The sequence below is a fragment of the Streptomyces sp. DvalAA-14 genome (genome assembly GCF_900091855.1).
Taxonomy (GTDB): Bacteria; Actinomycetota; Actinomycetes; order Streptomycetales; family Streptomycetaceae; genus Actinacidiphila.
In genome coordinates this window covers 1-57,671 of the sequence record NZ_FMCH01000523.1, presented here as the reverse complement: position 1 = coordinate 57,671, position 57,671 = coordinate 1, and the positions used below count along the sequence as shown (strand labels likewise).

The window sequence follows — 57,671 nt, the reverse complement described above, 5'->3', positions numbered from 1 at the left end:
GGCCTGATCAACGGCAACCTCGTCCGCGACGGCATCAACGTCTCCGGCTGCACCTTCAACACCGCGAACTACACCTACAACCAGGGCGTCATCCTCCAGGGCCTCATCGAGCAGTCCCGCGCCACCGGCGACACCTCCCTGCTGACCACGGCCGAGTCGATCGCCACCGCGGCCACCCAGCGGTTCAACAAGAACGGCGTGCTGTACGAGGGCTGCGAACCCAACTGCACGGGGGACGGGCAGGCATTCAAGGGCATCTTCGCCCGCTACCTGCGAGCCCTGGCCACCGCGGCCAGGACCACCCAATACGACTCCTTCCTCACCACGACCGCCAACTCGATCATCACCAACGACACCAGCAGCTCCGGCCAGCAGGGCAACTCCTTCGTCGGCCCGTTCGCCCAGTGGACCCCCACCAGCCAGGCCAGCGCAGCAGCCGCGCTCGTCGCCGCGCAGGGAAGCGGCACAGAGTCCACAACCGGCGTCCTGCGCGGACAGGAGTCCTCCCGGTGCGTGGACGTCCCCAACGCCGCTCAGACCAGTGGGACGCAGGTCGCGCTGTGGGACTGCAACGGCGGAGCCAACCAGTCCTGGGCCACCGCCTCGGGACAACTGACCGTCTACGGCACCAAGTGCCTCGACGTCCGCTCGGCCGGCACCGCCGACGGCACCCCGGTACAGATCTACGACTGCAACGGCACCGGCGCCCAGCAGTGGTCCCTGAACCCGGACGGCACCGTCGTCAACCCCGCCTCGGGCAAGTGCCTGGACGCCACCGGCCAGGGCACGACCGACGGCACCCTGCTGGAGATCTGGACCTGCAACGGCGGCGCCAACCAGAAGTGGAGCCGGGCCTGACCCGCCGCCCCGCTCGACGGTCTCGCTTCCGCTCCCGTCGCCGACATCTGCTGGAAGCCGAGACCGACCGACCTCGGCACTTCGTGCCGTGACCCGAGACCCGAGACCGACAACGTTCTCATCGGAGAGTCGTACATGATCAGACGTCACCACCCACAACCACCTTCGGGGCCGAAGCCCACCAAGCCCGAAGGGTACGGCGGCCGCATCCCGGTGTCCGGTGTTCCGCGGCGTCGCTCACGTCTGCTGGTCGGCCTCGGCGCGCTGGCCCTGGCAGCAGCGGGCGTGTCCGGCGTGGGGCATCCGGGGGCCACCGCGGCGGCCGCGACGGGTGCTCCTCGCCCGACCCTGACATTCGCCAACGGGACCACACAGTCGACGCTGGGCGCGGCCTACACCAAGGCGCTGACGAACCTGCTGGACACCAACACGGTGTCGTACGACCCGTCGGTCTACAACTCCTCCGGGCTGATGACCAGCAACCCGCAGACGTTCATCCGGGCCGGCGGCGGTTACGCACAGCCGTGGACGCGGGACGCGGCGGTCAACTCCTGGAACGCGGCCAGCCTGCTGGAACCGAAGCAGGCTGCGAACACCCTGTGGTCGGCGGTGGTCAAGCAGTCCAACGGGCAGCTCATCGTGCAGCAGGACAACGAGCAGTGGGACCAGGTCGTCTGGGCGATCGGCGCCTGGAACCACTACCTGGTCACCGGCGACCAGTCCTTCCTGACCAACGCCTACCAGGCGACCACCAACACCCTCAACACCCGCAAGAGCGCGAACTACAACTCCTCCTACGGCCTGTTCCAGGGGCCGGCCTTCTTCAACGACGGGATCGCGGGCTATCCGGCCCCGCCCGCGGACGCCACCGAGAGCCACGGCGGCTACGTCGGGGACTACGCGGCCACGTCCACGATGATGACGCTCAGCACCAACGCGGTGTACTACCAGGCCTACCGCAGCGCCGCGCTGATGGCTGCGGCGCTGGGCAAGTCCGCCAGCGAGGTCAATGCCCTCAACTCGCAGGCCGACAGCCTGAAGAGTGCGATCAACAACCACCTGTGGAACGCCGGCAAGGGCCTGTACGGCTACTTCGTCCACGGCAACGACAGCCTGTCCGGCCAGCTCGACCCGACCGAGGAGGGCACCGGCCTGTCCTTCGCCATCCTCTTCGGTATCGCCAGCCCCGCCCAGGCCCAGTCCATCTTGGCCAACGCCCACCTGCAGCCCAATGGCATCGTCGACACCTACCCGAACTACGCCCGCTACAGCGACGCCCAGCCGGGACGGCACAACGTCGTGGTGTGGCCGATGGTCGAGGGGTACTGGGCCGACGCCGCCGCGCAGTCCGGCAACCAGCCGCGTTTCGCCAACGAAGTGCAGAACCTCGCCCGGCTCGCCAACACCAGCGGCCAGTTCGCCGAGATCTACAACGCCCAGACCGGCGCAGTGGACGGCGGCTGGCAGACCGGCGGCCACTGGGGCGCCGCCCCGGACCAGACGTGGTCGGCGACGGCGTACCTGCGGATGATCGACAACGACCTGTTCGGGCTGAACTTCACCACCGGTGGGATCACCTTCAAGCCCACCCTGCCGGCCGGCTGGGGAGACGCCACCTTGTCCGGTGTGCAGTACCGGGGCGCCACCTTGACCATCGCGCTGCACGGCGCGGGCAACGTGGTCAGCTCCTTCAAGCTCGACGGCGCCGCGAGCACCGCGAACTCCGTGCCGGCGTCGCTGACCGGCACGCACACGGTGGACATCACCCTCACCGGCAGCCAGCCGACTCCGGCCACCGGCACCATCCTGTCCGATGTCAACAGCAACAAGTGCGCCGACGACAACGCCGGTTCCAGCGCGAACGGCACGCACGTCCAGATGTGGGACTGCAACAGCACCCCCGCTCAGACCTGGACCCGCCAGGCCGACGGCACGATCCGCATCAACGGCGCCTGCCTGGACGTCCAGGCGGCCGGCACCGCCGACGGCACCCCGGTGCAGCTCTACACCTGCAACGGCACCGGGGCCCAACAGTGGACCGTCACCAACGGCACCCTGGTCAACCCCGCCTCCGGCAAATGCCTGGACGACCCCGGCGGCAACACCGCCAACGGCACCCAACTGCTGATCTGGACCTGCGACAACGGAAACAACCAGCACTGGGCCATCCCCTGATCCGAGCGCACCCAGCTTCGGCTGACAGAACGGCCTTTTCCGGGCCGGCCGCGCACCTCACGCACGGCCGGCCCGGGTCGCATCACCCCCACACAGGCACGACGGGCTACCGGGCCACCTCCTGCGAAAGCCACTGTCAGCCGACACCCCCGCACCAGCGGCTCGGCGCCTGTGCATACGATGCAGCCGTGGACGCACCCGCCCCTACAATCCCCGCGCTTGCTTCGCACGCCACCTCCACGCGCGGTACCTACCTCGGCCGGACCCCGGACGAACGCGCGGCCGACCGGCGCGGGCGCCTCATGCAGGCCGCACTCGAACTGTTTGCGGCTCGCTCCTACGAAGACGTCACCGTTGCCGATGTCTGTTCCCACGCCAAAGTGGCGAAACGCTATTTCTACGAGCACTTCACCGACCGAAGCGCCCTGCTCGTCGCGGTGCAGAAGGAGCGGAACGACTGGCTGCTCGCCGGCCTCGAAGCCGCCGCCCCTCGGCACCCCGCCACCCTCAGGGCGCTGCTGAGCCCGATGATGACCGCCTTGGCCACCATGCTCGCCGCCGACCCCCGGTCGGCCCGCATCATCTACCTCAGCGCCCCGCAGATGGAACCGCACCGCCGCGAGGTCATACGGGAGGACGCCAGGCGGTTCAGCGCGTTCATCAGCACGGCCCTGCAGCGCCACCCCCGAGACCCGCTCCGGCACCACCGCGCGGTCGTCGCGCTGGCGGCGGGCCTTTCAGAAGTGATCATCGAATGGCTGGACGACGGCATGCCCGACGACGCCCGCGCCCTCGCCGACCATCTGACCGGCATCGCCACAGCACTGCTCACTCCCTTCCTGTAGACATGCGGCCTTCAGCGTGTGCACCACGTTACGGACGGGACGGCTGCGGCTGAACCGGCGGAGGGTGGGTCCCGCACAGCAAAGGGCAGTTCCGGGAGCCGTGTCAACGCAATGGCGCGACATAGCAAACACGACTGAACAGACATCGGAGCAAAGGTGTGTGAACGTGAGGAGGTGTCCTCGCCCGGTGGCGACAGCAGTGCCCGAGGACGGCTCGACCCCGTCCCGCCTCGGCTTGTCCGCCCCTCGATCGCCAGGTCGGCGTGGGTGAACACCGGCCGGTGGCACCACGGCGGGACCGGGTGACGGCGCCTGGTGGTACTGGCTGCGGGTCGCGGGTCAGCGCGCGCCGGTGACGAAATCGGTGATGTGCCGGGCCAGCGCGTCGGGCTCCTCGAACTGCACGGCGTGGTGGGTGTCCAGGCGGTGCACGACCGGGGCGGTGCCGCGGACCTGCTCGGCCAGCATCGCCGCGACGCGGTCGTTGTCCACCAGCCGGTCCCGGCTGCCAAGGACCGCCAGCACGGGGATGTCGCCCAGCTCCGAGAGGACCCCGCCCCGCGAGAGGGCCGCCAGCTGGTCCCAGACGTCCACGGTCGTCGCGGTGACACGTTCCAGCCGCAGGGTGTCGGAGGCCACGAACTCCTGCCAGTCGGGCCGGTCGGTGAAGTCGCTGATCTGCAGCGGGACGGGCACGAAGGCGCGGTCCGGCTCCGGCTTGATCTCCAGCGCGTCCAGGGCCGAGAAGATGCCCTGCATGGAGAGCCGCAGTACGTCCGCGTACCGCTCGGTGAAGGCGTAGCCCGGCGCGACGAGGATCAGGCTTGCCACGACCCCCTGGCCGGCCAGGCGCGCGGCGGCGATGGAGGCGATCTGGCCGCCGAAGCACCAGCCGGCCAGGTGCACCCGCCGGAAGGAGCCGGTCAGCGAGCGCAGGAAGGAGGCGATGTCCTCCAGCTCCCGGTCGACCGAGGGCAGGTGCCCGCGCTGGGCGTTGAGGCCCGAGCCACGCCGGTCCAGCGCGTAGACGCCGCGTCGGAGGTGGCGGTGACGCGCTCGGCGAGCGGTCCCTGCCAGCCGCTGTGGCTGATTCCGCCGTGGAGCAGCACGATGGCGTCCTCGCCCGAGGCGGGGCCCCAGTGGCGGTAGTGCGAGTCGTACCCGTCCGACTGGTGGTGGGTGCCGATGAGGGGCTCGGTGAGGGGTGCGGTGTCGGTCATGTCAGAACCTTTCGGAGTGTTCGATGGGCACCCGGGGGCGAATTCCAGGCGCGGGTGTGCCCGCTCCCGCGCCCCGGGCACCCCTGGCGGGATCAGCCGGCTGCGGGCGCCGCGGCCCAGGCGTCGATCTCCACGCGCAGAGTCGGGGTGGCCAGTCCGGTGGCGTAGAAGAGGGTGGTGCACGGGCGGTGGCCGCCGAGCCAGCCGTCCACGGTGTCTCGGCGCCGCCCCGGGTCGATGTCGCCGACCAGGATGAAGGTCAGCTTCACCAGATCGCGGACGCCGAGGCCGGCCGCCTCCAGGTTGAGGCCGAGGTTGTCCAGCGCGACGCGCAACTGCTCGATGGGCTCCTCATCGACGGTGCCGTCCAGGCGCATGCCGATCTGCCCGGAGAGCACCAGCCAGCGGGCCGGGTTCTCCACCTCAATCTGGTGGTCGTAGCCCGCCACCGGCTGGTGGACGGTCACGGGGTTGCGGTGGATGGCCAAGGGATTGCTTCCTTTCTTCGGGGAGCGGCCCGCCGGGGACCGGCGGGCCGCCGCTGTCAGGAGCCGTGGTACGCGCCGCTCTCGGCCGCGATGTCGGAGAGCACGTCCTGCCACGCTCGGCCGATCTCGCGCACCGCGTCCGGGGGCAGTACGCGCCCGTCCGCGTTGAGCGTGATGATCAGCCGTTTCTGCCGCAGATCGTGTCCGACATTGGCGAGCAGCGCGAAATGGGTGTGCTCGAACCAGCGGATTCCAGCCAGCACCCGCATCCCGTCCGCTGTCCCGTCGGCGGCCAGGTCGCCGTACGCCTCGAAGCGCGTGAAGTTGAAGGCGGTACGAGGAGCTGCCGGGCCGTCCGGCGCGTACAGCTCGGCGACCGGGAAGCGGCGGTGCGGCAGGGCCCGGCGCTCCGCCTCGAACACCTGGGCCGCCAGCGTCTGCCACTGCGGGCGTTCCTCCAACCGGACCCGCAGCGGGAGGAAGTTGAGGAACATGCCGATCATGTCCTCGGCGCCCTCGACCTCCGGGCGGCCGCCGCTGAATACGGCGGTGAGGAGGTCCGGCCGCCGCTCGAGCCCGCGCAGCACTCCCAAGTGGGCAGCGAGCAGCATGTGCTTGAGCGGTACCCCGGCGCGGTGGGCCAGCGCGGCCAGTCCCCGTCCCGTGGCTGCATCCACCTCGATCGCGGCCTCGCTCCACCGGTTTCGCACCTTCCCGTCCGCGGCGGGCGCCGGGAAGCCGGGCGCCGGGGCGCCGCGCAGTTCTGCGAGCCAGAACTGCCGCGACCGCTCGTCCGCCCGAGCAGCCACTTCTGTGGCCGCGTACTCCCGGGGACCGGCTGGGGGGCGCACCGGCGCTGGCACCGTCCCCCCGGCGGTGTAGAGCCGCACGAACTCGGCCAGCAGGCGCGACAGGCTCCAGCCGTCGATGACGGAATGGTGGAAGCTCAGCGTGAGGGTGAAGGCGTCCGGCCCCTGCCGGTGGGCGTGGAACCGCATCAGCTCCGGCCGGGACCAGGTGAAGCCCGACGCCTTCTCGGCCTCGAACCAGGCGTCGAACCTCGCTTCGGCTTCGGCCTCCGGGAGTTCGCCGAACCCGGGATCGTGCACCACGAGCCAAGCAGGCGCCGGGGCGTGCACCACCTGGAGCGGCACCGGCCGGGCGTCGGTCAGGAACGCGGTGCGCAGCGTCGGATGCGCGGCGACGAGCGTGTCCAGCACCTCGCGCAGTCGCTGCTCGCGCAGCGGGACGGCCAGCCGGTAGGCGAACACGTCGTGATAGACCGCCTGCCGGGGGTCGGCTTCGTGTCGCCGGATCATCTCCAGCTGCAGCGCGGTCGCCGGACAGGCGTCCTCCGCGCCGGGCGGGAGGACTTCTGCGGCCGGGCCGGCCACGGCCTCGCCGGCGGTTTCCCGGCTGACCGCCTCGCGCGTCCCGGCCGTCAGCGCGGCCGCCAGTGACCGCACGGTACGGTGCGCGAACACGTCCTGAAGGGTGATCGGGATGCCCTGCCGCTTGATACGCGCCACCACTCGGATGGCGGAGATGGAGTCGAGGCCGTGGGCGAAGTAGTCCTCATCGGGACCGATCGGGCCACTGGTGAGCGAGCCTCCTACGGTCTCGGCGAGCCGCTCTTCCAGCTCGCCGCTCCCGGCGCCCGTCGGCCGCGGGCCCCCCGGCCGCAAGCCTGCGGCCGCCGAAGCCAGCGCCTCGGTGTACGCCTCCAGGTAAGCAACGACGGCCTCTTCGGACACCGCTGCGGGGTCGTGGTTCACGGTGAGCGAGGTACGGCCGGCGAAGTGGTCGCGGTGCACATGGACCACGAAGGGGAAGCTCGTCATCTCGAAATACCGGGCACCAGTGATCCGCACCGGCGCGTGCGAGGCGTCCCGGTAGACGTGGAAATCGGTGTAGTTGAAGACCGTGTCGAACAACTCGCCGCGCCCGGCCAGACTGAGGATGTCCGCCAACGGGTAGCGCCGCCGTGCCATCAGCCCCTGCTCCGATCGGAAGATCCCGGCGAACAGCTCCGCCCACTCGTCGGCCGTCGCCGCGGCCCGCACGGGCACAGTGTTCAGAAACAGCCCGGCCAGTTCCTCGCCCTCCAGCTCGGGCCGTGGGAGACAGGTATGGGTGAGCACTTGGATGCTCGTCTCCGTGGCACCGTAGAGATTGTGCAGGGGTAAGGAGAGCCGTTCGAAGAAGGCGTCCCGCAGAGCGGGCGTGAGTGCCTCGCCGCCGGTGAACACCTGGCGCAGTGCGCCGCACCCGGCGAGAGCGGGCTCGGCCAGCAGGTGGCGCAGCATCGTCGGCACCAGCTGAATGCCCGTGATCCGCTCGGCGGGCGCGGTCTCGGCGAGGCGGCGCGGTTCGCGTTCGTCGCCCGGCCGGGCCATCACCACGGTGCCGCCGGCCACGAGCGGGGCGAACAGCTCCCACACCGAGGCGTCGAAGGTGTACGGCGTCTTCTGCAGGATGCGGTCCGACGCGTCCAGGCCGTACTCATGGACCATCCAGGCGAGCAGGTTGGACACCCCGGCATGCGGGACCATGACGCCCTTGGGCTCGCCTGTGGTGCCCGAGGTGTAGAGGACGTACATCAGGGCGTCCGCGGTGCCCGCGCCGTCGAGCGGGCCTGTCGGCCCGCCCGATGGCGCGGGCACCAGGTCGGCATCGAGACGCGGCGGGGAGGCGGGAGCGGCGCTGCCGGAGTGGGTGACCAGGAGGCGGGCACCGGTCTCGGCGAGGATGAAGTCGCGGCGCGCGCCGGGGGCCCGGTTGTCGATGGGCACGTAGGCCGCCCCGGCGCGGCCGCACCGTGGCAGTGTGGACCTCGGTGACCGGCTGCGGGAGGAGGCCGATCGGATTCAGGCCGAGCTGGCCGTGCCGAGCAGGAATGGCAGGAGTGAACGGCTGCCGACAGGCGGGTCGACGCGGTCCTGGCTCCCGGCGCCGGCACCGCTGATACAGAGGTCGCTTCAGACCTGTTGGGCGCGGATGTGCCAGCGCCCGGGGATGGGCCAAGGCGAGGTCGCAGGTGCCGGTGTGGCGTGGGGCCTTGCCTGGTCGGCGTTGTCGGCGGACTACCAGCGCGTCGTGCAGGCGCTCGCGGCGGACCTGGGCAACTCCGCGCGGGGACCTCACCGGGGTCGAGGTCGTCCGAGGTTGCCCAGGTGGATAGGGGTCTTCGCGAGCAATTCCGGGGTGAGGCGTTCCTGCCCGGTGAGGATCGCCTCAGTGCAGCCGTCCTCGATGAGCCGCCGCACAGCAGGCCGACGTCGTCGTCGCCGGGTCCTACTCGCTTCTCGGCTCACCCAGGCCCGAGGGGAACGGGTCACCGGAGCGGAACCCGGTCGCCACTTCCAGCAGGTGGGCCATCCGCAAAGTCCCGTGAACGGGGCTATCCAAGACGGCTCCGACGCCGTGATCACACCAGCCACGGCAAGATCATTCCACTGTCGGCCTGGCAGACCAGGTCCTGCCCACAGTATGGAAATCAGGCGACCGGGCCTGGCGCATCATCCAGGATGACCTCATGAGTCAAGACCTGGTGACGTTCCTCCACATACGGCTGGACGAAGAGGCCGACCTGGCCCGACGCTGCGACGGTGATGACTGCGGGGAGTGGACCGCTACCGGGCACACGGTCGACTTCTGCCAAGGCGAACTCTCCGGCTTCCATCCCACGATCGCCCTACACGTCGCGCTGCATGACCCGGCTCGCATCCTGCGGGAGGTCGAGGCCAAGCGACGAGTGCTCGCCCGCCATGTCCTCAGTCCTGCCACGGGCGACCCTGAACTACCGTGGGACAACAGCGATGACTGCCAGTACGACGGCGAGACCTGGCCATGCGATGACCTGCTCGATCTCGCGTCACCTTACGCCGATCACCCTGACTACCCGCGACGCCCCTGAGACGTAGATCGTTTACGGGACAACGCTTAGGCAGGGCTCACCGGCAACGACCAACGGTGACCGCCTCGTAGCTGGTCAACCCTGGTACCTCTGCTGAACGCGCAGGTCGCTTGGCTCTCCCAAGTTCGTACGCAACAAGCCGCAGGCGACATCAACGGCTGACATCGACATCGGTGCATGCCGAGGGACTGCCACGCACCGCCGGCGGTATTAGGTGCGCTAGGGGCGTGACGTGGGGGAGCACAAGCCCGCCCGCGCGCGCCGGGTGTTCCTGCTCCTTCCTCCCCTTGTCGGGTGCCTACAAGGCGGTGAGGGTGGCGGCGAGGGCTGCGGTGGGCCACGGGAACGCAGGGTTACGAGGTGGGTGGTGCGGGGTGCCCGGCGGAGGCGATGCGGCGCCGGCCGAGCAGGTCACGGTGCATCTCCTCACTGCTGCGCAGGGCGAGCGCCGCCATGGTCAGTGAGGGGTTGGACGTGGCCACCGTGGGCATGCTGCCGCACCCGACGGCGTACAGGTTGGGATGGTCCCAGCAGCGTTGCCACGCGTCGACGACAGAGGTAAGCGGTATGTCGCCCATGATGTGGGTTCCGGCCCCGTGCCCGGCCGCCCGGTAGGCGTAGGGGCGGCCTTCGAACTCGTAGTAGCCGGGCCAGTCCGGCCCCGGTTCGAAGCGTGTGTGGTCCTCCGCGCCCAGCAGCTCGAAGAGCTGGTCGGAAACGGCCTTCGCGGCGGCGATGCCGCGTTTGACGTAGTCGGACAGGTCGTAGTGGATGACCGGCCGCGGGGTGCCCAGCGTGTCGCGGTGGCGAGGGTCGACGGTCACGCGGTTCGCCGGGTCCGCCTCCTGTTCCATCTCGAACTGGAAGGCGAATTCACGTCCGATCCGATCGCCGAGCGCCCGCCGCAGGTCCGTCCCGAGGATGCCGCGGCCGTCGGACCCTCCGCTGCTCAGCAATTCGGCGACCCGCCGGTCGGGCGGCCCCTCGGCCCAGGTCCAGCCCCAGTTGCCGATCTCCACGCGGAACGGGGCGCGCCGGGACCGCGCGGTGCCGAAGCGGAAACCCTCAAGACCGGAGGTCGATCCGGGTCCGCGGTAGGCGCCGACCTGCTGGGGCATGAGGCCCCACGTCAGCAGGACCGGATGGTCCATCAGGTTGCGGCCGACCTGGTCGCTGCTGTTGGCGGCCCCGGAGACCAGGAGGAGCTTGGCGTTCTCGATCGCGTGCGCGGCCAGGACCACGAGGTCCGCGTCGACGCTGTGGGTCACGGCTTCGGCGGTGTCCTCGCGATAGGACCGGTACTCGACACCGTCCGCCCGCCCGTCGGCGCCGATCCGGACCCGCGTGACGACCGCCCGGGTGACGAGGGTGACGGACGAGCCCCAGCGGGCCTGGGTCTTGAGGGGGGTGTACTTCGCCTGGGACGGGCAGATCGGTACGCAACTCGCGTGGCCCTGGCACAGCGTTCCCCGGTCCGGCTGCCCCGGCGCCGGCGCGGGCCGATAGCCGGCGCCGTCGTCGTACGAGGGATGGGGCAGTCCGTTGCGGGCGTGCGGTGTCGTGACGACGCGCAGCCGGACCGGATCGTCCGCCCCGGGATCTCGCACGGTCCCCCCGTCCAGGGACTTCGTCATCACCTGGTCCAGGTAGCTCTGCGGGATGGCCCGCATGGGGAATCGGTAGCCCTCCGGGAACGGCAGGCCGACTTCCGCCCGCTGCTCCTCCGCGTCCCCGGCCACCCCGATCTCCCGCTCGGCCGCGCGGTAGTACGGTTCCAGGTCGTCATAGCCGACAGGCCAGTTCCGCCCCTGCCCGAAGTCGCCGGCGCGGAAGTCCTCCGGGTGCATCCGGGGCGCGAGTCCGGTCCAGGCGAGTCCCGTGCCGCCGTTGGCCCGCAGGTATCCGCTGCCGTACGGGAGCGGACCGTTCTGCACGAAGTACTCGCCGACGTCGGACATGGCCGGCGACGGCGCCGCGGTGCTCGTCCGGTAGGGCGAGTTGGGCACCTTGAGCAACGCCGTGCGGTACGCCTCGACCGCCTCCGCGTGCCCCCCTTCCGGACCGGGCGCGCCGTGCCCGGCCTCCAGCACCAGGACCCGCCAGCCGTGGTCGCCCAGGCACTTGGCCACCAGGGAACCGGCGAAGCCCCCACCGACCACGACCGCGTCCCACCTCCGGCTCTCCGGACCGCTCATCGCGCGACCTCCGACCCGGTGTCATGTGCTGCCGCATGCGCTGCCGCGGATGGCGCGTCGGCCCAGCTCCCGTGACCCTGCGCCGCCGTGCCGGGCGCGTTCCCGCCGAACGCACGCCATACGAGGCCCTGTTCGTAGGCCAGGGACGAGACCACGTACGGCCCGGCCTGCGGCGCCGGCGCTCCGTTGTCCGGGGACGGCGGGTGCGGCAGGCCGGGCCACGTGCCGACGTACCAGAGGTGGGTGATCGCCCGCGCCAGCTCCCGGGCGGAGTCGTCCTCAAAGCGCGGCGTGCCGTCGGCGGCCCCCGTCACCGAGGCGGCGAGCCGGTCGAGCCGCTCGGCCCCCGCCCGGTCCGCGACGACCTGCCGGTACGTGTGCATCATGCCGGTCTCGTGCAGGTCCCTGCAGTCGAAGCCGGTCAGATTCGCCGACAGGGCGGCGAACTGGTGGAGTTCCATACTCTCGATCCTTTTTCCTGTGGGGTCGGACGAGTTCGGGGTTCCGCGCGGCGGTCGGCTCATCCCGCCTGCCAGGCCGTCAGCCCTTCACGGCACCGCCGTTGATGGCGATCCGCTGCCCGTACCGCGTGTACGGGTAGTAGTCGTAGATCGCGTGGTGCTGAACGCAGCGGTTGTCCCAGAACACCAGGGTGCCGGGGGTCCAGTGGACACGGCAGTGGAGGACCGGCCGGCCCGCGGTCACCTCGAAGAGCATGTCGAGCAGCGCCCGGCTCTCCTGGGGTGACAGCTGCGGGATACGGGAGGTATAGGCCCTGTTGGCGTACAGCAGCTTGCGGTCGGTCTCGGGATGCCTCGCGATGAGCGGGTGTTCGCTCCTGGGCACCACGTAGCCCTCGGGCAGGGTGTAGCCCTGGAACGCCTGCGCACCGTCATGGATCGCGGTCAGCGGGTCCAGCAGCGAGCGCATGGCCGGGGACAGCATCTCGTACGCGAGGTGCATGTTGGCGAACATGGTGTCGCCGCCGCAGCCGGGCTCCGGAACCTCCGTGATGTAGAGCATCGACCCCAGCGACGGCTCGGCGTCGGCACTGCCGTCGGTGTGCCAGCCGTTCCCGGCCACGTTCGCCGCCGCCGCGCTCGTGCGGATCTCCAGGATGTGGGGGTCGCCCTGGGCCGGCGGCGGGTCCACCGGCCGCAACTCGCCGAAGCCGCCGGCGAAGCGCATGTGGTCGTCGGCAGTGAGCGCCTGGTCGCGGAAGACCAGCACGTGGTGATCGCGGAAGGCGATCCTCACCTCTTCCCACTGCTCGGTCGTCAGTTCCTTCGACAGGTCGACGCCCGAGACCTCCGCCCCGAGGACCGGGGTGATCCGCTGAACCGCGAGGGTTCTGTACGGGTGTGCGGGTCGCGTCGTCACCGCTTCGAGTGCTTCGAGCTCGTACTGCTCCATGCGTTCCTCCTTGGTCTGTCCGGCAGCCGGCGAGGGCCGGATGCGGGCTGTGTGTGCCGCGGCCCTCAGCGGTCGCCGCGCCGGGATCCGGCGACCGGATCCGGCAGCGCTGTTCTGATGGCCTCGGCCACCGTGTGCACGTGGGGTGGCGCGACGACGCCGTAGTGGCCGGTGGGCAGCCACCGCCGCGAGGAGGCGGGCGGCAGGCAGGCGTCCCACTGGCGGGCCGTCTCCCGCGGATCGACGGGAGCGGGCAGGCCGGGTGAGGGCTGCTCGGCCCACCAGACGACGGTGGGGGTCGAGATGAGCGGACGCACCCGGTGCCCGGCCATGCCGCGCAGGTTGGCCCGGCAGCAGTGGGCGAGCCGTTCGGCGTAGGCCCGCCCGTGCGCGCGTGACGCCGCCTGGCCGCCGCTGTCGAGTTCGGCGGCGAAGACGGCCTCGAGGTGGGTCTCGTCGTACGCGGAGACCAGAGCGCCCGCTTCCGGTGGCGGCGGATCGAGGAGGTAGAGCGCGTCGACCGGCTGCCCGGCGGCTTCGGCGAGACCGGCCATCTCCATGGCCACCCTGGCGCCGAAGGACCATCCGCCGAGCCGCAGGCGGCTCTCGGGGCCGCCGAACCGGGACCGCAGTGCCGTGTCGTAGTGCCGTGCGCGTTCGGCCAGGGACCACTGCGGGGCGGTGGGATCGCGCAGCGCCGGATCGGCGATCAGGCAGACGGTCGGCGCGGGCCCGAGCGACGCCACCAGCGACCGGTATGCCTGCACGTCGCCGCCCACCGGATGCACCAGGCACAGGACGGCCGGGCCGGTGCCCTCCTGCCAGACGTCGAGCGCCGCCCCGGGCGCGCCCGGGACGGCGGCGTGACGTGCGGTCCCCGGGGCGGGTTCGGCCAGGGCGAGGGCTCCCTGGAGGTGTTTCAGGATCTCGGTGAGGTTGACCCGGTGGCTGAACGAGGCCAGGTCGAGTTCGACCCCGAAGGCCTCGTCGACCTTCGTGATCAGGTCCAGCAGCGTGAGCGAGTCGGCACCGAGGTCGTACAGCAGGTCGTCGGGGTCCAGGTGCTCGACGCCGAGCGACTCACGGAGCCACCGGCCGACGAGCCGGGCCCGGCCCTCGGTATCCCCGGTGTCGCCGGTGTCGCCGGTGTCGCCGGCGCCGGCCGTGCCGCGGGCGCCGGCCATCGCGCCGGGTCGCTCCGGCAGGGGGGCCGGCTGCGCCCGGTTCCGGACGGCGGGGGCGTAGAAGGCGCGGGACGCCTCGATGCCGGTGGTGGAGACGAACACCTGCGGGAGTTGGAGGGAGAGGGCACGGGCGAAGACCTCTGTGCCCTCGCGCACGGTCAGACCGACCTCCAGGTGCGCCTGGTGCCTGCTGTCCGCAGCCGGCACGCGGGTCGCCATCCCGGTCTCGCGCCACGCGTCCCAGTTGATGCCGATCCGCGCCGTGCTCTCCGCCTCGTCGCCACGGTACTGCGCGAAGCCGTCGAGAAGGCCCGCGCCGGCCGCGTAGTCGTACTGCCCGACGCCGCCGAGCAGCGCTGACATGGACGAGCAGTACACCGCGAACGCCGGACGGTACCTCTGGATCGCCTGCTCGACGACGAGCGCGCCGTTCTCCCGTGCGGCAGCGGCCTCACGCATCGCGGCGGCCCGGCGCTGCACCAGGAGGCCACCGAATCCCACCCCGGCCGCGTGGATCACACCGTCCAGCCGTGCGGTGTGTCCGGCGACCGCGGTCAGTATCTGGTGCGCCGGCGTTGTCGCCAGGTCCGCCGCGACGAGGGCGACGCGGTCGGCCCAGCGGGTCAGTTCCACCGGCAGGTCGGACGTGCGCGACAGCAGCAGGACACGGCCGCCGGTGTGCTCCAGCAGCCAGGCGGCGATGGCGCGGCCGATGCCGCCCGTGCCGCCCAGCACCAGGTGAACCCCCTCGCTCCCAGGCAGCGCCATGGGTTCGGCCTCCCGCGCGGTCACCGGCGTGCTGCCCGGCCGCCACCAGTAGCCCTGCCGGAGCGCGAGCTGCCGGTGCGGGGCCGGGCCGCCGGAACCGGCCGCACACGGCTGCTCCGCACCGCCGACGACCGAGGCCACGTGCCCCGCCCAGTTGCTGAGTTCGGCGTCGGGGAGGTCCAGCCAGTGGCCGTCCAGGACGCCTTCCTGCGGGGCGACCTCGACCGGTCCGGCCAGGAGCCCCAGCTCCGGTCGGTCGACCGGCCCGGTCACGGGCCGGGCACCGTAGGACAGCCACCAGACCCGGGGGGATCCGGTCCGGCCGGACAGTGCCTGGGCGAGGGCCGCGGTGGTGTCCAGGCAGGCGTGGCGGGCGCGTTCCAGCGTGCCGGGGCCGACCGGGCCCGCCACGGACAGCGGCAGCGCGTGCACCCACTCGACGCCGTCCATGCCTGCGCCGGGGCCCTCCGGTGCCAGGGCGTCGAGCACCTGGCGCAGGGACTCCGGATCGGCGGGATCAGCCTCGAAGACGTCGTGCCCCCTGCGGGCGAAGGCATCGGCCGTGTGCACCCGAACCACACGAGGGGCCATGGCTTCAAAGGGGGTGTACGCCGCCGGCGGCAAGGGCTCCGCACTCACGATCACCACGACGGCGGCACGGCGGTCCGGCCGGACGGCGTGGGTGGTGGCCGCGCGACGCAGCCGGACCCAGTGCGGCTGGTGCAGCCATTCGCCCGCCGGGAGCCGCGAGGGCCCCGTCGTGGAGGCCCCGGCCGCCCGCTCGAAGTCGTACTCCGCCAGCGCGAAGGACGGGGGTGGGAAGTCCCACGGCGCCGGCGCGGGGCCCGCGGGCCAGTCGAAGGGCCGCCCCGCGGTCCAGTCCTCGGCGAGTCGCTGCGCCGCGCGCCCCGTTGCGGGAACCGGTGGGGCGTCCCGGTCCGCGGCGCCGTGCGGGACGTCTCCCGAGGCCACCGCGCGCAGCCAGTGCTCCGCGGAGGCGGCGTCCGGACACGACGCCGCGACCCGCAGGCCGCGGGCCGGACGACCGGCCTGCAGGTGACGGAGTACCTCGTCGTAACGTCCGGGCCGGGACCGGAGGTAGTCGGCGATCCGGGCGGCGTCGGCGCGCAGCGCGTCCGTACTGGTGGCGGAGAGCACCAGGCATCGCGGCACCCCGCCGGCCCTGGCGATGTCGGAGGCGCCGGGCGTGTCGGGGGTGGCGGCGCGTTCCACGATCACGTGGGCGTTGGTGCCGCCGATGCCGAAGCTGCTGACCGCGGCCACCCGCTCTCGTCCGTCCGGCCAGGGCGCGGCCCGGGTGGGGACGTAGAAGGGCGTGGGGTCGGGGCCGATCTCGGGATTGAGGGAGCGGAAGCCGATGTTGGGCGGCAGGGTCCCGTGGTGCACGGACAGGACGGCACGGACGAGCCCCACCACGCCGGCGGCCGCGCCCATGTGCCCGAGCTGGCTCTTGACGGAGGTCAGCGCGCAGCGACCGGACTCGGCCACCCCGAACGCCTCGCGGAGCGCGCCGACCTCGATGGGGTCGCCCAGCCGGGTGCCGGTGCCGTGCGCTTCCACGTAGCCGAGGTCCGCGCCGGTACGTCCGGCCCGGGCGAGGGCTGTGCGGATCACCTCGCGCTGTCCGGCCAGGGACGGGGCGCTGTAACTCATCTTGGCCGAACCGTCGTTGTTGACTGCGGAGCCGCTGATCACCGCGTAGACCGTGTCGCCGTCGCGCCGCGCCCGCCGCAGCGGTTTGAGGACCACGACCCCCACGCCGCTCGCGCCGATCGTTCCGGTCGCGTCGTCGCTGAAGGACCGGCAGGCGCCGTCCACGGAAAAGATGTGCTGCGGGCGGTACCGGTAGCCGGCGGACAGTCCGGGGTCGACGAGCACTCCTGCGGCGAGCATCACTTCGGCGTCGCCCTGCCGCAGCATGCCCGCCGCCAGATGGACGGCGACCAGCGAACCGGAGCACGCCGCCTGCACGCTGAAGGCCGGACCGGTCAGGCCCAGGTGGTAGGCGGCCTTGGTGGCGAGGAAGTCCTTCTCGTGGTGCAGGGCGAGCTGGAAGCCGTCGGGCAGCGAACCGGGATCGGCCTCACGGAGCATGGCCTGGAAATAGGTGTTCTCCCCCGCGCTCGCCACCAGTCCCACCCGGGCGGCCGGCGGATCCGCCAGCCCGGCGTGCGCCAGGGCCTGCACGGATGCCATCAGCAGGTGACGCTGCTGCGGGTCCATCAAGCGGGCCTCATGGGGACTGATGCCGAAGTGGCCCGGGTCGAACTCGAGTGGGCCGTCGAGCATGCTGTGCGCCCCGACGATCCCCTCCGGCGCGTCGAAATGGCGGATGCCGGTGCCGCCCGAGAGCACCAGGTCCCAGAAGGCGGCCAGGTCACCGGCGCCGGGCAGGCGGACCGACATGCCGATGACGGCGATGGGGTCGTCGGTGTCCGGTGCGCCACCCGATACGGCGGCCCGCGTGTGCGCTGTCCCGGTACCGGGAGAGCCGTCCGCGGCGAGATGGCGGGCGAGAGCGCGGATCGTGACGTGTTCGAACAGGTCGGTGACGCCGAAGCGCAGGCCGAGTTCCGTGGTGCAGCGCAGGTGGAACCGCATCAGGGCGAGGCTGGAGGCGCCGGCCTCGAAGAAGGTCTGGTCCGGTCCGATCCTCGCTCCGGTGACCGTCTCGAACGCGGCGGTGAGCTGTTCTTCCGCCCGCGTCAGCCCGGTGCGGGCGACGGCGGAACGGGGTATCTCCTCGCCCCGTGCCCGGGATGCCGCCCTGCGGTCCAGTTTGCCGCTGGGGGTGCGCGGCAACTCGTCAAGCCGCAGAAAGCGGTGCACGCGGATGTGGGCGGGCAGCAGCGCGGACAGGTGGGCCGTCAGGTCGTCCGCGGAGGGGGTCTCGTCGCGGCACTCGAGGCAGGCGGTCAACCGGCCGTCGACATGCGTCACAACTGCGTTCACCACCGCCGGATGGCGCAGCAACGCCGTCTCGACCGACCCGAGTTCCAGCCGGTGCCCGCTCAGCTTGATCTGCTGGTCGTCCCGGCCCACATAGTGCAGCAGCCCGCGGCGGTCGAACCGGGCGCGGTCCCCACTGCGGTAGAACAGGCCCTCGCCGGGCACGTCGACGAAGCGTTCGTCGTCGGGAACGGGGTCGCTGGACACGGGGTCGCCGGGCACGGCGTCGTCGAGGTAGCAGCGCGTGGTCATCGTGCCGCCGATCAGCAACTCCCCGGTGCACCCCGGCGGTACGGGGTCGCCGAGAGCGTCCACCACGCGCAGCAGGGCGCCCGCCACCGGGAGGCCGATGGCGGGGCGCTCGGGCCACCGGTGTGGATCGGCGGCCAGGCACAGGGCGCTCACCACGTGTGTCTCGGTCGGCCCGTAGTGGTTGAACAGACGTGCGCCGGGCAGCTGGGCGAACCAGCGGCGGATCGTGTCGGTGCACACCAACTGCTCGCCGGCGGTGATTACTTCACGCAGCCGGGACGGGAAAACGCCCAGCCGGACCCCGTATTCGGCCAGTAGTTGCAGCGCCACATAGGGCATGAAGATCCGCTCGGTCCCCGCCGACTCCAGCCGTTCCAGGAGCGCGGGGGCGTCCTGGCGCCATTCGGGACGCACGAGGTGAAGGGTGCCGCCGCCGCAAAGCGTCCCGAAGATCTCCTGGAACGACACGTCGAACGAGAGCATCGAGAACTGCTGGGTGGCCGCCGGGGCGCCCAAGCCGCCCGGACCGGCCTGCCATCGCAGCAGGTCGCACAGCGTGCGGTCGAAGATCCGGACGCCCTTGGGCACGCCGGTGGAGCCGGAGGTGAACAGCGTGTACAGCGGCCGGGCGCCCTCGTGCACACGTCCCTCGTGCGACGGAACCGCGGGCGGTGCGGGCGGTGGCGCGGCGCCCGTCAGGACGACCGGGTGGCGTACGACGCCGTCGGGGAGCAGCAGGTCCAGTGCCGGCGAGCTGCCGGGCATGACCAGCACGCACAGCGGATCGACCCGCTCCAGAACGCCGCGCAGCACGGCGGGCGGATAGGACGGGTCGAGTGGAACGGCGGTGAGGTTCAGCCGTGCGAGCGCCAGCAGGGCCGCCACATGCTCGACGGACGGGTCCAGGTACAAGGCCACCTGGCAGGGTCCGCCGTCCGCCGGAATCGCGTACCGGGCGGCCAGTTCGGCGGCGAGCGCCGCGGCGTGGGCGTCGAGCACCGCGTAGCTCATGGTGCTTCCGTCGGCCGCCACCAGGGCGGGGGTGTCCGGGATGCGGGCGGCCTGCCGGGCGAAGCCCTCGGCGACCGTGGTGAAGCCGGGTTCCGGGTCGCCGCCGCGGCCGTGCTCCGGCAACGACTTCCGGTACGGCGCGACCAGTTCCCGCGGGGTCCGCCGCCCGCCGGACACGAGCGCGTCCACGCCGCGCCGCAGCAGTTCGGCCATGGCCTCGACGGCCTCGTCGGCGAGAGCGTCCTGCGTGTACTCCCACACCAGGTCGAGGCCGTCGGCGTGGTCGATCACCGAGACCGTCAGGGGGCACTTGGCCTCCGACGCGGCCCACCACAGGGGCCGGTGCGAGCAACCGGGGAGCCGCAGCGCGCCGAAGTCGGTGTTCTCCAGGACGAAGAGGACGTCGAAGGGGGTGTCGCCCGCCGAGTCCCAGCCGGTCAGCACGTCCGTGAGCGCCACGTCCTGACGTTCCAGCACCTCTCCCACACCGGCCCCCATCGAGGGCCAGTTGCGAGCGCAGTTCCTCGTCGGGCGCGACGGCCACGGGCAGCAGCACCGTGTTCGCCATCATGCCGACGCTGTCCTCGAACTCGCGTACCGGGCGGCCCGCCACCGGGGCGGCGACGCGTGGACGCACGAGGCCGGTCACGCCGTACAGGCTCCAGGCGAAGGCGCCCAACAGCACCTGGAAGCGGGTCAGCCCGAGCTCGGCGCAGACGTGGTCCAAGCGGGCACGGCGCACGACGTCCAGTGAGGTGTGGAGCAGCCGCGGCCGCGGTGCCGGACCGTCGTCCTCGACGGGGAGCGGTTCCCGGGGCTCCTCCAGTCCGCGGTAGTACGCCAGGAGTTGGTCGCGCCGGGCGCGGTAGGCCGGGGTGGCGAACCAGTCGGCCTGCCAGTCGGCGACGTCCAGCGGGGTCGGCGCGGTCCCGGGCCGGTCGGCGGTGATGGCGCCGGCGTAGGCGGCGGACAGGTCCCGCAGCAGGAGGGTCATCGACCAGCCGTCGACGGCGATGTGGTGCAGGTGCAGCAGAAGCGTTCCGCCGTCAGCGCCGTCAGCGCCGTCAGCGCCGTCAGCGCCGTCCTCGCCGGGCAGCCAGCAAGCCCGGAGCATGCGCGGCACCGTCAGGTCGAACGGCTCGGCGAAGAAGCCTTCGGCGAAGGCCCGTGCTCCCGCTTCGTCCCGTGGCCGCGCGTCACCGGGGTCGTGCCAGGGTTCGTACGGGTCGCCCACGACCTGACGAAGGCCCTCCGGCCCGGTCTCGAAGCCCGTCCGAAGTGCCACATGGCGCCGCACCAGATTCCGCAACGCGCCCCGGAGGGCGGCGGGGTCGACAGGCCCCTCGATCCGGAACGCCTGGTTCACGGAGTACGCACGTGAGCCGGGCGCGCGGTGGTGCACGAGCCACAGCCGCTGCTGCTCGCTGGTGGCGGGCCCGACTCGGGCACCGGCGACCCCCGGCACCGGATACCCGCTCCCGGCGCCCCGGCCGGCCGCGGTGACGGCCTGGGCGACCGCTGCGAGATCCCCATGGAGGACGCTCGCCTGCGGTACCTCGCGGCCCCACCGCCGCCGGATCTCGAAGCGGAGCCGCAGGGCCTTCAGCGAGTCCCCGCCGCAGGCGATCCACCGGTCGGCGAGCCGGAGGCCGGTGGTCTGCAGGACCTGCTCGGCCAACTCGAGCACCTCGCGCTGCCGTCGGGTCGCGGGCGGACCGGCGGGCCGGGCCGGGCGCCAGGGCCGGCCGGCCCGCTCAAGGAGCGATGCCTGGTCGACCTTGCCGTTAGCGGTGAGCGGCAGTTCCCCGACCAGATGGATGTGGTGCGGGCGCATGTACGTGGGCAGGCGGTTCGCCAGGTGGCCGGTGAACTCCTCGTAGGTCAGGTCCTGGCGGAGGACGACGAACGCCAGCAACTCGTTCGGCCCCTCCTCGCCGAGGCGGCGTGTACAGACGTACGACTGCAGGACCGCCGGGTGCGCGAGGACGTGCCGCTCCACCTCGCCGGGCTCGATCCGGAAGCCGCGGACCTTGACCTGGCGGTCGGTCCGCCCGACGTACTCCAGCCGGCCCTCGCTGTCGCTCCGGACCAGGTCGCCGGTGCGGTAGTACGCCTCCCGGCCGCCGTCGAGCCAGGGCACGCGCACGAAGCGCCGCCGTGTCTCCTCGGGAAGGTCGCGGTATCCGGCCGCCAACCCGTCCCCGCTCAAGAGCAGTTCGGCGACCTCTCCGGGCGCGGCGACGCGCTCGCGGCCCGGCACGACCAGGATCGCGGCCGTGCGCGGCAGGGGCCGGCCGATCGGCACCACCTCGCCGTCGAAGTCCCGCGGAATCGCGTGGCAGAGCGCGAAGGTGGTGGTCTCCGTCGGGCCGTAGACGTTGAACAGCTGGGTGCGGCTGCCGGTGTTGTGCCGGTACCAGCGCCGGATCACCGAGGCGTTGAGCTGCTCTCCGCCCGCCAGGACCTGGCCGACCGTGGCGAAGCAGTCCGGCACGGCGGTGGTCACCGCGTTGAACAGCGCGGCCGTGACGAAGAGGGTGTCTATCCGCTCCCGTCGCAGCGCCGCGTTGAGCAACTCGGGTGTCTGCACGTCCACATCGCGCAGGATCACGCAGCAGCCGCCGGTCAGCAGCGGTACCCAGACCTCGAAACTCAGCGCGTCGAAGGCCGGGTTGGACAGGCAGGCAAAGCGCATGCCGGGCTCGATGCGGATGTAGCCGGGCTGCGCCAGCCGCAGCACTCCGGCCTCGCGCACCTCAACGCCCTTGGGACGTCCGCTCGTTCCGGAAGTGTAGAACACGAAGGACACCTCGCCCGCGGCGGACGGCGGCTGCGTGGCCGCGCCCTCTTCCGGGACCCGCGAGAGCACACTGTCCATGACCAGCGCCCGAACATCCCGCGGGAGTTCCGTGGCCGTCGCGTCGGAGCCGTGCACCAGCGCCACCGCCGCGGAGTCCTCCAGGATGTAGCGGCGGCGCTCCGCGGGGCTCTGGACGTCCAGGGGTACTACCAGGGCGCCCAGCCGGAGGATGCCGAGCATGACGCAGACCAGCCGCCACGAACGCGGCAGCGCCACCGCCACCGCCTGCCCCGGGGCGACGCCGCTGCGGCGCAGCGCCTGCGCCACGGCGGCGGCCGCGGCGTCGAGCGATGCGTAGTCCAGCCGCACGTCGCCGTCGGCGAGGGCGGGGGCCCGCGGTCCGCGCAGGGCCTGGTGGTGTATCCGCATCGCCAGGCCGTCCGGGGAGCCCGGGTTCCCGGCGCCGGGAGCTTCGGGGGTCTCGTCGGAGTCCGCCATCAGTCCTCCCGCGTGACGGCGAGGGACGAAGGCGGCGCCTCGGCCGGGCCGGTGGAGTTGTCCGCGCCGACGCCGAGCCGGACCAGTTCGGCCGTGAGAACCGAGGCGACGAGGGGCAGTTCGTCGCTCTCCAGCATGTCCCAGTGACCGCAGGCCACGGGTTGGACGGCGAAGCCGCCGCCGGCCCGGCGTCGCCAGAAGGCGCGCAGCCGGGCAGCCGCGTCACCGTTGTTGTCGTCCTCCACGGCCATCGCCTGCATGAGCACCACGCGGGCCTGCGAGTCGGGCACCGCGTAGTCGCGGCCGGTCGCCTGATGGTGGTTGTACACCGCGAGGTAGCGGGCGACCTGGTCGTCGTCGATACCCGGGAACATGCCGTTGAAGCGCACCAGCTTCTCCCGAAACTCCGCCATGCCCGTCGGCGTGATGGCGGCGCGCTGCTCCGCGCCCTCCACGCCCCGGGTGTCGAGCAGGACCACGCTCACCCTCGCGTGTCCGGCCGCCACCAGGAGGCGGCCCATCTCGTAGGCGACCAGCCCCCCGTAGGACAGCCCGCACAGCACCAGTGCCTCGTCCGGGCGGGGATCGACGAGCCGCAGGTACTCCACGGCCATGGCCTCGACGTCCGGCAGCACCGACTCGCCTGGATTGATCCCCGGCGCCTGCAGGCCCAGCACGCCGATGCTCTCCGGGAGCGCCGTGGACAGCGGCAGATAGCAGAAGGCGGTGCCGCCGGCCGGATGGACGCACACCACGCGGTGCGGGCCGTCCCCGGCGCGGAACTCGACCAGGCTGCTGTGGCCGGCGGGCCCGGACGCCTCGGACGGGGCGCTGCGGACGCGCTCCGCGAGCGTTTCGATCGTGGGGCGCAGCATGACGTCCCGGACCGGCAACGCCACTGCGAACTCCTGCTGCACGGCGTGGGCCATCTTGATCGCGGAGATCGAGGTGCCGCCGAGTTCGAAGAAGTCGTCTGAGACCCCGATGTCCCGGTGCAGCAGCACCCGGCGCCAGATCCGGTAGAGGGCCATCTCGACGTGGTCACGGGGCGCGGCCGTGTTGACCTGCCGGGAACGGCTCTCCGCGGCCGCGCTCAGCACCGCTGCCCGGTCCACCTTGCCGCTGCGGTTCAGCGGCAGCCGCGGGAATTCGGCGACGACCGTGGGAATCATGTAGTCGGGCAGCCGGTTCGCCAGCGCACGACGCCATTCGTGGGGCGTCCACGAGGGCCCGGTGTCGCGCCCCACGCCAGCCACCAGGAGCGGGTCGCCCGGCGTCCGGCGGTCCGCCAGGACGACCGCCTCCCGCACACCGGGCACCGCCAGCAGCGCGGCTTCCACTTCGCCGGGCTCTATGCGGAAGCCGCGCAGCTTGAGCTGGTCGTCGCTGCGTCCGAGGTAAGTGGCGTTGCCGTCCGGCAGCCAGCGCGCCAAGTCGCCGGTGCGGTAGAGGCGTTCCCCGGGCACGAACGGGTCCGGCACGAAACGCTCGTCGGTGAGGTCGGGCCGGTTCAGGTACCCGCGTGCCAGGCTCGCGCCTCCGACGTACACCTCGCCGGGCATTCCCACGGGCACCGGGCGCATGCGGTCGTCCAGCAGGTACAGGCGTGTGCCGCGCAACGGCCGTCCGATGGGGCACGATCGCGAGCGGTCCTGCGGATCGGTGTACGCGGTGGTGTAGAGCGTGGCCTCGGTCGGTCCGTAGCCGTAGCAGACACGAAGGCCCGGCAGTTGCTCGCGCATGCGGTGCAGCGCGGCCTCCGGCAGCGACTCCACGCCGGTGAGGAGCTGGCGCAGGCTCAGCCCGGCCAGCCGCCGGGACGGGTCCTCGTCGATCCACAGGATGTAGGACGGGGGCAGGAATGCCTGGGTCACCCGCCGCTCCCGCAGCCAGTCCATGAGGGCCCCCGGGTCGCCGCGAAGCTCGTCGGGAACGAGGTGGAGGACCGCTCCGGTCGTCAGCGGCACGAGGAGTTCGTGCACCGAAGCGTCGAAGCCGATGCTCGACCAGGCCGACGCGGCCTCGCCCGCGGCGTCGCCCATGAGCTCGCGCCAGTGGTCGAGGAGATTGACGACGCTGCCGTGGGTCACCGCCACCCCCTTGGGGCCGCCGGTCGACCCGGAGGTGTAGATGACGTAGGCCAACCGGCCGGGGTCCGGGTCGATCCGCGGCGCGTCCTCCCGCGTGCCCTCCGCCTCGACAGCCGCCAGGTCCTGCCAGGGTCCGCTGCCCGCCGCCGCGGCCGCGTGGTCGGTCAGCACCAGCGCCGGCTCGGCGTCGGCCACCATGGCCGCGAGCCGTTCTGCGGGCTGCCCGGGATCGAGCGGGAGGTAGGCGGCCCCCGCCTTGAGAATGCCGAGGACCCCGACGACCAGCTCGAGCGTGCGCCCGGCGTGTAGGCCGACCACCTGGCCGGGGCGGACCCCGCGGGCGATCAGCGCGTTCGCCAGCCGGTTGGCCCGGAGATCCAGCGTCGCGTAGTCCGCTTCCGCGTCACCGGCGACCACCGCCGGCTGTCCTGGCCGGGTCCGCACCTGATCCGCGAACCGCTCCAGCAGGGCGGCCGGCGCCGGTGTCACCGGATCGCCTCCCCAGCTGAAGGCCGCCAGGAGATCCCGCTGCTCGTCCTCATCCAGCAGGGTGAGGTCGCCGATGTCCGCTCCGGGACGTTCGGTCATCAGCCGGAAAACGCGCAGCAGTTGGCGTGCGAACCGCTCCACGGTCGTCCGGTCGAAGAGGGCGGTGGCGTACTCGATCCCGCCGACCAGGCGCTGCCCCTCGTCGGCAAGGACCGCCACCAGGTCGAACTTCGCCGCGACGTGTGCGTCGTCCTCGCGTACCTCGACGCTCACGCCGGGGAGTTCGAGCTCCTGCCCCATGGAGGGAACCCAGGCGACCATCGTCTGGAACAGGGCCGTGCAGGCCGGGCTCCGCGGCGGGTTGACCAGCTCCACGACCCGTTCGAACGGCAGGTCCACCTGGGCGAGGCCGTCACGCAGCCGCCGGTTCACCCGCTGCAGCGCCTCCCCGACGGTCGGTGAGCCGCACAGGTCCGCGCGCACGGCGAGGGTGTTGGCGAAGAAGCCGATGAGTCCGGCGACGTCCCCCCGCCGGCGGTTGGCCGTCGGCGCGCCGATCACGATGTCCTCCTGCCCGGAGAGCAGGGACATCAGCACCGACCAGCCGGTCAGGACCGTCGCGTACAAGGAGGCCCCGTGGTCCTTCGCCAGGGTTCGCAGCGCCTGGGCGAGGTCGTCGTCGACGACCACGGGCACCCGGCCGCCGCGGAAATCCTGCTCGGGAGGACGGGGCCGGTCGGTGGGCAGGGAGAGTACGGCGGGGACCCCGGCCAGCGCACCGGTCCAGTACTCGGCGCACGCGGCGGGCTCCTCTCCTGCCATCCAGTCCCACTGCCAGCGGGTGTAGTCGCTGTACTGCCAGCGCAGTTCCGGCAGCGACACGTCCTGCCCGCCGTGCAGCGCGGCGTACAGCGCACTCAACTCCCGTAGCAACAGGGACTGGGACCAGCCGTCGAATATGAGGTGGTGGGCCGTGAGCAGCAGGACGTGGTGGTCCTCGCCGAGCACGAGCAGGCGGCCGCGCGTCATGGCCTCCTCCCCGAGACGGAAGGGAGTGTCACCCACCGCCCGCTGCGCCTCCGCGAGGCGCTCGCCCGCGTCCGGCAGCCCGGTCAGATCCTCGACGGTGACGGGGAAGCCCGTCTCCGGGGGATCGACGACCTGGAGCGCCGAGCCCTCGGCGGGCACCAGCCGGGTGCGGAGCGCTTCGTGCCGGGCGGCGAGCAGGTGCAGTGCCCGGACGAGCAGGTCCGCGTCCAGCGGCCCCCTGAGGTCGAAGTTCATGCGCCCGTGGTACGCGGCGCTGGCCTCCCCACCCATCTGCGCCAGGACCCACAACCGCTCCTGCGCCAAGGACAGGGGGGCGGGATGGGACGAGGGATCGCCGGCGGGGCCTGACGCCGATGAGGCGGACGGGGCGGACGGGGGAACGTGGCCGGTGGCGATGCGAGGCACAGGGTTCCTTCATGAGAAAGGAAGACGGCGAAACACGTGTATGTAACCTGTTTGGGTGGTGTGTGTACCCGAAAGAGCGACGGAACGCCCACGCGAGGGCAGGGACGAGGCGCCCGTCGAGCGGCGGGTTTTCGTCGTAACTCGCGCATTTTCGTCGGGACGCCGGTGCGACGCGACGTCGGGGGACGGGGTATCTGTCAAGGCAACAGGCCCAGGAATATCGCGGCTCATCGCGAATTGAGGGTTCGTCGCGCAAAAGTAGATCCCAGACCGATTTGAAGGTCAATGGTGATGCACGTCACACAAAATTGCGGTGCGGGGATGTTTGGATCCACCGTGTCCCGAAAATGGGTAGGTCGGCAATTCTGATAAATATCAGCACCCTTCCGGTCATGCGGAACGAGCCCGGTGGGCTGCACGATGTTGCTGGAGTGAAGCCTTGACGGCGCGGGCATCTTCATTACGCTGAAGCGACTTGAGATACGCGGAGGCGCTGATGGGAGAGGCCCGATCTGGTGCTGTCGCGGTACGGCGGCGTCCTGTGCGCCCCCGGCGGTGGAGGGGATGGTGCGTGTCGAATTCGCACGATTGCGCCTCGCAGGAGTGAATGGCGCCGTCCGTTGGTTCACGGCCGGGCGGGGAAGGAGATCCCGTACATGATCTGCCGGCCCTGACCTGTCTGACGTACGGGAAATCTCCGGGTGAGCACTCCGCAGGGGCGTGATGCCGAGGAAATTTACTTCCCGCGCGGCATCCACGCGGAAGACGTCATCTCCGACTGAATGCACATGCGTGACGGATTGGCCATGAATGGTTCCGGCGACTCCACGGCGATTTCTCCTCCGCGCGCTCCTCGCGGCAGGCGCCTCGGGTCCCGGCTCCCGGAACCCCGCGGGGGCGTCGCCTCCCCCTCCCGCACACCGTTTGCCGACCCCCGGCCGATCCGGGCAACCCAGTGGAGGCCCCACGCATGAGTGTCCGCCGATACCAAGAGGTCACACCCTTGTCCCCGAGGAGTGCGGAAAGGACGGTCGTTTCATGAGCACCGACGGCCTGCCCCTGGACGGTGTGACCGTCCTCGACTTCACCCAGGTCTTCATGGGCCCCAGCTGTACCCAGATGCTGGGTGACTACGGCGCCGACGTCATCAAGATCGAGCGCCCCGGAACGGGCGACCTCTCCCGGACGTCCTTCCCCGACCGGGACGGGCTCGACGGGCCAATCTTCCTCGCCATCAACCGGAACAAGCGCAGCGTCTGCGTCGACGTCCGCGCACCCGAGGGCAGGGAGGTGATTCTGCGCCTGGCCCGCACGGCCGACGTGGTGGTGAGCAACTTCCGCGGCGGTGTGATGGAACGGCTCGGTTTCGGCTACGAAGAGCTGCGGGCGATCAACCCGCGTCTCATCTGGGCCTCCGGCACCGGTTTCGGCGCCGCCGGACCGTACAGCCACAAGGGCGGCCAGGACGTGATCAGCCAGGCCTACTCCGGGGTGATGTGGCGCCGCGAGTCACCGGACCTGCCGCTGTCCGTGTATCCCACTCCGTTGGGCGACTACACCACCGGCATGCATCTGCTGCAGGGCATTCTGCTCGCGCTGTTCACCCGGACAAGGACCGGGGAGGGCCAGAAGGTCGAAGTCGCCATGTACGACTCGATGTTGCACATGCAGATGCAGGAGGCCTGCGCGCAGCTGAACCGCGGCTACGAGGTCAACTGGGCCGGCATGCCGCTCAGCGGCGTCTTCCCGACCAAGGACGGCGCGGTCTGCATGGTCGGGGCGTTCAAGGAGAACCCGCTGCGCGCGGTCTGCGCGGCCCTGGAGATCGACGAGGACCTCTCGCTGCGCGAGGAGTACGCCACCATGGAGGCCCAGTTCCAACGACGCCCGCAGCTCCAGGCGATATTCCGGCAGCGGTACGCCACCGACGTCACGGACCACTGGATCCGGCGACTGGAGGAGCAGGACATCCTCTGCGCCCCGGTGCGTACCCTGGAGGAGGCCCTCGCGGACGAGCAGACGGCGGTCAACGGCATGGTCGTGGAGATGGACCACCCGGTGGCCGGCACGGTCAGGGCGGTCGCCGCGCCCATCCTGCTCTCCGGCGCCCGCATGACCGTCCGCCGCTGCCCGCCGCAACTCGGTGAGCACAGTTCCGAAGTCCTCAGAGAACACGGCTTCGACGACGCCAGGATCGCCGCACTCACGGAGGGCGGTGTTCTGCGGTGACCGCCGCGCCCGCCACGGACGAGGTGCGCCTGGCGATCGACGAGCACGTCGCCCGCGTGACCATCGACCGGCCCCAAGTGCTCAACGCCGTCGCCGCCAGGACCCTTCGGCAACTCAACGAGATCTGGGAGCGCATCGAGTCCGACCCCGGGATCCGTGCCGTCGTCCTGACCGGCGGAGGCGACCGCGCCTTCTGCACCGGCGCGGACATGTCAGCTGACGAGGCCGGGAGGACCGGCTTGGAATACTGGGCCGCACTCGACCCCAACGGCTTCGGCGGCTTGTCCCTGCGCACCACCCTCGATGTCCCGATGATCGCCCGGGTGAACGGGTACGCCCTCGGCGGCGGCATGGAGTTGGTCCTGGGATGCGACATCGTGGTAGCCGCCGACCACGCCCGGTTCGGGCTCACCGAGCCCCGGGTCGGACGGGTCCCGCTCGACGGAGGAGTCACCCAGCTGGTCCGCCGTCTGTCCCACAGCCAGGCGATGGGCCTGCTGCTCACCGGGCGGCGGGCGAGCGCGGCTGAGCTCGCCGGGATGGGACTGGTCAACGAGGTGGTGCCGGCAGAGCAGCTGGACGAGGCGGTCGACCGCTGGGTCGCCGAGATTCTCGCTTGCGCTCCCACCTCGCTGCGCGCCATCAAGCAGATGGTGCAGCGCACCGCGCACCTGACCAGCCAGGAGGCGCGGGCAACCCGGCTGCCGGCACTGATGGCGGCCCTCGACAGCGAAGACAGCCGCGAGGGCGTCCGCGCCTTCCAGGAGAAACGCCGGCCGCACTGGCCCGGGCACTGAGCCGCCGGCGATCACCGGCCGCCGACGAGGTGGCGGCGATTTCGATTCGGTGGGTACGGGATCGCCGAGCCACGGCTGGCAGAGCGGTGCCGGGGATGCGTGGCATCCCCGGCACCGCAGGTTTGTCACTACTGATCGGGGCGGTGGACGATGACCCGCAGGTAGCGCGCCTTGGTGGGATGGTCGAGTTGGACGGCGATGAGGCCGCCGGCGCTGCCGCCGTGGCGGGCGACGGTGTACCAGGAGGAACCGTCCGCGGAGGAGTCCACGTGGAACTGCGCGGCGAACTTGTCGTCCGGCTTCAGCAGCGTGATCAGGTTGACCGAGCGCTGGGCGCCGGGGTCCACCTGCGAGATCCAGCGGTACTGCCCGGTGGCCTGCGCCCAGGTCGAAGTGTCGCCGTCGGTGGGGATCCGGGCGGCGCGGCACCGGTCGGGATCCTCGGTCCAGGACTTGGGCAGGTAGAGCTCGCGGTCCACCAGGGCCCGGCCCTTGTCGGAGGCGTAGGCGGCGAACACCCCGATCTGGCAGTTCTCCGTTCGCCCGGCCGTCCCGGAATATTGCCGTTGCACCCCGGCTGAGACGGTGCCCTTCTTCAGGAAGCCGGTGTCGTCCACGATCACCACGCCGTCCGGCTGCCCGAGCCGCTCGGCCACGTACTCCCGCAGGTCATCGCGGATCTCGTCCGGTTCCCACTGGCACCACGACAGCAATCGCTGCAGACCATAGGGGGAGCCATGGCCCGCATGCTCGGCTATCTGCCAGCTGTTCTTACGGCCCACCGGACCCAGTAGCCCGCGCACGTAGTCCCGCATGTGCCGACGCGGCTCGACCCGCCCGACGCGCTCACCCACCCGCAGGAGCAATGACCTTAACTCGTCGTCTCATAGGCCTGCTTCGACATCGCTCTCCGACTCCATAACCGGTTCAACGCGCCCCGATCGGGTGAGTCACGAACCACCGCCACCCTGACGTCACGTCAGACAACTAGACTCAAAAAGAGCCTTCTGACCAGGGCATACGGAGAAGTGCGCCTGGAGTACTAGCCAGCAATAACCCCGCGAGCGCCACAACTTTGGCCGTTTACGAGAATCACCGTGCGCGACGAGTGTCGCGCACGGGGATGATTCCACTGCACGAGGTGCGGCGTTCGATGAGTTTGGCGTCGCGCCGCTGGCGGTGGCCCACGCGTTCCCGCTGAAGCTCCGCTGCCGGTCTGCGCCGCTACCCAGAGCATGGGGGCGTGGCGCGGGTCAGTAGTACTGGGCCAGGCAGAATTCGTGTTCTTCGGGATCGGCCATCACGACGACCACGCCCTTGTCGTAGTCGTGGCGTTCGCCGGTGAACCGGCCGCCGAGGGCGACGACCTGAGCGATGCCCCGGTCGATGTCGTCGACCACGACGTCGAGGTGCACGCGCGCCTTGCCGGCTTTCGGCTCTGTAACCGGCTGGAAGACGAGGCGGGGCTGCGGGTCGCCGCGGTGGCCGAGGTAAACCCAGCCAGGCTCGGACGGCCCTCTCTGGCGGTCGAGGAGGACACTCCAGAAGGCCGCCACCCGTTCTACGTCGATGCAGTCGATGGTCACCCCGCCCCAGCGGTTCGCCATGATGTCAGCACTCCTTTGTTGTCGCGTGGGATGTCGGCGGCACGGACTCCATCGGCCCGGCAGCCCGCGAGGTCAGGGGCAGCGCTGCGGCGCGAGTCGGGTGCGAGCGTCCCTGGCGAACCCGTTGCTCGGCGAGTTGCCCGGCCGCGATCGCGGGCGTGGTCCGGTGGGTCCGGGCCGTGTGGAAGACCTGTCGGAGGGTAGCTGCAATGCCCTGGATGCGCTCGGTCAGCCGTTCCTCGGATTCCTGGCGCAGTTCGACACCGGTGGCGTGGATGACTCCGCCGGAGCTGACGACTACATCCGGCGCCCAAAGGATGTCTCGTGCCGCGAGGAGGCGGGCGGTGGCCGGTTCGTCGAGTTGATTGTTGGCCGGGCCGGCGATGGCGGCGCACCGCAGCAGCGGCACCGTGCGGGCCGTCAGCAGGCCGCCGAGCGCGGCCGGCACGAGGATGTCGACCTCCGCTGTGAGGGCGTCGCCCGGATCCACCCAGGCCGCGCCCAGCTCCTCGGCCAGGCTGCGCGTGGCCGGGTTGACGTCGGTCACGACGAGCCGCGCGCCGGCCCGGTCCAGGAGCCGGGCCACGTGGGCTCCGACCGCACCGAGGCCGATCACCCCGAAGGTCCGGCCGGCGAGCTCCGGTGAGCCGAAGGCCTCGTCGGCCACCGCGCCCAGTGCCGCCAGGGTGCCGCGCGCGGTGTGGAGGGAGGACTCGCCGCTGCCGCCGTCCTCTACGGGTCGGCAGCAGACATGAGTGGTGCGGCTGCCGATCACGGACATGTCGACCGGACTGCTTCCCACGTCCGGGCCTGCGATGTAGCGGCCGCCGAGCGATTCGATGGCGTCGCCGAGGTCGTGGAGCAGTGCCGTGCGCTCCCCTCCGGCCGGCCGTGCTGCGGTCGGGAGGGCGACGACTGCCTTTGCGCCGCCGTGTTCCAGACCGGCCAGCGCGTTCTTCTCGGTCATCGCCGCCGCCAGCCGCAGCGCGTCAGCGATCGCGGCGGCCGGGTCAGCGTAGTGAGCGATCCGGCACCCGCCGGCTGCCGGACCGAGAGCGGTCGAGTGGATCGCGACGGTGATCGCGAGTCCACTGCGGCTGCCCCGTACGACCTGTACCAACTCGTGCGAGGGATTCGGGACGTTGAGGGACAGAGCTTGCTCAAGTGCAACTGTCATGGCGTGAAGCTAGCCGTTCCAACAAGGTTATGAGCGATCAGACGAATAGAATTCGGCGCGGGGATCATACTCGTCGCATGGACGAACTTGATTCGGCGATCGTCCGGCATCTGCAGCACGATGCGCGGCAGACCAACCGCGACCTCGCCCGCACCCTCGGCATCGCCCCGTCGACCTGCCTCGAACGCATCCGTCAACTGCGCGCCCGAGGAGTCATCACCGGCTACCACGCCGCTATCGACTCGGCCGCCCTAAACCGCCACGTCCAAGCGCTCATCCACTTCCAGATCCGCCCCCTCAGCCGGGCGGTCATCGAGGCGTTCAAGACCTATGCCGCTGCCCTGCCTGAGGTCAGCACGGTCTATGTCGTCACCGGCGGCGACGACATGATCGTGCACGTCTCCGCGCCAAGCGTTGACTACCTCCATGGCTTCCTCATGGACAAGTTCACCGAGCGTCGCGAAGTCGTCGGATTCCGTACCTCTGTGATCTACCAACACACCCACAATCAGGTGCTCGCACCCCTCACGCCTTGACCCGCCAGACTCGCCCCCCGCCCTTCGAGGCACAGCCACAGGTGCCGACGATCCATGCCGGCGGACAACTCGGCTCACCCGTCGGCGCCCTCGTCGTCATCGTCGAGTTCGACCGCGTCCGGGTCGCACGGCGGCCGCAGGCTGCCGCCGGCAGGGACGGACGCGGTAAAGCTGTAGCGGCCGAGGACGTTGAGGTTCTTGTGCTTGAGCGGGGACAGGCGCGCGATGTCCTCGTCCCGGACCTCGTGCCCCTCGTTGCGGAGCTGGGCGACGGCGGCGCCGATGTACCGGGTGGTCCAGGCACCACGGCGTTCAGCACCAAGCCGTCGCGTAGTCACCCGATCTGGCGATAGCGCCACACCTGTTGCGGGCGCTACGCTCCCTCGCATAGCCGCTGAGCTGCACAATCGATCCCCGAACCGTGCGGCACCACAGGTCTCCCCCAGAGAACACGGCGTTGCGGTGTGTGATAATTCTCGACGGCGGACGGCGACTCGGTGCCTAACATGAGTGAAGCCCCTGGTAGAAACGGGTCCGGGAAGATCACGTTCCGTTCAACCAGAGGCTCCACGTGGCGTCGGGTATCACCCGCACCGCCATGCTCGACGTCCCCAGGGCGACCGCCGAGCATCTCGCGAAGCTGCTGGCCGGGCACCGCAAACAGCGCGGGACCCGCAACGGCACCCGTGCGCTGGGCTTCTTCGGGCCGGCGGACCTCATGCTGCGCAGGTTCGTCGGCGGTACCCGGCTGGTCCAACTCGCTCGGGACAATGGCGTCCCGGTACCGACCACCCACCGTTGTCTGCACGAAGGGGTGACGGTGCCACCAGAGCACGCTCCCGATCCGTCCTCGGTGCGGCGGCAGCCGGGTATGCCACCTCAACCTGGACCGCACGGACCGCGTGGCCGCAGCCCGCCCCCACGGCTTGGATCTGTGGTGGTCGGGCGAGCACAAGCGCCACGGAGGAAACGTGCAGGTCGTCGCCGCTCCAGGCGGCATCGAATCAGCACTGACAAACAATTTCACATCATTACACGGCGGTCCCGGCCTCCCCGGAGGCATAAAACAGGACGAGGCCTCCTCGGGCTCGGATGGTTCAGCACCACAAGCCGTGCAGGAAGCCCCGTCCCGATGCCCAACAGTAGTGAAGAATCATTAATCGGGAACTCTTGAATAAAACCGCAAATTGAACTGTCGATAGAACAGCACGTCCCGATATCTCCGCTATCTCGGGGCGATTCGACTCACCTACATGGCGCCACAGAAAGCGGGGTAGCCGCAAAGACCTCCGAAGGCGGAAACAGAACTATCGGAGGCGCTAGAACCATGAGCCGCGCCAGCGCCGGCGACACCGACGGCAAGCGCGAGGCCCATGGTAGTCCCGAGCAGGATCTTCTTGAAAGTTCGCATTGATTGTGTCCTTCCTAGGTGGAATAAAACCGAGCTCCTCCGTGGCGGTTCTCGGTGTGTTCTGCCGATGCGCAGGCCGATGGTCCGAATACCATTCGGGCGGGCGTCGGGTTCAGCAGTTCCAGGGGTGTTTTGGTACTCGCCGAGGTGGGTCGTTGGTACGGGTCGGCCGGTTGTCCCGGGGTCGTGCGGATTCTGGCTCGAGGAAATAGCGGCACAACGATTTATCCTGTCGCCGGTAGCTAATACTTATGTAACTTGCTCGTTGTTGCCACCCCGATCTGGACATCTGACCCACATAATCGGACAGGCAACGCCCCTCAAGGTGCTCCGAGTTCGTCCAGGAGCCGGGGCGATTGCAAAGTCGTCTGATCGCGGGTCGGTGCGGGTCATGCGAGGCCGAGGGGGCCGGCAACCGCGGCGAGGGGCTGCGGTGCGCAGTAGATGATTGCGTCCCTGGTTCCGTTCACGCGGCAGGCATCGCAGACGAGGACGGACACGAGCCGGTCGTCGCACGAGGGAACGCGCCATGCGGAATCCGGCGTCATCGACCTTGAAGGTCGGATGACTGCGGACCCGCTCGGAGGCCCGGCAACTCCATGCTCATCGAACCATCTGCCGCCGCGGAGCACCCGGTTTGATCCAACCACGCCGGCTCCACACCCTGGTTGGATCAAGGCACCACGCCGGCTCCACACCCTGTGCTACATCGCCCTGGGCTGGGCGGCGGTCTTCTACCTGCCCGACTTCGCGCGTACCGGCGGCGCCGCGCTGGTCGCCCTTATCCTCACCGGCGGTGTGGGTGCCGATAAATCATCTGGCCTGATCACGCGGCATGTCGGTACTCGTGGAGTGTGCCGCCGAGTCGGTCTCGTCGATGGACCACAAGACGTCTGATCTGTGCTGGTTCGTCGGGGTGGGGGAGCGGCCGGAGTGGAGCGGCTTGGTTCAGGGTCCGGTGGGGGCTGTGGCCGTTGTAGAAGGTCTTGAACTCCCCGAGCGTGTGGAGGAGGTGGTTCTGGTTCCAGATCAGGGTGCGGTCGAGGAGTTCATGCCGGCAGGTCTGTATCCAGCGCTCCATGATCGAGTTCATCCGCGGCGTCTGGATGCCGGTGGTGACCACCTGCACGCTGGCGTCGGTCATCGCGGCGTCGAAGGCAGCCATGAACTTGGAGTCGCGGTCGCGGATGAGGAACCTGGCCTTCACGGGCGTAGAGGGCGACGCACCGTTCGTAGTCCGGGAGCCCCAGCCCTGTACCACGGGAATGATCAGCAACTCTGGGGCGAGTTCCCGCAAGAGCAGGTAGTTGGCGACCGTGCGGGCCTGGTGCTCAGCGACCGACAGGCCGGTGCCAGTGAAGGTCTGCCCGGCGAAGGTGCCGCCGTGGATGATTGCCGGTTCGCACATCCAGTCCTGCGGTGCGGCCCAGCCGAACGGTCCCACCTCGTCTCGGATGCGGCGCAGGTCATCGACGTACTGCTGGGGCGGGATCGTCCAGCGGCCGAACCTCTGGAGGATGGTGAAGCCGCCGGAGTCGATCGCGTAGGGGCCGATGGCCCGCGGGAGGCTGCGGGCGGTGCGGACCCCGAAGTGCTCGTACTTCAGGAACAGCGGCACCGTGGCCTTTTCGACCCACGTGCGCTTGTGGGTGGTCAGGTAGAACCTCAAGGCATCTCCTCGGGTCAGACGATGGCTGCGTGACTTGTGTGCGAGAGGTGCGGTCATCCCGGGCGGGTAGGCGGGAAGGCATGAGGCTCTGGCGAGTGCTGGCGGTGACGGGGATCTGGGCGGTGGCAGGGGCCGTGTATGCGGCGGTGAACCACTGGTGGATGCACAGGGGCTGGGGGGATTCCGCGATGTTTGGGTTTCTGCTGGCCGCGTGCGCGGGAGGCGGCGGACAGTTGGGCCTCTGGATCACACGACGGGCCCGTCCCGGGCGGTGATTGCCGGGCCGATTCAGGCGACGATCAGCGGGTCGTGGCAGGGCCAGCAGCAACCGAGCAGGGCTGTATTCGCCAGGTTCGGCCGCTTTCTTGATGGCCTGGTCGATCCAGTCACACTGCCGGACGCCGAAGCGCAGGGCCGTGTCGTCGAGACGGTCAACGTGGTGCTGGCGAAGGCCGGAGCCCGCTTGGAGCAGACGGGCGACCGCGATGGGTATCCGTATTTCCAACTGGTGCGCACAGGACCAGGTGCTGTCCGCCGCCCCAAGACTCTGATCTTCGCCACGACCGTCAAGCCGGACATCCGGTTGGTGAGCGTCGTCGACAACGACATTGAAGTCTTGCAGGACATGGACCAGATCCTCGTCTACGACCGCCCAGTGGGCCCGGACGGCATCCGTTGGCACGACCTGCAGCAGTGGTGGCAGGAGAAGAAGGGAATCAATGACGAGGAGGAGGCCAAGAAGACCCTCTACGACCGTCTGTTGAAGTCGACTCCGGCCGACGACGTCTCTCCTCGACGCAACTTTTACCGGATCTACCACGAGAGCTACGGCGCTCGGGCCCGGGATCTTCCCGCACTGCTGCCCGAGGTCCGGCTGCATTGGGACCACAAGACCGTTCAGCAGCGTGGGGTGAAGGCATTGCTGAACCACCGGATGGACTTCCTCATGCTTTTGCCGAACGGTCGTCGTGTGGTGCTGGAGGTTGACGGCGGGCACCACTACGCGACCAGCAGGGCATACGAGGCCACTGTGCGGGGCGACCGCGAGGAGTCGCGGGGTGCGGGTGCGACGCCGCCGAAGCCGGCGAGCCGGTCGGGACTGCCGAAGGCGTCCATGTCGCCGCCGGTGGCGGCCGGGAACTCGGCCCCGAGGATGGGGCCCAGGCCCGGCAGGCTCGCGAGGATCTCAGCGTGGTGGTGATCGCGGAACCGGGCTGCGATGAGCTTGTCCATCTCGGCTATCTGCTGGTTGAGCCCTATCACCTGGCTGGCCAGGGTGTGGACCATCCGGGCCGCGGTCTTCTCGCCCGGGGACGCTGGTGTGCTGGCTTCCGGCGGCGTCCAGTGCTGCTTCGGCTAGCTGGCCGGCACTGCGAACCTTGCGGTTCCGCAGCCAGGTTTCCAGGCGCCGGGCGCCGAGGCGTCTCAGGGCGGGCGGGCGTCTGATAGCCGGTCAGCAGCGTCAGCGGCCCATTGTTGGTGAGGTCGAGGGCCCGGTCCAGTGCCGGGAAGATGCCGGTGAGGTGGGCGCGGAGCCGGTTGACGGTGCGAGTGCGGTCGGCGACCAGGTCGGAGTGTGGACAGTGAGGGTCTGCTGAGCAAGCTGCCGCGATTGGCGCGTGACGGCGGTGCCCGGTTCCGGCCTGGTGGGGGCCGGGACCGGCGAGTGCGTCGCGGTCAGTGGGTGCTGGTGCGGGGGCTGTTGTACTGCTCTTCGGTGACGGGCTCCAGCCAGGTGGTCTCGGGGGTGCCGTCGCCGTTGCCTTCCCACAGGGCGATGTGTTCCATGAAGAGTTCGGGGGTGGCGCCGTGCCAGTGCTGCTCGCCGGGCGGGCAGGTGACGGTCTGGCCGGGGTGGGTTTCCATGATCGTGCCGTCGCGGGTGCCGATCAGTGCGATGCCCGAGGTGACGTGCAGGGTCTGGCCAACGGCGTGGAAGTGCCAGTTCGTCCGTGCCGCCGGGGAAAAGCGGACCAGGTTGGCACGCATCCGGGACGGTTCCTGGCCGGCGACGATGACGTCGAACCACACGTCGCCCGCGAACCAGTCCGAGGGGGCCTTGGTGGTGGGCTGCTTCTTGAGGAGTTCCATGAGGGGTGTTTCTCCTTGCTGAGGTGCTTGGTTGCGGGCCGGTTCTCGGCGTCGTGGGTACGGGTTGGTGTGTCAGGCCGCAATGACGTCGTCGTGGGCCAGGTGCTGGCCCAGTTCGCGTGAGGCATCGGCCTGGGCGAGCAGTCGCCCGGCCTTGGCGGTGACGGCGTCGATGGCGTCGGCTCCGGCGGCGAAGCGGGCCGGGGGGTGTTTCTGGTCGGCCAGGGCCAGCAGGGCGGCGGCGAGCTTGGCCGGGTCACCGGTCTGCTGACCGTTCATGGACTGCCATTCCTTCGTGGTGGCGGCGGTGCGCTCGGCGTAGTCGTCGATGGACAGCTCCGCCCACGTAGTGGAGGCGTCGACCAGCAGTTCGGTGCGGAAGAAGCCGGGCTCGACGATTGTGGTGCGGATGCCCAGGGGCTCGACATCGTAGGCCAGGGATTCCATGAAGCCTTCGACGCCGAATTTCGCGGCGGCGTAGGCGACGCAGAACTCCTGGCCGGTCACGCCGGCGACGGAGGAGAGGGTGATGATGTGGCCGTGGCGCTGGGCTCGCATGACGGGCAGCACCGCGCGGGTGACGTTCATCGGCCCGAACAGGTTCGTCTCGATCTGCTGGCGCATCTGCGCGTCGGAGATCTCCTCGAAGAACCCGGCGTAGAAGTTGGCGGCGTTGTTGACCAGCACGTCGATCCGGCCGAAACGGTCGGTGGCGGCGCGGACGGCGTTCCGCGCGGCGGCCGGGTCGGTGATGTCCAGGGCGGTGGCCAGCAGGTTGGTCTGCTCGCCGCCGAGGGCCTCGACGACGCGGGCGGGCCGGCGGCCGGTCGCCACGACCTGGTGGCCGGCTGCCAGGGCCTGGCGGGCGATGTCGGTGCCCAGGCCGCGTCCGGCGCCGGTGATCAAGAAGACCTTGCTCATGCGGGAGGACTCCGATCGGGGATGGGGTGGGACGGTCAGTCGGCGTTAACGGTCATCGGCGATCTTCTTGAGCTGGTTGATCGCGGTCATGGCGTTGGGCCAGCCCGCGTAGAAGGCCAGGTGGGTAATCGCCTCGGACAGCTCCTCGACGCTCAGGCCGTTGTCCAGAGCCGCACCCAGGTGGTAGCCGAGCTGCTCGGTGCGGTAGAGCGCGGCGAGCACACTGACGGTGACCAGGCTGCGGTCCCGCGGGGACAGCTCGGGGCGCTCCCAGATGTCGCCGAACAGGACGTCGTCAGTGACGTCGACGAGCTTGGGTGCGATGGCGGCCAGCTCCTGGGGCGCGGACATCTTCGGCATGGGACTCCTCCAAGACGGGAAAGGTGCACATCGGCGCAGGTCAGTCTCCGGTGGAGAGAGGGTCCCTGCGGGCGGCTCCGGCATCACACACCGGCGTGGTGCCGCAGGCGGCGTTCGCTGCCGTTATCGAGGAAACCGCTGACGACAGAGGTGGAGGAGGGTCTGGCCTTACAGGTACTGACAGGGCCCCCCACCAGGCCGGCGACCGGCCTAACCTGGAAGACGTGAGCACCCAGAGCGACATCCGCGAGTTCCTGGCCTCCCGCCGCGCCAGGATCACGCCGCAGCAGGCGGGCCTGCCCGCCTACGGCGGCAACCGGCGGGTGCCGGGTCTGCGCCGCGAAGAAGTCGCCCTGCTCGCCGGCGTCAGCATCGACTACTACGTCCGCCTGGAACGCGGCAACCTCGCCGGGGCCTCCGAAGAGGTCCTCGACGCCATCGCAGGCGCCCTCCACCTCGACGACGCCGAACGCGCCCACCTGTTCGACCTAGCCCGCGCCGCCGCCAAACGCCCCGCCCGCGCCCCACGGCGGGCCCGCGGGCCCGTCCCGGACAGCGTCCTGCGGGTCCTGGAGTCCATGACCGACTCACCGGCATTCATCCGCAACGGCCGTCTGGACATCGTGGCCGCCAACCGCCTCGGCCGGGCCCTGTACGCACCCCTGTACGCCGACGACACCGCGCGCCCGGTCAACATCGCCCGCTACCAGTTCCTGCACCCCGCGGGCCGCGACTTCTTCCCCGACTGGGAGACCGCCTCGAACACCACCGTGTCCCTGCTGCGCACCGAAGCCGGACGCGCCCCGCACGACAGCGGCCTCACCGGGCTGATCGGCGAACTCGTAACCCGCAGCGAAGAGTTCCGAACCGCCTGGGCCAAACACAACGTGCGCCTGCACCACACCGGCAGCAAACCGTTCCGCCACCCCGCCGTCGGCGAGATCACCCTCGACTTCGACGCCATGGAACTGCCCGCGCAGCCCGGCCTCACCCTCACCGCCTACAGCGCCGCACCCGGCACGCCCGACCACGACGCCCTCAGCCTCCTCGCCAGCTGGGCCGCCACCGAGAACGCCACGCCTGCGGGCAACCCCGGCCCCGTCGACAGGCAGAACCGGTGAACGCGGCCCTGTGATCACTGGGCGCGCCTGCTCCGAAGAGGTGGACGCGTGACCGCTTCCGTCGCGCAATGTCTCAGGCACTTCAGGTGCCACTGCACCATCAAGACCCTGGGTGCGAGGCCAGCGTGGTGCAACTGGCGGTCCCGGTCGGGATTCTGCCGCCTTCCAGGGTTCTGGCCTTGCCCTGCCGGCTGAAGCCCTCCTCACGCATAAGGTCACCGACGATGTTCGCGGAGAAGACACCGTCCTACGCAGAGCGCGCGAGAGCCGCGACGGTCTGCCCGGCTCGGTCAGTTCGTGGGGTCAGCAAAGTGCCGTGGGGTCCGAGACGCCGGCGGTTGGGTCGCGTTCTCGAACCCGGCTCTGCGGCGGCGCTGGGCCGTGCCCCGGCGCCGTGGTGTGCGGTTGAGCGGCTAATCTTCGCGGGATGGACCCCGTCCCGATCCTCGCCGCGCTCCGTCCCGGCGAACGGCATGTCGTCTCCGTGCTCCGCGACCGTGATGGCGCCACCCGCCGGGAGCTGGCTGAGCTCACGCGGCTTCCGCTGACCACCGTCACCGCCACGGTCGCGTTGCTCATCGGACGGGGAGTGCTCACGGAGACGGTCGGCGCACACGGTCCGCGTGGGGCGGGGCGGCCGGCTGCGACGGTGCGCATCGACCTGGCCGGCCGGGTTGCTGCGGCGGTACAGCTCGGCCGCACCCAGCAGTCGGTCACGCTCGTTCGCCTTGATGGCCGTGTTCTTGACAGGGGGGACCTTCATCTTGATCTGACCCAGCCGTTCGAGGCCACGGTGAAGGACCTGGCGGATGCTGTGCACAGGTTCTCCGGCCGGAGTCCCGACGTCGTGGTCGTCTCGGTCGCCATGCCGTTCCGGCAGGGTGTCGGGGCGCCGCCGATTCCGATGTATCCGCCGGGGGAGACACCGTTCACCCGGCCGAGATACCCGCGCCCGGAGTGGCTGCTCAGTGATCCGTCGGACCTCCTCAGCCGAGCGCTCGGTATACCGGTGGTGATCGAGAACGACATCAATCTCGCCGCGCTCGGCGAGGCGGGCCACGGGGTGGCACGTGGCGCCCACACCTCGGTCTACCTCAGCGTCGTTCCGGGGTTCGGTGCCGGCATCGTGATCGGCGGGCGGCTGTTCCGTGGCGCCGGCGGAGTGGCCGGCGAACTCGCCCACATCAGCGTCCGTGAGGACGGCGATCTCTGCCTGTGCGGCAACCGCGGCTGCTTCACCACCGCGCGCCGCAACGGCCCGAGTCTGGTGGACGACATCGCCACCGCCTTCGGCCGGACTGTCGCGCTGGAGGAAGTCCTGTCGCTGGCGGCCGGCGGGGACGTGATGGTCCGGCGCTGGCTGACCGATCTCGGCCGGAGCATAGCCCGGCCGCTCATCGGGTTCGTGACCATGCTGAATCCGGACCTTCTGGTGGTCGACAGCGCCCTCGGCCCGGCCGCGGAGGCGGTGGCCGACGGTCTGCGGGAGACGATCGAGCACCGCACGTCGGCGATGACCCACCACGGTCTCGACGTGCGGCCCGGCGTGCTCACGAACAGCGCCGTACCGGCGGGCGCAGCTGTCCTGGCCGCGGAGTGCTATATCGAACGGCTCCTTGCCTGATCGTGTGGCCGGCGTTGTCCGATCGCCCGGAACGCCCCGGGGGGAGGCAGCCGGAAGCACGGCCGCCTCCCCCCGGACCACGACGCGGACTACTTGACCATGATCTGCGTGCGGAGCGGCAGCTGCGCCGAGGAGTTGCCGACGTAGATGCCGTAGGAGCCCGGCAGCACGGTCCATCCGGTGCTGGCGTTCAGCCAGCTGGCGAACGCGTCCGCCGGCAGATCGAGCTGGACGGTCCGGGATGCGCCGGGCGCGAGGGTGACCTTGGCGAACGCCTTCAGCTGCTTGGCGGGCTCCAGCGCCGCGGCTGGTGACTTGACGTAGAGCTGGACGACCTCAGAACCGGTGCGGCTGCCGGTGTTCCGGACCTTGACGGTGGCGCGCACCGTGCCGTCGGAGGCGCGCGTGGTGCGCAGGTCGGTCAGTTCGAAGGTGGTGTAGGACAGTCCGAAGCCGAACGGGAACAGCGGCTTCTCCCCGGAGCTCTCGTGCCAGCGGTACCCGATGGCCAGACCCTCGTCGTAGTACACCTGTACGCCGTCGCCGGGGAACTCCACCGTGGTCTTCGCGGGGCCCTGGTCGTTGCTCGCGGGGAAGGTCTCGGTGAGGCGGCCCCCGGGCTCGGCGTCGCCGAAGAGCATGGCGGCGACCGCGTTGCCCTGTTCCTGGCCGGAGTACCAGTTGGCGATGACGCCCCGCACCTCGGACAGCCACGGCATGAGGACGGCGCCGGAGGTGTTGAGGATGACGACCGTCTTCGGGTTGGCCTTGGCGACGGCCGAGATCAGCTGGTCCTGGTCGGCGGGCAGCGCGAGGGTGGAGCGGTCCATGCCCTCGCTGGTGACGTCGCCGACGACCACCACGGCGATATCGGCTGCCTTCGCCGCGTCGGCGGCCTGCGCGATCAGGGTGTCGTAGTTGGCCTGCAGACCGAGGTGCAGGCTGGTGCGGGCGGCGCGACCGCCGGCGGCCGGCGCGGGCGAGACGTAGGTGACGGCGAAGTCGTGGCTGCCGGCGGTCAGGGTGACCAGGCCGTTCTGGACGCTCTCGGCGCCTGGGGTGAAGGTGAGGATCGTGGTGCCGTCCACACTCACCGTGGCGACCGCGCCCGCGCTGAGCGAGAAGCGGTAGCCGCCCGCGGTGGTCGCGGTGAAAGTGCCGGTCCAGCGGGCGGACCAGCCGGTGGTCACGGCGGCCACCGGGGCGGGCGTGGCGCTGATGTCCAGGTTCGCCACCGTCTCGGTGCCCAGCGGGTCACCGGTGAAGTCGGTGGTGCCGTAGTAGGTGGCGGTCAGGCCGCCGCCGAAGACCGAGGCCGGAGCGATCGGGGGCGCGGTGATGCCCAGCGTGCCGGTCGTGTACGTGACCGGGATGCCGCCCGCACGCGCCTTGATGCCCGCCAGCGCCGAGACCACGGTGCCGTTCGCGTTGACGCTGCCGGAGCCGCCGCCGTGGCTCTGCGGATGGGCGTCGGCGGCATCACCTATGACCGCGATCGACTTCGGCTTCGCCAGCGGCAGGATGCTGTTGTGGTTGCGCAGCAGCACGCTTCCGCTGACCGAGATCTGACGGGCCAGGTCCAGCTGCGCGGGTGTGCTGACCACCGTGGAGACGACAGTCGCAGGGTCCACCAGCGGATGGTCGAAGAGGCCGACCCGGAACATCGCGGTGAGCACATGGGTGACCATCGCATCGAGCTGCTCGGTGCTGACCGAGCCGTTCTGCACCGCGGTCTTGAGGGCGGCGTTCAGGTAGGTGCCGCCGGGCATCTCGATGTCGGAGCCCGCCTTGGCGGTCTGCACGGTGCTGTGCGTGCCACCCCAGTCCGACATCACGATGCCGTCGAAGCCCCAGGTGTCGCGCAGGGTGTCCTGGACGGTGGCCCGGTTCTCCGACGCCCAGGTGCCGTTGACCTTGTTGTACGAGGTCATGATGGCCCCGGTGCCGCCCTGCTGGACGGCCGCCTTGAAGCCGGGGAAGTACAGCTCTTCGAGGGCGCGCTGGGAGATGATCTCGTCGATCGAGTTCCGCAGCGTCTCCTGGTTGTTCGCCACGAAGTGCTTGACGGTGGCGATGACGTGGTTCGACTGGATGCCCTGCGTGGTGGCCGCTGCCAACTGGCCATTGAGGTAGGGGTCTTCGGTGTACGTCTCGAAGGACCGCCCCCACTGCGGACGCCGCAGGATGTTGATGCAGGGGGCCAGCGCGACGTTGTGGCCCTTGGCGGCGTGCTCGTTGCCGTAGGCCGCTCCGTAGGCCTTGGCCAGCGCGATGTCCCACGACGCGGCGAGCGTCTTCGAGTCCGGCCACTGGGTGACGCCTACCGACCCGTTGCCCACCCCGCTCGGTCCGTCGCCCAGGCGCAGCGCCGGAATGTTCAGCCGGGTGTTGGCCGGGATCAGCCCGGTGTAGCCCTGACCCGCGGGCACGCCGTGGCAGTAGACGATCTTCTCGTCGAGCGTCATCTGGGCGACCAGCGCCTTCGCCTTCTTGACCGCCGCCGCCGAGCCCGGCTGGGTGACCGGGGCGGTGGGGACCGGACCGGACACCACCGCCTTTTCCGCCGCGGCGGGGGTGGCCGCGTTCGCCGCCGTCGGACCGACGGTCGCCACCCCGGCGGCGGCCACACCGCTTCCGGTCAGCTTGAGCACCGATCTACGGGAAACGGACATATGAAACCCCTCGGGAGAGTAGGGATCTTGTACGGGCTGGAGTGAGTCCAACCCGTGCTCTGCTTCACATCTTGAGTTCATTCCTTGAACGCAGGTGTGGACAACGACGCCGATCTAACCTCCCCGAAACATGAGCGTCAATAGCTGTGGCGCCGTGAACGGGCGCAGTTTTTCCTGGTAGTTACTCTGTGAAGTGCCTTGACGGGCTACGTTCCGGCCGTGGACCGGGATGGCGGAGAAGCCAGTATTTCGCAAAAGGTGCAATACAAGTTTTATCCTGTGGAGTTATTATTGACGGATGGTGCCCACGCTTCATGGGCGCGCGACCTCGGAGGGTAATCGTCTACACCTGCGGAAGATCGCGGGGAGCCGCAGGGCGCATGGCGCAGGTCGCGATGGCCTGGGTCCTCAAGAGCCCCGGTCGTCTCGGTGCCAATGGTGGGAGGCCACCAAGTCCCACCACTCGGCCGACGGGTGCCGCCCTCGCCCTCCGGCTCGCCGACGAGGCGGCTCGCCGAGCGCTGCATGCGGGACCCGGCCCGAGAGGCCGGGTCCCGCACGGTGGATCAGGTGTTGTCGGACACCCAGGTCAACCAGCCCGTCGTAGATCATTTACGGGACAACGCTTAGTGCTGACCTGGAGACCCCGAACAGCGGAGCAAGTTGTCGCCTCGTCAGGTTCGTGCGCCAGTACGCCGCAACCAGCAGTGCCCGGTCCTTCAACGGAAGGCTCCACCGTCGGCCCCTTCGGACCGTGTCCGAACCCTCCCGACGCAGAACCGTCAGCAGCTTGCCGAACTGCTGCATGTTCAGCCCCGTGAACGGGGCTATCCAGGACGGCTCCGAGGCCGTGATCACACCAGCCACGGCGAGATCATGGCATCACATCGACCGGGGACAGGTGATCACCTTCCTCTCCGTGGAAAGCGAGGCCAAAAACGACGGTTCGCTGCTGCAGCGCTCCGGTGAGGTGTGGGCGTCCCGCCGCATCCGGTCCGCGTCGATCCGGCCCTGGGCGAGTGCGGCGTAGAGCCCTCCGTGACAGCGGCGGTGTTCGCCCACCAGCGACAGCTCCACCAGCGACCTCACCGGACCGTCCCCGCACAAAACCGCATCCGCCAGCTCGAACAACGCGTCCGAACGAGCGGTGAGACAGGAGTGGAACTCGCCCCGGAAGCGTGACAGTTCCAGCAACGCCTCTCGATGGGCATCACGATGCAGCAGACTCATCCTCACGGCCTTCGCGCTGAATGTGTGTGTTCCTTGGTCGGAGCACATGTTCAGACGAAAACGGCTTCCGTGTACGGCGGTTACCGAGCTGAGTGATCAAGTACGACGCAACCGTTCGAGGAGCGGCTTCTACCGGAAGCGCAGAGATCCGGGCCCGCAGCGAGTCGACCAGTCACCGGCCGGCGACAGCCGCGCTCCACCAGCCCGCACGACGACCAGCCTGGCGCCTTCGAAAGCGATTCGATCACCAGCAGCCAGGAAGAGCGGGTTCGCCAGCTCGAAGGCATATCCGTCGTCGGTTTCGAGGTCCTCGACCAGTACCAACCGTGAGGTCGGCGTGGCTCCATCAGCTACCAGGCGCATGCCGAGATGGTCCCAGACGGCCTGGGATCCCCTCGACCCTTTTAAGCGGCTGACCACAGCCCAGTCGTTAAAGATCAAGTTAGGTGAGCTCGCCTGATGCCCGGTTGGCCAGGGGGGACGGCGCCGAGTGCCGGCATGGCCGCGAGCAGCAAAAATAGGGCGGGGTACCCGCCGAGCGGCAAGGCGAGGGCGGTGCCGGTGAAGGGTGCGAGCGCCGAGGCTGTGGTGGTGGGGGCGGCGAGGAGGCCGGACAGGCGCCCGTAGTGGGTTGTGCCCCAGCGGTCGGTGGTGGCGGTGGCCTGGAAGAGGGTGAGGTTGCCGCGGACCATCCCGGCCACGACGGCGAGCACGACCAGCAGTGGGTAGGGGCCGGGCGCGACGGCGAGCATCGCGGTGGTGGCGCCGCCGCCGAGGGTGATGAGCATGGTGGTGCGGGCGGTTGGTCCGGTGTGGCGCGCGATGGTGGCGTAGAGGGTGTGTGGCCGGATGTTTGCCCGGCGCCGCCCAGGCCGAGGGCCCAGGCTGCCTGGGCGGTGGTGAAGCTGCGGCCGATGAGCGGGGGGACCAGGGCGATGACGACGGCGGACATGGTGAACGCCGACAGGGTCAGGGCGAGGGCGAGGGTCCAGAACGGGCGGCTGCGGCCGACGTGATCCGCGTGGCCGAGGCCACTGTTGTGGGCGGTGTTGGGGGCGGGTGGCCAGGGTGCCTTGAGGGCGAGGGCGTGGGCGGGGATGGTCACGGCGGCCAGGGCGGCGGCGAGGACCAGGTAGGTCGCGCGCCAGGACTTCGCGCAGGCGCTGTTCGACGTGCTGTACATCCTGATGCCCAAGTCCGACGCGCTCGCGGAGCGCGAGGCCGATCGAAGTGAGTCCTACTTCTCGAGGGTCGACCCCGCCAGGCTCACTGCGGAGGCGGCGTGAACTGGTGGGCGAGGGTGTGCAGTTCGCGGCCGAGAAGTCTCACCCGGCTGGGGGTCTGACCCGGCGAAGCGGCTTTCGCGGGCGGCCTGGGAGGTACTGAGCGTCATCCGGGCCACGTCATCGGGAATTACTGCCGCCGGCCGAGCTGGGATCACGGTGCTGTGTCTGCTCAGTCGCGTAGGTTCGGATGTGGGCCAGGACGGCGTCAAGTCCGGTGCGCAGGGGGGTGGTGTTGCGGCGGGTCTGAGTGAGGAGGAGTCCGCCCTGGAGTGCGACGAGCAGGGCGAGGGCGAGGGCGTCGGTGTCGGTGTCGGGGCGCAGGTCGCCTCGGGTGCGCATGCGGGCCAGGCCCTCGCGGATCGGAGCCTCCCAGCGTTCGAAGCCGTCGACGAGGTCCGCTCGTGCGTGGGGGTCGTTGTCGGCCAGTTCGGCCGCGATCGATCCGATGGGGCAGCCGCCGACGCAGTTGCGCTGCTCTTGGAGGTCGACGAGCAGGTCACGCCAGCGGTAAAGGCTGTCGAAGCTGTCGAGTTCGTCGAGGACAGGTCGTTGGGCGGCCAGGATGCCGTCGGTCTGGTGGGCGATCACGGCCCGGATCAGGTCGTCCTTGTCGGCGAAGTAGTGGTACAGCTGCGACGCGCTGACACCCGCTCGACGCTGGACGTCCTCGATGCCGGTGCGGGCCACGCCGTGGGCGAACACCAGCTCGGCGGCGGCGGTGACGATGCGAGCCCGGGTTGCCAGACCCTTCGTCGTGAATTTCCGCGCTGGCCTGGGCGTGGGCTCGACGACCGCGCCGGTCCGATCCGTGCGGTCTGTCTGCCTTTCGGGTATCGGCTGGTCCATGGGTTCAGCATACTCCACTTTGGAGTTGACACTCCAAAAATGTCGGAGCATGGTTTGGAGTGCTCGCTCCACTAATTGAGAGGCTCCCATGACCACCGATCTGACCGGTTCCACCGCCCTGATCACCGGCGCCACCAGCGGCATCGGCAAAGCCACCGCCGACCGTCTGGCCGCCCTCGGGGCGCACGTCATCGTTTCCGGCCGGGACAAGGCGCGCGGCGACGGCGTCGTCGCCGGTATCCGCGCCGCCGGCGGGACCGCGGACTTCGTCGCGGCCGATCTGGGCGACGAACGCAGCGTGAGGGAACTTGCCGCCCACGCCGCCCAGGCGGGCGGCGGCCACCACGTCGACATCCTCGTCAACAGCGGCGGCGTCTTCCCCTTCGGCGCCACCGCCGACACCTCGACCGATCAGATAGACGAGGTCTTCGCCGTCAATGTCAAGGCGCCCTATCTGCTGGTGGCCGCACTGGCCCCCGCGATGGCCGAACGCGGCCACGGGGCGATCATCAACGTCACGACCATGGTGTCGGAGTTCGGCATGAACGGGATGGGCCTCTACGGCTCCAGCAAGGCCGCTCTCATGCTGTTGACCAAGTCCTGGGCTGCTGAATTCGGCCCCGCCGGGGTCCGCGTGAACGCCGTGAGCCCCGGTCCCACCCGCACCGAAGGCACCATCCCCATGGGCGACGCGCTGGACCAGCTCGCGAAGGCCGCGCCGGCCGGGCGCGTCGGGAAGCCCGAGGAGATCGCCGCCGCCATCGCCTACCTCGCCACCGAGGAGGCCAGCTTCATCCACGGCGTACTGCTGCCGGTCGACGGCGGCCGCCTCGCCGTCTGACATCTCGCCCGCGAAGCAGCAAACGCCGAAGCTCGGTCACGAGAACTGGCCGACTCCGCTCTGGCCGGACACCGACCCGGGCGGAGCGGAGTCGAGCGAGACCGCGAAGTCCACATCCGGGGTCGACGGCACCACCATCTGCGCCGCCCGCCAAGTCACCACCGACGCGGCGCACGCTCCGCACCAGGCCGTTGCCCTCGTCATCATCGATCTCACGCACTCCGACACGCCTGGCTGTCCGACCCATCCCAGGGATCAGGGCCGAAGCCGTCCGGCCGGGTGAACACGACCTAATGCGGCGTAGGTGCGAAATACCTTCCATAGGGGCTCAGGTTTTGTAGTTGACGCTCCAATTTTGAGGCGTAAAGTGGAGTGAGGCCTACAAAATGTGTGGGCCACCGGCGGCCTACTTCGACGAGAAGGCACGGACGCCGCTGCGGTCCATGACGATCGTGGACTTGAAGTTCCACGCCGGAGAGGTGTTCGTCGCCGGCGGCCGGCCGATTGCCTGCGCAGCTTGATCGGCTGGGCGAGCTTGCACGGCTGAGCCTCAGCGACAGCCGTCCGCCCGGGTGCCGACCGCTGGAGCGAGATTGGGCCAGGGACGGCCTGCTCTGTCGGAGGCAGCGGACCGCAGGAGATCGAGAAGAGCGCAGCCCGGGTAGTCACGGAAGCTCGCCCAGGCCGACCGGTAGTAGCAGTTCCAGTAGCTCACGACCCGGCGCTGGGTGCGTGCGAAGAAGAGCGGGTTCTCCACGATGAGCTGCCCGTATGCAAGGTGGCCGGGGTTGCCTGGCGCTGCGAGATCTCGGAGCTCATCGATGATGGCAATCAGGATCTCCACGACGTACTCGCCGGCCAACTGCACGACGTGCGGAAGGACCCACGGGTCCACGGAGCCGACGAATTTGGCCAAGTGGCGCTGCCTGACCCTCCCATCGCAGTGCCTTGAGTACAGGCAGTGCAGAAGCTGCCGCTGACGTGGCGAGAGCGACGCGACCACGTCAGCCGGCGGCTCGTCGTGGTAGAGACGCCCGGGGATGGACACTTCCTGGCCCTCGACGACAACCGAAAACGGGTTGACCGGTCCCCGGCGAGAAGCTGGCATCACCGCCAGCACATTTTCGACATCGCCAGCAAAATCGGCTGGAAACGCCGCGATCAGCGGATCGCTGTGGTCGGAGAGCGGCGGCACGGGCTGAGCATAGGCGGTCCTGGACAGGAGGCCGGGATCGCGTGCCCAGAGCCGATCCGGTGAAGGTACGCGGTCAGAGCGCTAGGCCGTGTCTGACAAATAGCGCCGTCCGCCCGCAGGGCGGGGCCCCGCGGCGTCTGGTGCGTGCGATCGCAAGGCGGAGGGGTGTCCTCGTAGTGGGCTACTCGGACGACCCCGACAACGCAGCGAGCGCGCGTGCCAGGCGTCGCGGGGCAGGCGGGATTTGTCAGACACGGCCTAGCGGTGTTCGGGGTTCTCGTAGTCGTGGCGGCAGCCGGCTTCCCAAGCGGTGCGCTGATTGCCGTAAGCGGGGATGCCGCCCGCGTCCTTGAGGGTGCGGGCGAGATGGAGGAGGTTCCAGGTCATGAAGGTGGTGTTGCGTTGGGTGAACTCGTTTTCCGGGCCGCCCGAACCGGGGTCGAGATATGACGGTCCCGGTCCGGCAGCGCCGATCCATCCGGCATCGGCCTGCGGGGGAATGGTGTAACCGAGGTGCTGGAGGCTGTAGAGGATGTCCATCGCGCAGTGCTTGATGCCGTCCTCGTTGCCGGTGATCAGACAACCGCCCACCCGCCCGTAATAGGCGTACTGGCCTCGGTCGTTGAGGAGGCTCGAGGCGCCGTAGAGCCGCTCGATCACCCTCTTGGTCACAGAACTGTTGTCGCCGAGCCAGATCGGCCCCGCCAGTACGAGGATGTCCGCCGCCATGACGGTGCGGTGCAAAGCGGGCCAGGCGTCCCTCTCCCACCCGTGCTCGGTCATGTCCATCCATACGCCGGTGGCGATCTCATGGTCCACTGCCCGTACGACATCGACGGATACGCCCAGCTCGCGCATGATGCGGGTGCTGCGGTCCACCAGCCCCTGGGTGTTGCTGCGCTGGGGCGACTTCTTGAGCGTGCAGTTGATGAACAGCGCGCGCAGGTCGTCGTAGCGGGCCGGGGGCCTTTCGGTGCTTCCCGCCTGGTCAGCCATGGAGTGCTCCCCGGATCCTGCCGCCGTTTCCATTCACGGCGGACCACCCAGACCATCGTGGTCGCTGGCACCGGGAGCCACGTCCCGTGGGCTGGCGCATCGCCGAGGATCACCCGGACGGTCCAAGGGGGGTCGATTGTGCTCCCTCCTGTGCTCCCGGCCGGGTGTCCGCGGACCGCCCCCGGCACCCGTGGCTGCCACCGACCGCGGCGTACGGCGCCCGCACCGGCGGGTTTCGGCTCCGGTCCGGGGCCGTGCGCACCGCTGGCGAGCCGAACCGCGCCCTGATGGACTTCTTCCAGAGCACGTACGAGGCCGCTGCCGTGCGGGCACGGTGGGACCGCCGGTCCCTGGAGCCGCCCTGCGCGACCGACGGCACGCCGCTGATCCGCGAGGGAGACACCGGGATGATCGAACAGAACTCCGATCCCATGGCCCTGGTCGAGGGCCTGGCCTGCGCCTCGCTGGTCGATGCGATGGGGCGCGTCCACGGGCACCGGGCACACATCCTGAGCCTGGTCAGTCCCACCCCCGGGCGGTCCCTGTTCGGCCCAGCCGTGACGATCGCCTACGTGCCGTACCGCAGTGACTTCACCGAGACCAACGAGCTCGGGTTCGGAGGATGGTTCTACCGCGCCGTCGGAGACGACCCGCAAGGCAAGGTGCTGGTGCTGTCGAGCGGCGGTTACCCGGACGCCTCGCACGGCGGAGGCACCAAACTGTCGCGCGTGCAGAACCACGGCCTGGCCGGAGTCCTCACCGACGGCAGGCTGCGCGATTTCGGGGAACTCGCCGCCTACGACTTCACAGTCCGCTGCGCGGGCGAGGCCACCCACTGGGGCGGCGACACGATCGCCCCCTGGGCGGCGAACGTCCCCATCGAAGTGGGCGGGGTGTGCATCGTCCCCGGCGACTATGTCTATGCCGACAGCTCCGGCGCCGTCGTCATCCCCGCTGGGAGCCTGGCCGAAGTCACCGCCGAGGCGCGCCGAATCGACGCGGACGATGAAACGTCACGATCGTCGATCCGCTCGGAGAATCCCGAACGGATGCGCACCGGCGACCAGCGCGGCACCGAGCAGTAACCCCTAGGGGCACGGGGGCCGCGGAGCCATGCCGGTCATGGCTACGTCGTGACCAGCGCGATATCCTCATGGCGCAGGGCGAATTCGTCGTTACCCGTGGCTCTCATCGGTCCGGGATTGCGTCGGGGGGACGGCCGCGGCCTGCGTGCTGCCGGCAGGCGGACGACGGGTTCGGCCGGCGACCCGGGAAGCCGGGCCAGGGCGGAGCCGGTCATGTCGCGGCTGAGCGCCCGTCAACGCGGCAAGCCGTCCCCCTACCAGCTGACCCCCAACCTGCTCGGAATCAGCTTCGGCGTCGCCGGCCTGGCCCAGGCGTGACCGTCGCCGCCTTTCTGGCCGGCTACGCCGTCCTGATGGTCCTGGTCCGTCGCCCGGCAACCCAAGAGCTCGTGGAGCCGGTGGTTGAGCCCGTCCTGGCGGCGACCGATACGCGGGTGCGTGGGCAGCCGCTCCGTCCAGCCCGAAACCCACTGTTCGGTCAGTAGTCGAGGCCGATCAGTTCCCGCACCATGCTGCTGCGGCCTGGGAACGCCGGAGCGAACACGGTGGCCGACCACATCGCCGTGCTCACCGACGCCCTCGCGCAGATCCCGGGCTCCTCAGCAGCGAAGATCCTCATCCGGGTGGACGGCGCCGGAGCCACCCACGGCCTGCTGGAACATCTCGAAGCCCTGAACACCACCCGGCGCACGGTCCGCTACACCGTTGGCTGGAAGATCACCGCTGCCGACGAGCAGGCCATCGCCCGACTGCCCGAAAGCGCCTGCGAGACCTCTTTGAAGCAGGACGGCAGCCTTCAGGAGGGCTACTTCGTTGCAGAGCTGACCGGGCTGAACACCCGCGAGGACTGGCCGGAGGGCATGCGACTGATCGTCCGCCGTGTTCGCCCGTCCCGGCGGCACCTGAAGAAGCTGACCACGTTCGAGACCAGGACCGGCTGGCGCTACTGCATCACCGCGACCAACATCCGCCATATGTGGGGCATCGCCGGCTCGGGCCACAGCCAGTTCCTGGACGTACTGCACCGCTCGCACGCCGGGGTGGAAGATCGGGTGCGCACCAACAAGGCCATGGGGCTGGACAATCTGCCGTCCGCCTCGTGGGAGGTCAACCGCGGCTGGATGCTCACCGCGAACCCCGCCGCCGATCTCGACGCCTGGGTGCGGCTGCCGGCACTGCACGACGTCGACGGCCTGGCCGACGCCGAGCCCGACACCATGCGCTTCCGCCTCCATCACCTGCCCGCCCGCCTCGCCGACCACGCCCGCCGCCACTGGCTGCGGATCGAAGCAACCTGGCCCTGGGCAGAAGCGTTCACCACCTGCTGGCAGCGCCTCACCGCCCTCCCGGCCATCACCTGACGGCGGGCACCCCCCCCGACAAGGACCAGACAGGAGAAGACCGGCAACACTCCGGGCCCGTGGAACCCGGCGCACCCGCGGCGTCACGCGACGGCCCGCCCTGCACCGGCCAAGGACATTGCGGGCGAACCGCCGGATCGATCAACGACCGACCCCCGCTGACGAATCGAGGCTAAATCCTATCTTAATTCAAGGACTTTCCTGCCACTTAACGCTTGGGATTCTTCACCAAGGCACTACACTTTCCGCTCGCTGGCGCCGCCGTTATCGGAGATGCCTTCTACGCCGCCTCCGCGGCCGCAGCCCGCTCCGCCTGCGGATCCGCTTCTCGCCCACGATCCACCAGGGACGCTATGACGGAATCCAGCTCGCCGCCGTCCATCCCGAACACGGCGAAATCGACACCGTCCACCTCGCCTTCCTCGGCCACGCCACCTTCCAGGCCCGCGACGACCACTACTGCGCCAAAGGCCGGACACACCAGGAAGTCGGAACAGTCTCGGACCGCAGCGGTCCCAATTGGAAGGAAGGGGACTTCATCCTGCTGCAAAAGGCCGTCGGCAACTACGTGCAGACCTGGTTCAACACCGCCATTCCGCCCCGTCGTCCATCCCGGGGTATCCCGTGTCCGAGGGGTCACCCTCCGTCCCGAGTCGGCAACCGGGGAACCCAAACACGCGCGGTAGTACAGAACGTAGGAGACCGGTAGGCCAGGGTCCGCTCGCCCACCGCGAAGGAGTCGAAGACCGCGCCGATCATCGCCTTGGTACCGCACTCCACCAGCGCCAGCAGCCTCACCTGCGGGAACGGTCCGGGCCGGGTTCCGTTGGAGGACCGGCCACAGGCCGCGGCATTGGCCGCACTGTCGGGCACGTCGGACAGCGTGGCGTCCAGGGAGGCCAGGCGCAGGCCGCGCCAGAACGCCCCCGGGGTGACCGCGGTCCCGCTCGCCCCGGCGACCCGGTCGAACAGCAGCCGCAGCGGGGCCTGCCTCAGCCGGGCCCGCGCGCTGGTCAGCGATCCGGACAGAGCCGGCCGCCACACCTCACGACCCGCTCGGGGGAAGCTGTCACCAACGAAGCGACGTTGAGCCGCGCCCAGCGGTGGTGACAAGACAGGAAGCGGTACGAAAAGTCGTCATGCGCGACACATCAAGCCGTCCATAATCGACATTCCGTCAACCGGGCGGGCATATCACCCACCCTGGATCCGGGGAACCGATGGGCCGGCATCTACGCGCGGCCATTTATCTGTTGACAAGCTTGGCCATGAGCATGCTTAACTGTTTGCCGTTGTTGCGATTGATTACTGGGGGGCTTGTGCGACGACCTGCTTTGGGCTTATGCACGCTGTTTTCCGTCTTCATCTTGGCACTTCTATCCGGACCCAATGCTTCCGCATTCGTTCCGGTCCCCGCGCCTCAAAAAGCGCGCACCTCACCGGCGTCGACCACGGACAGACCTACGCCCACGACATCGGCGACGCCCCCGATCGGTCCGAGCACGCTTCCCCGGCCACGCGTCGACACCGTCCGCCCGGCCGCCGCGACCGCGGACGCGACCGCGACCGTCGTCATCGACGGCCCCACAGTGACCCTGGGCACCACCGTCGCCAAGCAGCACGCCGTCTTCCAGTTCGCCGGCACGGCGGGCCAACGGGTGTTCACGACGCTGACGACGGTGGGCGCGGCGGACGACGCCGCGGCGCAACTGCTCTCCCCCACCGGCGCGGTGCTGGCAACCAGCAGCAAAGTGTGGTCCTTTCCCGGAAACGTCGCCTCCCTGGACACGGCCGCCCTGCCCGCCACCGGCCAGTACACCATCGTGATCGCACCGGAAACGGGCCTTGCCACCTACCGGGCGCAAGTGACGAGTGTCCCCGCGGACCTGGCGCTGACCGGTTCGATCGGCGGCGCCGCGGTCCAGCTCAACTTCGACAAAATGGGGCAGAACGCGGCCATCTCCTTCGCCGGCACCTCAGGCGTCAAGGTGTTCACCGTCGTCACCGTCACCCACACGTCGGCTCCCGACACCTACACGTCGTTCGACGCGAGCCTGTTGGGACCTGACGGGGCGGAACTCAGCGGTGCCTTCAACTACAGCGGCATCGGCGGTATCGGCGCCACCGAACTGCCGGACACCGGAACGTACAAGGTGGTCATCGACCCGGCCGACACGCTGACCGGAGCGGTGACGGTCCAGCTCTTCGCAGTCCCGGCCGACACGACGGTGGCCGCACCGGTCGCCAACAAGACCTATCAGGGCACGGTCAGCTACGGCCAGCACATCGGGTTCACCTTCAGCGGGACGGCCGGGCAGAAGATCCTGGCGGAGGCGTCGATCGCCAGCAGCGCCGGTACCACCGTCGACGCGTGGCTGATCTCCCCGAGCGGCAGCTACCTCGCGTACGACGACGGCGGCAATATCACCGCGACACTCACCACCAGCGGCACCTACACGTACTTCGTCGAACCGGAGGGCGCCGAGGCGGGCGTCGTCAGTGCGACGATCCACACCGTCCCTCCGGACGCGACCGCCACGGCCACGGTCGGCGGGCCCGCCGTGACGGTCACCACGACGACGCCCGGCCAGGGCGCCAACGTCACCTTCAACGCCACCGCCGGCCAGCAGGTGCTCATCACCTGTGCCACCAACCTGGTCAACACCGGCGGCAGCACCTTCACGACCTTCAACCTGTTGGGTCCGACGGGCACTCAGGTCAGCTCGACCTACTACTGCGCCCCGCCCGTTCTGTTCAGCCGTCAGACGCTGAGCGCCGCGGGCACCTACAAGCTCCAGATCATTCCGCCGGGTACCGCGACCGGCAGCGTCACGATCCAGGTCTTCAGCCCGCCCGCCGACCCCACCGCCGTGGCGACGGTCGACGGCCCCGTGGTCAGTGTGGCAACGACAGTGCCGGGACAGACGGCGACCGTGACCTTCCAGGCGACCGCGGGCCAGACGGTCTACCTCACCTGCGCCGGCTCCTCGCTCAGCCCGAGCACCGGCGGGTTCGGCTACCGGTGGACCGATCCCTCGGGCGCCACGGTCGGGTACGACAACAACCAGTGTGTTCCGGACACGTTCATCGACACCTCGACGGTGACCAGCACGGGCGTCAACACCATCAAGCTCACGCCGACAGGAGTGACCACCGGGACCGTCACGATCCAGGTCCACTCGGTAGCGGCCACCCCGACTGCCACGGCCACAGCCACAGTAGGCGGTCCGGCGGCGACCGTGACCACGACCGTGCCCGGCCAGAAGGCGACCATCACCTTCACCGCGACGGCCAACCAGCGGGTGTACATCGCCTGTCTGAAGACACTGCCCCTGACAAGCGACTCCGACCAGGTCCAGTTCAGCCTCCTGGATCCGTCCGGGCACGCGGTGGGTCCCGGCCTCGGCGATCTCGAGTGCTACCCGCCGCCCACGTCCACGAGCCACCCGGTGACCCTCTTCGACTCGGAGACACTCACGGCCGCGGGAACGTACACCGTCACCATCGACCCGCCGCTCATGGAATTCGGCAGCACCACGCTCCAGGTGTACTCGGTGCCGCCCGACGCCACGGCAACCGCAACGGTCGGCGGTCCGGCGGTCTCCGTCTCGACCACCGCGGTCGGCCAGAACGCGAACATCACGTTCAACGCGACCGCCAACCAGCGGGTCTTCATCAGCGGCACGCAGACCGAGGCCAATGCCAACGGGGGCTACACCTTCTACAACATGACGGACTGGTCCCAGGCCTTCTTCTCGTTCAGCTATCTCGACGCGCCACCGACGCTCTATCCCACCCAGGTACTCCCGACCACGGGCACCTACACCATCGCGATCGATCCGCCGGGCATCGCGACCGGGAAGTTCACCATCCAGATCTACCTGGTGCCGGCGGATGCCACCGCCACCGCCACGGTGGGCGGCGGCCCGGTCACCATGACCACCACGGTTCCCGGGCAGCAGATGAGCGCGACCTTCACCGCGACCGCC

The 57,671-nt window shown here is 70.0% G+C and carries 38 protein-coding genes and 11 pseudogenes (1 of these 49 running past the window's edge); 16 read left to right on the top strand and 33 right to left on the bottom strand.

Translation table 11 applies throughout. From position 1 onward, the window contains the following. From GA0115240_RS38740 to GA0115240_RS28295, 3 genes are all read left to right on the top strand, one after another. Positions 1-858, top strand: the 3' portion of a protein-coding gene (locus GA0115240_RS38740) for a glycoside hydrolase family 76 protein (protein ID WP_093740995.1). 588 nt of this gene lie to the left of the window's left edge; only the last 858 of its 1,446 coding nucleotides appear in the window; its start codon lies beyond the left edge, outside the window; the stop codon is at positions 856-858. Between the two features lie 135 nt (positions 859-993). After that, positions 994-3,033: a ricin-type beta-trefoil lectin domain protein gene (locus GA0115240_RS35840; protein ID WP_107407224.1), complete on the top strand. Its 2,040-nt coding sequence runs from the start codon at positions 994-996 to the stop codon at positions 3,031-3,033. A gap of 188 nt (positions 3,034-3,221) precedes the next feature. Next, the gene (locus tag GA0115240_RS28295) at positions 3,222-3,878 is read left to right on the top strand and encodes a TetR/AcrR family transcriptional regulator (RefSeq protein ID WP_202451829.1); all 657 of its coding nucleotides are present in this window, start codon (positions 3,222-3,224) and stop codon (positions 3,876-3,878) included. Positions 3,879-4,217: 339 nt separating this feature from the next. Here the strand turns inward: GA0115240_RS28295 and GA0115240_RS28290 are convergent, their stop codons facing one another. The 5 genes and pseudogenes from GA0115240_RS28290 to GA0115240_RS39430 form a co-directional block, all read right to left on the bottom strand. Continuing rightward, positions 4,218-4,898, bottom strand: coding sequence for an alpha/beta fold hydrolase (locus GA0115240_RS28290; protein WP_237555275.1), 681 nt, complete (start codon positions 4,896-4,898; stop codon positions 4,218-4,220). Continuing rightward, positions 4,802-5,098: a hypothetical protein gene (locus GA0115240_RS38735; protein WP_237555270.1), complete on the bottom strand. Its 297-nt coding sequence runs from the start codon at positions 5,096-5,098 to the stop codon at positions 4,802-4,804. Before GA0115240_RS38735 ends, GA0115240_RS28290 begins: the two co-directional genes overlap by 97 nt. Before the next feature lie 92 nt (positions 5,099-5,190). Then, positions 5,191-5,586, bottom strand: coding sequence for a RidA family protein (locus tag GA0115240_RS28285; protein ID WP_093740991.1), 396 nt, complete (start codon positions 5,584-5,586; stop codon positions 5,191-5,193). 56 nt (positions 5,587-5,642) lie between these two features. Continuing rightward, complete coding sequence (locus GA0115240_RS28280) at positions 5,643-8,411, bottom strand: AMP-binding protein (protein ID WP_237555274.1); 2,769 nt, start codon at positions 8,409-8,411, stop codon at positions 5,643-5,645. Positions 8,412-8,900: 489 nt separating this feature from the next. After that, a pseudogene (locus GA0115240_RS39430) lies at positions 8,901-9,026 on the bottom strand (IS5/IS1182 family transposase); the annotation flags it as partial. Positions 9,027-9,121: 95 nt separating this feature from the next. Here GA0115240_RS39430 and GA0115240_RS28275 point away from each other — a divergent pair. Further along, on the top strand, positions 9,122-9,502 hold the full coding sequence (locus tag GA0115240_RS28275) for a DUF6221 family protein (RefSeq protein WP_093740988.1): 381 nt from the start codon (positions 9,122-9,124) through the stop codon (positions 9,500-9,502). A 353-nt stretch (positions 9,503-9,855) separates the two neighbouring features. Here GA0115240_RS28275 and GA0115240_RS28270 read toward each other — a convergent pair whose 3' ends face one another. From GA0115240_RS28270 to GA0115240_RS28250, 6 genes and pseudogenes are all read right to left on the bottom strand, one after another. Beyond that, entirely contained in the window at positions 9,856-11,697 is a 1,842-nt protein-coding gene (locus tag GA0115240_RS28270) for a GMC family oxidoreductase (protein ID WP_093740987.1), read from the bottom strand. Then, positions 11,694-12,158 (bottom strand): hypothetical protein, encoded by a 465-nt coding sequence (locus GA0115240_RS28265; RefSeq protein ID WP_093740986.1) that lies wholly within the window; start codon positions 12,156-12,158, stop codon positions 11,694-11,696. The genes GA0115240_RS28270 and GA0115240_RS28265 overlap by 4 nt, the downstream gene beginning before the upstream one ends. 79 nt (positions 12,159-12,237) lie before the next feature. Then, entirely contained in the window at positions 12,238-13,110 is an 873-nt protein-coding gene (locus tag GA0115240_RS28260) for a TauD/TfdA dioxygenase family protein (RefSeq protein WP_093740984.1), read from the bottom strand. A gap of 65 nt (positions 13,111-13,175) precedes the next feature. Next, on the bottom strand, positions 13,176-19,781 hold the full coding sequence (locus GA0115240_RS28255) for an SDR family NAD(P)-dependent oxidoreductase (RefSeq protein ID WP_256070040.1): 6,606 nt from the start codon (positions 19,779-19,781) through the stop codon (positions 13,176-13,178). A gap of 82 nt (positions 19,782-19,863) precedes the next feature. Then, positions 19,864-22,524 (bottom strand): annotated as a pseudogene (locus GA0115240_RS38730) (amino acid adenylation domain-containing protein); the annotation flags it as partial. Positions 22,525-22,592: 68 nt separating this feature from the next. Continuing rightward, positions 22,593-26,627: a non-ribosomal peptide synthetase gene (locus GA0115240_RS28250; protein WP_093740982.1), complete on the bottom strand. Its 4,035-nt coding sequence runs from the start codon at positions 26,625-26,627 to the stop codon at positions 22,593-22,595. Positions 26,628-27,665: 1,038 nt separating this feature from the next. On the opposite strand from GA0115240_RS28250, the gene GA0115240_RS28245 reads away from it, so the two are divergent. Beyond that, positions 27,666-28,856, top strand: a complete 1,191-nt coding sequence (locus GA0115240_RS28245; RefSeq protein WP_093740980.1) for a CaiB/BaiF CoA transferase family protein — start codon at positions 27,666-27,668, stop codon at positions 28,854-28,856. Then, on the top strand, positions 28,853-29,653 hold the full coding sequence (locus GA0115240_RS28240) for an enoyl-CoA hydratase-related protein (RefSeq protein ID WP_093740979.1): 801 nt from the start codon (positions 28,853-28,855) through the stop codon (positions 29,651-29,653). The genes GA0115240_RS28245 and GA0115240_RS28240 overlap by 4 nt, the downstream gene beginning before the upstream one ends. Before the next feature lie 128 nt (positions 29,654-29,781). On the opposite strand, the gene GA0115240_RS38725 is transcribed toward GA0115240_RS28240, so the two are convergent. The 3 genes from GA0115240_RS38725 to GA0115240_RS28225 all read right to left on the bottom strand — a co-directional run bounded on the left by GA0115240_RS38725 (position 29,782) and on the right by GA0115240_RS28225 (position 32,437). After that, a complete protein-coding gene (locus tag GA0115240_RS38725; protein WP_161302520.1) occupies positions 29,782-30,519 on the bottom strand; it encodes an IS701 family transposase in 738 nt (245 codons plus the stop codon). Positions 30,520-30,906: 387 nt separating this feature from the next. Then, the gene (locus GA0115240_RS28230) at positions 30,907-31,260 is read right to left on the bottom strand and encodes a VOC family protein (protein WP_093740977.1); all 354 of its coding nucleotides are present in this window, start codon (positions 31,258-31,260) and stop codon (positions 30,907-30,909) included. A 4-nt stretch (positions 31,261-31,264) separates the two neighbouring features. Continuing rightward, complete coding sequence (locus tag GA0115240_RS28225) at positions 31,265-32,437, bottom strand: Glu/Leu/Phe/Val dehydrogenase family protein (RefSeq protein ID WP_093740975.1); 1,173 nt, start codon at positions 32,435-32,437, stop codon at positions 31,265-31,267. Between the two features lie 77 nt (positions 32,438-32,514). Here GA0115240_RS28225 and GA0115240_RS28220 point away from each other — a divergent pair, with 77 nt between their 5' ends. Then, positions 32,515-32,973: an Lrp/AsnC family transcriptional regulator gene (locus tag GA0115240_RS28220; RefSeq protein WP_093740973.1), complete on the top strand. Its 459-nt coding sequence runs from the start codon at positions 32,515-32,517 to the stop codon at positions 32,971-32,973. A gap of 74 nt (positions 32,974-33,047) precedes the next feature. On the opposite strand, the pseudogene GA0115240_RS28215 reads toward GA0115240_RS28220, so the two are convergent. Next, positions 33,048-33,298: pseudogene (locus GA0115240_RS28215) on the bottom strand (Tn3 family transposase); the annotation flags it as partial. 273 nt (positions 33,299-33,571) lie between these two features. On the opposite strand from GA0115240_RS28215, the pseudogene GA0115240_RS38720 reads away from it, so the two are divergent. Then, positions 33,572-33,971, top strand: a pseudogene (locus GA0115240_RS38720) (IS5/IS1182 family transposase); the annotation flags it as partial. 929 nt (positions 33,972-34,900) lie between these two features. On the opposite strand, the pseudogene GA0115240_RS38715 reads toward GA0115240_RS38720, so the two are convergent. Next, positions 34,901-35,040 (bottom strand): annotated as a pseudogene (locus tag GA0115240_RS38715) (SUMF1/EgtB/PvdO family nonheme iron enzyme); the annotation flags it as partial. Between the two features lie 13 nt (positions 35,041-35,053). Here GA0115240_RS38715 and GA0115240_RS38710 point away from each other — a divergent pair. Beyond that, positions 35,054-35,185, top strand: a pseudogene (locus tag GA0115240_RS38710) (hemolysin III family protein); the annotation flags it as partial. Between the two features lie 25 nt (positions 35,186-35,210). Here the strand turns inward: GA0115240_RS38710 and GA0115240_RS38705 are convergent. Continuing rightward, positions 35,211-36,053, bottom strand: coding sequence for a transposase (locus GA0115240_RS38705; protein ID WP_237555269.1), 843 nt, complete (start codon positions 36,051-36,053; stop codon positions 35,211-35,213). Positions 36,054-36,210: 157 nt separating this feature from the next. Between GA0115240_RS38705 and GA0115240_RS38700 the strand changes: the two are divergent. Then, a pseudogene (locus GA0115240_RS38700) lies at positions 36,211-36,639 on the top strand (hypothetical protein); the annotation flags it as partial. 455 nt (positions 36,640-37,094) lie between these two features. Here the strand turns inward: GA0115240_RS38700 and GA0115240_RS28185 are convergent. The 4 genes and pseudogenes from GA0115240_RS28185 to GA0115240_RS28170 all read right to left on the bottom strand — a co-directional run. Then, positions 37,095-37,624: pseudogene (locus tag GA0115240_RS28185) on the bottom strand (transposase); the annotation flags it as partial. 106 nt (positions 37,625-37,730) lie between these two features. Further along, the gene (locus GA0115240_RS28180) at positions 37,731-38,144 is read right to left on the bottom strand and encodes a (R)-mandelonitrile lyase (protein ID WP_093740969.1); all 414 of its coding nucleotides are present in this window, start codon (positions 38,142-38,144) and stop codon (positions 37,731-37,733) included. A gap of 72 nt (positions 38,145-38,216) precedes the next feature. Beyond that, positions 38,217-39,065, bottom strand: a complete 849-nt coding sequence (locus tag GA0115240_RS28175; RefSeq protein ID WP_093740967.1) for an SDR family oxidoreductase — start codon at positions 39,063-39,065, stop codon at positions 38,217-38,219. A gap of 45 nt (positions 39,066-39,110) precedes the next feature. Next, entirely contained in the window at positions 39,111-39,425 is a 315-nt protein-coding gene (locus tag GA0115240_RS28170) for a carboxymuconolactone decarboxylase family protein (protein WP_093740965.1), read from the bottom strand. 215 nt (positions 39,426-39,640) lie between these two features. Between GA0115240_RS28170 and GA0115240_RS28165 the strand changes: the two genes are divergently transcribed. Then, a complete protein-coding gene (locus tag GA0115240_RS28165) occupies positions 39,641-40,546 on the top strand; it encodes a helix-turn-helix transcriptional regulator (RefSeq protein WP_202451832.1) in 906 nt (301 codons plus the stop codon). Positions 40,547-40,973: 427 nt separating this feature from the next. Then, positions 40,974-42,170 (top strand): ROK family protein, encoded by a 1,197-nt coding sequence (locus GA0115240_RS28160; RefSeq protein WP_093740961.1) that lies wholly within the window; start codon positions 40,974-40,976, stop codon positions 42,168-42,170. A gap of 89 nt (positions 42,171-42,259) precedes the next feature. Here the strand turns inward: GA0115240_RS28160 and GA0115240_RS28155 are convergent, their stop codons facing one another. The 6 genes and pseudogenes from GA0115240_RS28155 to GA0115240_RS28135 form a co-directional block, all read right to left on the bottom strand. Next, positions 42,260-44,842: a glycoside hydrolase family 3 C-terminal domain-containing protein gene (locus GA0115240_RS28155; RefSeq protein ID WP_161302518.1), complete on the bottom strand. Its 2,583-nt coding sequence runs from the start codon at positions 44,840-44,842 to the stop codon at positions 42,260-42,262. Positions 44,843-45,472: 630 nt separating this feature from the next. Further along, positions 45,473-45,709: pseudogene (locus GA0115240_RS28150) on the bottom strand (transposase family protein); the annotation flags it as partial. Between the two features lie 114 nt (positions 45,710-45,823). Next, positions 45,824-46,072: pseudogene (locus tag GA0115240_RS28145) on the bottom strand (transposase); the annotation flags it as partial. 129 nt (positions 46,073-46,201) lie between these two features. Beyond that, positions 46,202-46,435 carry a hypothetical protein gene (locus tag GA0115240_RS36390; protein WP_141708991.1) on the bottom strand — a complete coding sequence of 78 codons (234 nt, stop codon included), beginning with the start codon at positions 46,433-46,435 and terminating at the stop codon, positions 46,202-46,204. Between the two features lie 74 nt (positions 46,436-46,509). After that, positions 46,510-47,222: pseudogene (locus tag GA0115240_RS38695) on the bottom strand (MFS transporter); the annotation flags it as partial. Positions 47,223-47,475: 253 nt separating this feature from the next. Continuing rightward, positions 47,476-48,204, bottom strand: coding sequence for a TetR/AcrR family transcriptional regulator (locus GA0115240_RS28135; RefSeq protein WP_093740957.1), 729 nt, complete (start codon positions 48,202-48,204; stop codon positions 47,476-47,478). Positions 48,205-48,292: 88 nt separating this feature from the next. Here GA0115240_RS28135 and GA0115240_RS28130 point away from each other — a divergent pair, with 88 nt between their 5' ends. Further along, positions 48,293-49,045: an SDR family NAD(P)-dependent oxidoreductase gene (locus GA0115240_RS28130; protein ID WP_093740955.1), complete on the top strand. Its 753-nt coding sequence runs from the start codon at positions 48,293-48,295 to the stop codon at positions 49,043-49,045. A 36-nt stretch (positions 49,046-49,081) separates the two neighbouring features. On the opposite strand, the gene GA0115240_RS38690 is transcribed toward GA0115240_RS28130, so the two are convergent. From GA0115240_RS38690 to GA0115240_RS28115, 3 genes are all read right to left on the bottom strand, one after another. Further along, on the bottom strand, positions 49,082-49,207 hold the full coding sequence (locus GA0115240_RS38690) for a hypothetical protein (protein WP_256070038.1): 126 nt from the start codon (positions 49,205-49,207) through the stop codon (positions 49,082-49,084). A 388-nt stretch (positions 49,208-49,595) separates the two neighbouring features. Next, positions 49,596-50,240: a hypothetical protein gene (locus tag GA0115240_RS28120; RefSeq protein ID WP_093740950.1), complete on the bottom strand. Its 645-nt coding sequence runs from the start codon at positions 50,238-50,240 to the stop codon at positions 49,596-49,598. A gap of 258 nt (positions 50,241-50,498) precedes the next feature. Beyond that, positions 50,499-51,236 (bottom strand): flavodoxin family protein, encoded by a 738-nt coding sequence (locus GA0115240_RS28115; protein WP_093740948.1) that lies wholly within the window; start codon positions 51,234-51,236, stop codon positions 50,499-50,501. A gap of 86 nt (positions 51,237-51,322) precedes the next feature. On the opposite strand from GA0115240_RS28115, the gene GA0115240_RS28110 reads away from it, so the two are divergent. Further along, positions 51,323-52,321: an RraA family protein gene (locus GA0115240_RS28110; RefSeq protein WP_346267988.1), complete on the top strand. Its 999-nt coding sequence runs from the start codon at positions 51,323-51,325 to the stop codon at positions 52,319-52,321. Positions 52,322-52,830: 509 nt separating this feature from the next. Then, entirely contained in the window at positions 52,831-53,682 is an 852-nt protein-coding gene (locus tag GA0115240_RS28105) for a transposase (protein ID WP_237555268.1), read from the top strand. Positions 53,683-53,962: 280 nt separating this feature from the next. Here the strand turns inward: GA0115240_RS28105 and GA0115240_RS37310 are convergent, their stop codons facing one another. From GA0115240_RS37310 to GA0115240_RS37305, 3 genes are all read right to left on the bottom strand, one after another. Continuing rightward, complete coding sequence (locus tag GA0115240_RS37310) at positions 53,963-54,112, bottom strand: hypothetical protein (protein WP_161302514.1); 150 nt, start codon at positions 54,110-54,112, stop codon at positions 53,963-53,965. Between the two features lie 206 nt (positions 54,113-54,318). Next, positions 54,319-54,726, bottom strand: coding sequence for a hypothetical protein (locus GA0115240_RS28100; RefSeq protein WP_093740946.1), 408 nt, complete (start codon positions 54,724-54,726; stop codon positions 54,319-54,321). A 376-nt stretch (positions 54,727-55,102) separates the two neighbouring features. Beyond that, positions 55,103-55,258 carry a hypothetical protein gene (locus GA0115240_RS37305; RefSeq protein WP_161302512.1) on the bottom strand — a complete coding sequence of 52 codons (156 nt, stop codon included), beginning with the start codon at positions 55,256-55,258 and terminating at the stop codon, positions 55,103-55,105. A gap of 13 nt (positions 55,259-55,271) precedes the next feature. Between GA0115240_RS37305 and GA0115240_RS28095 the strand changes: the two genes are divergently transcribed. Further along, positions 55,272-57,671: hypothetical protein (locus GA0115240_RS28095; protein ID WP_141708990.1), on the top strand; the 2,400-nt coding region annotated here is incomplete at its 3' end.

Excerpts from the sequence above, each read along its gene's own strand:
- GA0115240_RS35840 (WP_107407224.1), top strand. The coding sequence starts at position 994 with ATGATCAGACGTCACCACCCACAACCACCTTCGGGGCCGAAGCCCACC.
- GA0115240_RS38735 (WP_237555270.1), bottom strand. The coding sequence starts at position 5,098 with ATGACCGACACCGCACCCCTCACCGAGCCCCTCATCGGCACCCACCAC.
- GA0115240_RS28275 (WP_093740988.1), top strand. The coding sequence starts at position 9,122 with ATGAGTCAAGACCTGGTGACGTTCCTCCACATACGGCTGGACGAAGAG.
- GA0115240_RS28270 (WP_093740987.1), bottom strand. The coding sequence starts at position 11,697 with ATGAGCGGTCCGGAGAGCCGGAGGTGGGACGCGGTCGTGGTCGGTGGG.
- GA0115240_RS28265 (WP_093740986.1), bottom strand. The coding sequence starts at position 12,158 with ATGGAACTCCACCAGTTCGCCGCCCTGTCGGCGAATCTGACCGGCTTC.
- GA0115240_RS28260 (WP_093740984.1), bottom strand. The coding sequence starts at position 13,110 with ATGGAGCAGTACGAGCTCGAAGCACTCGAAGCGGTGACGACGCGACCC.
- GA0115240_RS28245 (WP_093740980.1), top strand. The coding sequence starts at position 27,666 with ATGAGCACCGACGGCCTGCCCCTGGACGGTGTGACCGTCCTCGACTTC.
- GA0115240_RS28230 (WP_093740977.1), bottom strand. The coding sequence starts at position 31,260 with ATGGCGAACCGCTGGGGCGGGGTGACCATCGACTGCATCGACGTAGAA.
- GA0115240_RS28225 (WP_093740975.1), bottom strand. The coding sequence starts at position 32,437 with ATGACAGTTGCACTTGAGCAAGCTCTGTCCCTCAACGTCCCGAATCCC.
- GA0115240_RS28220 (WP_093740973.1), top strand. The coding sequence starts at position 32,515 with ATGGACGAACTTGATTCGGCGATCGTCCGGCATCTGCAGCACGATGCG.
- GA0115240_RS28180 (WP_093740969.1), bottom strand. The coding sequence starts at position 38,144 with ATGGAACTCCTCAAGAAGCAGCCCACCACCAAGGCCCCCTCGGACTGG.
- GA0115240_RS28175 (WP_093740967.1), bottom strand. The coding sequence starts at position 39,065 with ATGAGCAAGGTCTTCTTGATCACCGGCGCCGGACGCGGCCTGGGCACC.
- GA0115240_RS28170 (WP_093740965.1), bottom strand. The coding sequence starts at position 39,425 with ATGCCGAAGATGTCCGCGCCCCAGGAGCTGGCCGCCATCGCACCCAAG.
- GA0115240_RS28160 (WP_093740961.1), top strand. The coding sequence starts at position 40,974 with ATGGACCCCGTCCCGATCCTCGCCGCGCTCCGTCCCGGCGAACGGCAT.
- GA0115240_RS28155 (WP_161302518.1), bottom strand. The coding sequence starts at position 44,842 with ATGTCCGTTTCCCGTAGATCGGTGCTCAAGCTGACCGGAAGCGGTGTG.
- GA0115240_RS36390 (WP_141708991.1), bottom strand. The coding sequence starts at position 46,435 with ATGCGCCTGGTAGCTGATGGAGCCACGCCGACCTCACGGTTGGTACTG.
- GA0115240_RS28135 (WP_093740957.1), bottom strand. The coding sequence starts at position 48,204 with ATGGACCAGCCGATACCCGAAAGGCAGACAGACCGCACGGATCGGACC.
- GA0115240_RS28130 (WP_093740955.1), top strand. The coding sequence starts at position 48,293 with ATGACCACCGATCTGACCGGTTCCACCGCCCTGATCACCGGCGCCACC.
- GA0115240_RS28115 (WP_093740948.1), bottom strand. The coding sequence starts at position 51,236 with ATGGCTGACCAGGCGGGAAGCACCGAAAGGCCCCCGGCCCGCTACGAC.
- GA0115240_RS28105 (WP_237555268.1), top strand. The coding sequence starts at position 52,831 with ATGCTGCTGCGGCCTGGGAACGCCGGAGCGAACACGGTGGCCGACCAC.
- GA0115240_RS37305 (WP_161302512.1), bottom strand. The coding sequence starts at position 55,258 with ATGACGACGGTCGCGGTCGCGTCCGCGGTCGCGGCGGCCGGGCGGACG.